Source organism: Clostridium isatidis (genome assembly GCF_002285495.1).
Classification (GTDB): domain Bacteria; phylum Bacillota; class Clostridia; order Clostridiales; family Clostridiaceae; genus Clostridium; species Clostridium isatidis.
Genome location: NZ_CP016786.1, coordinates 1,987,816 through 2,045,486 on the forward strand (window position 1 = coordinate 1,987,816; position 57,671 = coordinate 2,045,486).

Annotated in this window: 49 protein-coding genes and 1 other annotated feature (1 of these 50 running past the window's edge); of the genes, 10 read left to right on the top strand and 39 right to left on the bottom strand. The window is 27.9% G+C overall.

Annotation, left to right across the window (positions count from 1 at the left end):
• Positions 1–13: 13 nt before the first annotated feature.
• From spoVAE to BEN51_RS09525, 15 genes are all read right to left on the bottom strand, one after another.
• Positions 14–370 carry a stage V sporulation protein AE gene (gene spoVAE / locus BEN51_RS09455; RefSeq protein ID WP_119865821.1) on the bottom strand — a complete coding sequence of 119 codons (357 nt, stop codon included), beginning with the start codon at positions 368–370 and terminating at the stop codon, positions 14–16.
• Positions 370–1,407 carry a stage V sporulation protein AD gene (spoVAD, locus tag BEN51_RS09460; RefSeq protein WP_119865822.1) on the bottom strand — a complete coding sequence of 346 codons (1,038 nt, stop codon included), beginning with the start codon at positions 1,405–1,407 and terminating at the stop codon, positions 370–372. Before spoVAD ends, spoVAE begins: the two co-directional genes overlap by 1 nt.
• Before the next feature lie 15 nt (positions 1,408–1,422).
• Positions 1,423–1,893, bottom strand: coding sequence for a stage V sporulation protein AC (gene spoVAC / locus BEN51_RS09465; RefSeq protein WP_119865823.1), 471 nt, complete (start codon positions 1,891–1,893; stop codon positions 1,423–1,425).
• Positions 1,894–2,073: 180 nt separating this feature from the next.
• The gene (gene sigF / locus BEN51_RS09470) at positions 2,074–2,829 is read right to left on the bottom strand and encodes an RNA polymerase sporulation sigma factor SigF (RefSeq protein ID WP_119865824.1); all 756 of its coding nucleotides are present in this window, start codon (positions 2,827–2,829) and stop codon (positions 2,074–2,076) included.
• 9 nt (positions 2,830–2,838) lie between these two features.
• The gene (gene spoIIAB / locus BEN51_RS09475) at positions 2,839–3,270 is read right to left on the bottom strand and encodes an anti-sigma F factor (protein ID WP_119865825.1); all 432 of its coding nucleotides are present in this window, start codon (positions 3,268–3,270) and stop codon (positions 2,839–2,841) included.
• A 15-nt stretch (positions 3,271–3,285) separates the two neighbouring features.
• A complete protein-coding gene (gene spoIIAA / locus BEN51_RS09480) occupies positions 3,286–3,621 on the bottom strand; it encodes an anti-sigma F factor antagonist (RefSeq protein ID WP_119865826.1) in 336 nt (111 codons plus the stop codon).
• Between the two features lie 277 nt (positions 3,622–3,898).
• Complete coding sequence (locus tag BEN51_RS09485; RefSeq protein ID WP_119866608.1) at positions 3,899–6,208, bottom strand: AAA family ATPase; 2,310 nt, start codon at positions 6,206–6,208, stop codon at positions 3,899–3,901.
• A gap of 184 nt (positions 6,209–6,392) precedes the next feature.
• Positions 6,393–7,562, bottom strand: a complete 1,170-nt coding sequence (locus BEN51_RS09490; protein WP_119865827.1) for an FprA family A-type flavoprotein — start codon at positions 7,560–7,562, stop codon at positions 6,393–6,395.
• A 112-nt stretch (positions 7,563–7,674) separates the two neighbouring features.
• Positions 7,675–9,030, bottom strand: a complete 1,356-nt coding sequence (locus BEN51_RS09495; protein ID WP_119865828.1) for a PFL family protein — start codon at positions 9,028–9,030, stop codon at positions 7,675–7,677.
• Positions 9,031–9,050: 20 nt separating this feature from the next.
• On the bottom strand, positions 9,051–9,320 hold the full coding sequence (locus BEN51_RS09500; protein WP_119865829.1) for an ACT domain-containing protein: 270 nt from the start codon (positions 9,318–9,320) through the stop codon (positions 9,051–9,053).
• A gap of 204 nt (positions 9,321–9,524) precedes the next feature.
• On the bottom strand, positions 9,525–10,193 hold the full coding sequence (locus BEN51_RS09505) for a Crp/Fnr family transcriptional regulator (protein ID WP_119865830.1): 669 nt from the start codon (positions 10,191–10,193) through the stop codon (positions 9,525–9,527).
• A gap of 332 nt (positions 10,194–10,525) precedes the next feature.
• Positions 10,526–12,163, bottom strand: a complete 1,638-nt coding sequence (gene hcp, locus BEN51_RS09510) for a hydroxylamine reductase (RefSeq protein ID WP_119865831.1) — start codon at positions 12,161–12,163, stop codon at positions 10,526–10,528.
• A 351-nt stretch (positions 12,164–12,514) separates the two neighbouring features.
• Positions 12,515–15,643 carry an AAA family ATPase gene (locus tag BEN51_RS09515; RefSeq protein WP_119865832.1) on the bottom strand — a complete coding sequence of 1,043 codons (3,129 nt, stop codon included), beginning with the start codon at positions 15,641–15,643 and terminating at the stop codon, positions 12,515–12,517.
• Between the two features lies 1 nt (position 15,644).
• Positions 15,645–16,814, bottom strand: coding sequence for an exonuclease SbcCD subunit D (locus BEN51_RS09520; protein ID WP_119865833.1), 1,170 nt, complete (start codon positions 16,812–16,814; stop codon positions 15,645–15,647).
• Positions 16,815–17,060: 246 nt separating this feature from the next.
• Positions 17,061–17,579, bottom strand: a complete 519-nt coding sequence (locus BEN51_RS09525; protein WP_119865834.1) for an ECF transporter S component — start codon at positions 17,577–17,579, stop codon at positions 17,061–17,063.
• Between the two features lie 147 nt (positions 17,580–17,726).
• Between BEN51_RS09525 and zupT the strand changes: the two genes are divergently transcribed.
• Positions 17,727–18,506 carry a zinc transporter ZupT gene (zupT, locus tag BEN51_RS09530; protein ID WP_119865835.1) on the top strand — a complete coding sequence of 260 codons (780 nt, stop codon included), beginning with the start codon at positions 17,727–17,729 and terminating at the stop codon, positions 18,504–18,506.
• Positions 18,507–18,631: 125 nt separating this feature from the next.
• Here the strand turns inward: zupT and BEN51_RS09535 are convergent, their stop codons facing one another.
• Positions 18,632–19,153 (bottom strand): hypothetical protein, encoded by a 522-nt coding sequence (locus BEN51_RS09535; protein ID WP_119865836.1) that lies wholly within the window; start codon positions 19,151–19,153, stop codon positions 18,632–18,634.
• A gap of 146 nt (positions 19,154–19,299) precedes the next feature.
• Here BEN51_RS09535 and BEN51_RS09540 point away from each other — a divergent pair, with 146 nt between their 5' ends.
• Complete coding sequence (locus tag BEN51_RS09540; RefSeq protein WP_119865837.1) at positions 19,300–20,595, top strand: aminotransferase class V-fold PLP-dependent enzyme; 1,296 nt, start codon at positions 19,300–19,302, stop codon at positions 20,593–20,595.
• Between the two features lie 25 nt (positions 20,596–20,620).
• On the opposite strand, the gene trmB is transcribed toward BEN51_RS09540, so the two are convergent.
• From trmB to BEN51_RS09570, 6 genes are all read right to left on the bottom strand, one after another.
• Positions 20,621–21,292, bottom strand: coding sequence for a tRNA (guanosine(46)-N7)-methyltransferase TrmB (gene trmB / locus BEN51_RS09545; RefSeq protein WP_119865838.1), 672 nt, complete (start codon positions 21,290–21,292; stop codon positions 20,621–20,623).
• Positions 21,293–21,497: 205 nt separating this feature from the next.
• Positions 21,498–22,046 carry an NADH peroxidase gene (locus BEN51_RS09550; protein WP_119865839.1) on the bottom strand — a complete coding sequence of 183 codons (549 nt, stop codon included), beginning with the start codon at positions 22,044–22,046 and terminating at the stop codon, positions 21,498–21,500.
• A gap of 242 nt (positions 22,047–22,288) precedes the next feature.
• Positions 22,289–23,050, bottom strand: coding sequence for an ABC transporter ATP-binding protein (locus BEN51_RS09555; protein ID WP_119865840.1), 762 nt, complete (start codon positions 23,048–23,050; stop codon positions 22,289–22,291).
• 12 nt (positions 23,051–23,062) lie between these two features.
• Positions 23,063–24,091, bottom strand: coding sequence for a FecCD family ABC transporter permease (locus BEN51_RS09560; protein WP_119865841.1), 1,029 nt, complete (start codon positions 24,089–24,091; stop codon positions 23,063–23,065).
• Positions 24,078–24,995 (bottom strand): ABC transporter substrate-binding protein, encoded by a 918-nt coding sequence (locus BEN51_RS09565; protein WP_119865842.1) that lies wholly within the window; start codon positions 24,993–24,995, stop codon positions 24,078–24,080. The genes BEN51_RS09560 and BEN51_RS09565 overlap by 14 nt, the downstream gene beginning before the upstream one ends.
• 2 nt (positions 24,996–24,997) lie before the next feature.
• Positions 24,998–25,696: a pseudouridine synthase gene (locus tag BEN51_RS09570; protein WP_119865843.1), complete on the bottom strand. Its 699-nt coding sequence runs from the start codon at positions 25,694–25,696 to the stop codon at positions 24,998–25,000.
• A 153-nt stretch (positions 25,697–25,849) separates the two neighbouring features.
• On the opposite strand from BEN51_RS09570, the gene BEN51_RS09575 reads away from it, so the two are divergent.
• Together BEN51_RS09575 and BEN51_RS13840 are read left to right on the top strand one after the other, a co-directional pair.
• Positions 25,850–27,523: an alpha-amylase family glycosyl hydrolase gene (locus tag BEN51_RS09575; protein ID WP_119865844.1), complete on the top strand. Its 1,674-nt coding sequence runs from the start codon at positions 25,850–25,852 to the stop codon at positions 27,521–27,523.
• Between the two features lie 72 nt (positions 27,524–27,595).
• The gene (locus BEN51_RS13840) at positions 27,596–27,760 is read left to right on the top strand and encodes a hypothetical protein (protein ID WP_164704102.1); all 165 of its coding nucleotides are present in this window, start codon (positions 27,596–27,598) and stop codon (positions 27,758–27,760) included.
• Between the two features lie 91 nt (positions 27,761–27,851).
• On the opposite strand, the gene BEN51_RS09580 is transcribed toward BEN51_RS13840, so the two are convergent.
• Positions 27,852–28,685, bottom strand: a complete 834-nt coding sequence (locus BEN51_RS09580) for an HAD family hydrolase (RefSeq protein ID WP_119865845.1) — start codon at positions 28,683–28,685, stop codon at positions 27,852–27,854.
• 324 nt (positions 28,686–29,009) lie between these two features.
• Between BEN51_RS09580 and BEN51_RS09585 the strand changes: the two genes are divergently transcribed.
• Positions 29,010–30,677 (top strand): glutamine--tRNA ligase/YqeY domain fusion protein, encoded by a 1,668-nt coding sequence (locus BEN51_RS09585; RefSeq protein WP_119865846.1) that lies wholly within the window; start codon positions 29,010–29,012, stop codon positions 30,675–30,677.
• A gap of 212 nt (positions 30,678–30,889) precedes the next feature.
• Here BEN51_RS09585 and BEN51_RS09590 read toward each other — a convergent pair whose 3' ends face one another.
• Together BEN51_RS09590 and BEN51_RS09595 are read right to left on the bottom strand one after the other, a co-directional pair.
• On the bottom strand, positions 30,890–31,570 hold the full coding sequence (locus tag BEN51_RS09590) for a fructose-6-phosphate aldolase (protein WP_119865847.1): 681 nt from the start codon (positions 31,568–31,570) through the stop codon (positions 30,890–30,892).
• Positions 31,571–31,594: 24 nt separating this feature from the next.
• The gene (locus tag BEN51_RS09595) at positions 31,595–34,003 is read right to left on the bottom strand and encodes a glycyl radical protein (protein WP_119865848.1); all 2,409 of its coding nucleotides are present in this window, start codon (positions 34,001–34,003) and stop codon (positions 31,595–31,597) included.
• Between the two features lie 210 nt (positions 34,004–34,213).
• On the opposite strand from BEN51_RS09595, the gene BEN51_RS09600 reads away from it, so the two are divergent.
• Positions 34,214–35,107: a glycyl-radical enzyme activating protein gene (locus BEN51_RS09600; protein WP_236906200.1), complete on the top strand. Its 894-nt coding sequence runs from the start codon at positions 34,214–34,216 to the stop codon at positions 35,105–35,107.
• Between the two features lie 8 nt (positions 35,108–35,115).
• The gene (locus BEN51_RS09605) at positions 35,116–35,856 is read left to right on the top strand and encodes a DeoR/GlpR family DNA-binding transcription regulator (protein WP_119865850.1); all 741 of its coding nucleotides are present in this window, start codon (positions 35,116–35,118) and stop codon (positions 35,854–35,856) included.
• Positions 35,857–35,926: 70 nt separating this feature from the next.
• Here the strand turns inward: BEN51_RS09605 and BEN51_RS09610 are convergent, their stop codons facing one another.
• The 4 genes from BEN51_RS09610 to BEN51_RS09625 form a co-directional block, all read right to left on the bottom strand.
• Complete coding sequence (locus BEN51_RS09610) at positions 35,927–36,109, bottom strand: MarR family transcriptional regulator (RefSeq protein WP_119865851.1); 183 nt, start codon at positions 36,107–36,109, stop codon at positions 35,927–35,929.
• A 210-nt stretch (positions 36,110–36,319) separates the two neighbouring features.
• The gene (locus tag BEN51_RS09615; protein ID WP_119865852.1) at positions 36,320–37,534 is read right to left on the bottom strand and encodes an NAD(P)/FAD-dependent oxidoreductase; all 1,215 of its coding nucleotides are present in this window, start codon (positions 37,532–37,534) and stop codon (positions 36,320–36,322) included.
• Between the two features lie 142 nt (positions 37,535–37,676).
• On the bottom strand, positions 37,677–38,834 hold the full coding sequence (locus BEN51_RS09620; RefSeq protein WP_119865853.1) for a DUF2812 domain-containing protein: 1,158 nt from the start codon (positions 38,832–38,834) through the stop codon (positions 37,677–37,679).
• Complete coding sequence (locus BEN51_RS09625) at positions 38,821–39,147, bottom strand: PadR family transcriptional regulator (RefSeq protein ID WP_119865854.1); 327 nt, start codon at positions 39,145–39,147, stop codon at positions 38,821–38,823. Before BEN51_RS09625 ends, BEN51_RS09620 begins: the two co-directional genes overlap by 14 nt.
• Positions 39,148–39,325: 178 nt before the next feature.
• On the opposite strand from BEN51_RS09625, the gene BEN51_RS09630 reads away from it, so the two are divergent.
• Positions 39,326–39,583, top strand: coding sequence for a PepSY domain-containing protein (locus tag BEN51_RS09630; RefSeq protein WP_119865855.1), 258 nt, complete (start codon positions 39,326–39,328; stop codon positions 39,581–39,583).
• A gap of 103 nt (positions 39,584–39,686) precedes the next feature.
• Here the strand turns inward: BEN51_RS09630 and gltX are convergent, their stop codons facing one another.
• The gene (gltX, locus tag BEN51_RS09635; protein ID WP_119866609.1) at positions 39,687–41,348 is read right to left on the bottom strand and encodes a glutamate--tRNA ligase; all 1,662 of its coding nucleotides are present in this window, start codon (positions 41,346–41,348) and stop codon (positions 39,687–39,689) included.
• 48 nt (positions 41,349–41,396) lie between these two features.
• Positions 41,397–41,624 (bottom strand) — a binding site (T-box leader).
• 167 nt (positions 41,625–41,791) lie between these two features.
• On the opposite strand from gltX, the gene BEN51_RS09640 reads away from it, so the two are divergent.
• Entirely contained in the window at positions 41,792–42,958 is a 1,167-nt protein-coding gene (locus BEN51_RS09640; protein WP_119865856.1) for a glycoside hydrolase family 3 protein, read from the top strand.
• Positions 42,959–43,167: 209 nt separating this feature from the next.
• Here the strand turns inward: BEN51_RS09640 and BEN51_RS09645 are convergent, their stop codons facing one another.
• A complete protein-coding gene (locus BEN51_RS09645; RefSeq protein WP_119865857.1) occupies positions 43,168–44,352 on the bottom strand; it encodes a pentapeptide repeat-containing protein in 1,185 nt (394 codons plus the stop codon).
• 117 nt (positions 44,353–44,469) lie between these two features.
• Positions 44,470–45,864 (bottom strand): MocR-like pyridoxine biosynthesis transcription factor PdxR, encoded by a 1,395-nt coding sequence (gene pdxR, locus BEN51_RS09650; RefSeq protein ID WP_119865858.1) that lies wholly within the window; start codon positions 45,862–45,864, stop codon positions 44,470–44,472.
• A gap of 180 nt (positions 45,865–46,044) precedes the next feature.
• Here pdxR and alr point away from each other — a divergent pair, with 180 nt between their 5' ends.
• Positions 46,045–47,202, top strand: a complete 1,158-nt coding sequence (alr, locus tag BEN51_RS09655; RefSeq protein WP_119865859.1) for an alanine racemase — start codon at positions 46,045–46,047, stop codon at positions 47,200–47,202.
• An 81-nt stretch (positions 47,203–47,283) separates the two neighbouring features.
• Here the strand turns inward: alr and asnB are convergent, their stop codons facing one another.
• The 7 genes from asnB to gshAB form a co-directional block, all read right to left on the bottom strand.
• Complete coding sequence (gene asnB, locus BEN51_RS09660; RefSeq protein WP_119865860.1) at positions 47,284–49,122, bottom strand: asparagine synthase (glutamine-hydrolyzing); 1,839 nt, start codon at positions 49,120–49,122, stop codon at positions 47,284–47,286.
• Positions 49,123–49,252: 130 nt separating this feature from the next.
• Positions 49,253–50,056, bottom strand: coding sequence for a sugar-phosphatase (gene yidA, locus BEN51_RS09665; RefSeq protein ID WP_119865861.1), 804 nt, complete (start codon positions 50,054–50,056; stop codon positions 49,253–49,255).
• 80 nt (positions 50,057–50,136) lie between these two features.
• A complete protein-coding gene (locus BEN51_RS09670) occupies positions 50,137–52,185 on the bottom strand; it encodes a bifunctional diguanylate cyclase/phosphodiesterase (protein ID WP_119865862.1) in 2,049 nt (682 codons plus the stop codon).
• 192 nt (positions 52,186–52,377) lie between these two features.
• On the bottom strand, positions 52,378–53,820 hold the full coding sequence (locus tag BEN51_RS09675) for a DEAD/DEAH box helicase (RefSeq protein WP_119865863.1): 1,443 nt from the start codon (positions 53,818–53,820) through the stop codon (positions 52,378–52,380).
• Between the two features lie 155 nt (positions 53,821–53,975).
• A complete protein-coding gene (locus tag BEN51_RS09680) occupies positions 53,976–54,476 on the bottom strand; it encodes a DedA family protein (RefSeq protein WP_119865864.1) in 501 nt (166 codons plus the stop codon).
• A gap of 102 nt (positions 54,477–54,578) precedes the next feature.
• Positions 54,579–55,616, bottom strand: coding sequence for a M42 family metallopeptidase (locus BEN51_RS09685; protein WP_119865865.1), 1,038 nt, complete (start codon positions 55,614–55,616; stop codon positions 54,579–54,581).
• 267 nt (positions 55,617–55,883) lie between these two features.
• Positions 55,884–57,671, bottom strand: partial view of a bifunctional glutamate--cysteine ligase GshA/glutathione synthetase GshB gene (gene gshAB, locus BEN51_RS09690; RefSeq protein ID WP_119865866.1) — the 3' portion only. It continues 522 nt past the right edge of the window; 1,788 of the gene's 2,310 nt are visible here — the last part of the coding sequence; the start codon falls outside the window, past its right edge; its stop codon occupies positions 55,884–55,886.

Consider the following 57,671-nt stretch of genomic DNA (forward strand, 5'->3'; position numbering starts at 1 on the left):
TGTTTAATATTTATCAAGATTTTGTCTTTGGATTAAAAAATACTGCTGCTAAATAACCAAAAAAAACTGCTGCAGTTATTCCTGATGCAGTCCCTTCTATACCGCCTGTTAATATGCCTGCAATTCCTTTTTCATCTACTGCTTTCATAACGCCTTTAGCTAAAGAATTTCCAAAGCTAGGTAAAGGAACTGAGGCGCCAGCACCACCTATATCTATTAGTTTATCATATAATCCAAAAGCTCCTAATACAACTCCTATAAGTAAAAAAGTAACTAATATATTAGCTGGAGTTAGTTTTGTAGTATCTAAGATAATTTGCCCTATAACACATATTAATCCACCAACTATAAAGGCACTTAAATACTCCATTATTTTTCACCTCCATTATCATTAAACTCAATTGATACTGCATGGGCAATTCCAGGAATGCTTTCTCCCTGCTGAGTAGAAGTTGGGCTCATCAATGCCCCTGTAGAAATAAGGAGCAGCTTCTTAATTTCTTTATTTATTAATTTTCCATAAAAATATGAACAAGCTACACTAGCTGAACATCCACATCCACTACCACCTGAATTAGTACCTTGCTTTTCATCATCAAATATTAAATCTCCACAATCATAATATATATCTCTTATGTTATAACCTTGTTTTTCTAATAATTGTAAGGTTATTTCTTTACCTACTTTACCTAAATCTCCAGTTACGATGGCATCATAATATTTTTCCCCTCTTCCTGTATCCTCCAAATGTTTAACTATCGTATCAACTGCAGCTGGTGCCATAGCTGCTCCCATATTATTTGAATCCTTTATTCCATAATCTTTTACTAGGCCTGTTGTTATATGAGTTACCTCTGGGAAATTTCCTTCCTTTCCTAAGAGCATTGCTCCTGCTCCAGTTACAGTCCATTGAGATGTAGGCTTCCTTACAGATCCATATTCTAAAGGAAATCTAAATTGCCTTTCTGAAGAACTAAAATGAGATACAGTTGCTGCAATTGTGTAGTCTGCAAACCCTCCATCTATCATCATTGCTGCCAAACTTAAAGATTCTGTCATTGTTGAACATGCACCAAATAAACCAAAGAAAGGTATATTAAAGTCTCTTGCTGCAAAGCAAGTAGATGTTAATTGATTTAATAAATCTCCTGCAAAAATATAATTTATATCTTCTTCCTTTAAACTAGCACTTTCTATAGCCTTAATTACTGTTTGATAAAACAATTCACTTTCAGCTTTTTCATAACTTTCTTTGCCTAAAGTATCATCTTTTACTACTTCATGAAAATATTTACCTAAAGGTCCTTCTCCTTCCTTAGGTCCTACCATTGAATATGTTGTAATGATTTTAGGAGGATTTTTCATTTTTACAGTTTGATTTCCTATTCTTTTGGTATCACAATTCATTTTTAATCCCCTTTCTTAAAATCTTTGTAATAAATAATATATTATGCCCACTACTACTGAGCTTCCTATTCCATATACTAATACTGGACCTGCTATAATAAACATTTTTGCTGCAACTCCAAATATAAATCCTTCCTTTTTAAATTCCATAGCAGGTGAAACAACTGAATTCGAAAAACCAGTGATAGGAACTAAGGTTCCTGCACCTGCAAAAGTTGCAATTTTATCATAAACTCCAATTCCGGTTAATAGAGCCCCTAAGAACACCATAATTGCTGGAACTAGCATTTTAGTTGTTTCTTCATCAAAACCTCCATATTTAATAAGAAGCATATGTATTATTTGTCCAATTACGCATATTAACCCTCCTACCCAAAAAGCATTAATACAATTTTTGATTATTTTAGGCTTTGGTTCTGTTTCTTTAGTAATGGTTTGAAAATCTTGATAAATTTCATTTTCAGATATTTTTTTCTTTTTAGACATTTTTATACTTCCTTTCTAAATATGTTTAATTTTATTATTCCAAATCTTTCTCCTTATAATACTGATATTTTTTGGCAAATAAATAGTCAATTGAATTTCTTTAAATCCAATTGACTTTCAACTCAATATACTATTTATTTTTTTCATAACTTTCTCCCTATTTTCTTTCGTATCTTCAACTTATTCTTCTAGTTTTTGTTTCATAATTCCAAGAACCTTCTTTTCAATTCTTGAAACCTGTACCTGACTTATACCTAACATCTTAGCTACTTGAACCTGAGTTTTATCTTTGAAATATCTTAGCATTATTATTTGTCTTGACTTCTCATCTAGACTCCGTAATGCTTCTTTTAAAGCAATTCTATTAATCATTTCACTATCATCTTCACCCTTTTCACTTAGCTTATCAATTAGAAGGACTGGTGCTCCATCATCTTGATGAATAGTATCATATAAATACTGCAGGCTGTTAACAGAATCTAAGGCAAATAATATCTCATCTTTATCTACTCCTGAAAATTTTGATAATTCTTCAATTGTTGGTTCCCTATTTAATTTTTTAGTTAATTTTTCTTTGTCAAAATGAAGCTTTCTAGCTAAAGTCTTAACATTTCTGCTTACTTTAATTATTCCATCATCTCTAATAAATCTTTTTATTTCACCAACTATCATTGGTACGGCATAAGTTGAAAATTTTACGTTAAATCTTCCTTCGAAGTTATTTATAGCCTTTACTAATCCTATAGAACCTATTTGAAATATATCTTCATAATCATATCCTCTATTAAGAAACTTTTTACTTATAGATGCCACTAAAGGAAGATTCATTTCTATTACTTTATTCATTGCATCTTGATCGCCTGCTTTAGCTAAGGGTATCAACTTTGAATTATCATCATAATTGTACGCCTCTTTCCTTATAGTTCCATTTTCCATATACTTCACCTAACTTACTGAGTTGAATTTCTTCTTCATTACAACTTTAGTACCTTTACCTTCTTTACTTTCTACTTCTAAGCTATCCATAAATGTTTCCATAACAGTAAACCCCATACCAGACCTCTCTAATTCTGGCTTAGATGTATAAAGTGGTTCCATAGCCTTCTTTACGTCCTTTATTCCCACTCCAAAATCTTCTACTATTATAGTTACTTCATTCCCGCTTATAGTAGCTTCTATTCTAATTATGTCCTCTTTTCTATTTTCATAACCATGAATTATAGAATTTGTTACTGCTTCAGATACTGCTGTCTTCACATCCGATAATTCCTCAATTGTAGGGTCTAATTGGGATACAAATGCTGCAATTGCAACCCTTGCAAATCCTTCATTTTGGGATTTGCTCATTAATTCTATACAAACTCTATTATCTACCATATTTAAACCCCTCCATTATATACTCTTAATCGCTTCATCTAAACTTTTATGCATATTAATTATTTTATACATACCTGATAATTCAAAAACTTTTCCAACACTTTTATTTATTTCTGTAACACAGATCTTACCATTTCTATTCTGCATTTTCTTATATCTTCCTATTACTACACCTATTCCAGAGCTATCCATAAAAGTTACCCCTTTAAAATTTAGTATAACTTTTTTTATATTATCCCTATCAATTCTATCATCTATCTTTACACGTACCTCTTCAGCACTATGATGATCAAGCTCCCCCATTAACGTAACAATTAATTTGTCTTCATATTTATCAAACTTAAGATACATATAAACTGCCCTAAGTTTATGCTACCTAGAGCTTACACCTCCCTCAACTTATTCCCTTCTTTTTCCATAATTCTAACATATTATTTTATGCTTAGTCAAATAATTTATTCCATTTTTATGTAATTTATGTGATTAATTGTTTAAGTAACTTAAAATACAAACTAAAATTTAATTTGCTATAAAAAAATTGCAAGCTTGTTTAGAGCTTGCAAATAATCTAAATTGCCCATTGTCCTCTCTCAATTACTACTTATAAAGATTGCTCGCGATCTTTCTGTTATATATTTAGCTTGTCTTCTTTTACCCTCTTATATCTGTCAATTTCAAATTTTATCTTTTTATAAAACTCTTCTAAAGTTTCTCCATCATTAAGAATCAGTGTTTCTATAGCATCTTCTAAGGTATTCATTACATAAATATGGAACTCTCCCTTTTCGACTGCATTCTCAATTTCTGGATCTAATATCAAATCATCCTTATTCAAATCTGGTATTAGCACACCTTTGTCCTGTACTGTATCAATATATTTGCACATTCTAAAAAATCCTTCTATTTTTTCATTTACTCCACCAATAGGCTGAACTTCTCCTAACTGATTAACAGAACCTGTAACTGCTATATTCTGTTTTATAGGTCTTTTGCTTAAAGCTGATAATATGCAGATAACTTCTGCAATTGATGCACTATCTCCATCTATTAACCCGTAAGTTTGTTCAAAACTTAAATAAAAATCTACCGGTAATTCCTCATAAGGACTAATTAAATTATTTAATAGGCCCTTTAATATACTAACTGACTTTTCATGAATTTTACCGCTTAATTTATTTTCTTTTTGTATATCTATTATCCTACCATTACCGCTTTGAGCAACACAGGTTATTCTCATTGGTTTTCCAAAAGAGTAATAACCAGTATCTATAACAGCAAGTGCATTAATTACCCCAACTTTTTCTTCCTTTACTGAAATTAATATTTTATTTTCCTTAAACAATTTATCATATTCTTCCTCTATTAACTCCCTTTCATAAACAGTTTCTATTATATCTTTTCTTTCAATCATTGCTGCTTTTCTATTTTTAGCTCTATCATTAGCTAGTAAAATTAATTTCTCTATTTCCCTTTCTTCAATATTTATCTTTCTCCTATTATTGGCTCTTCTAGCTAAATACTTTATAACTTCACTTAATGCCTCTTTTGAAAGAATGTTTAAAGAATTTTCCTTAACTACCTTATTTGCTAAAGTTATTATATATTCCTGTGTTTCTTTATTTAATTCAATTATAGACTTAAATTCAGCTCTCAAAGGAAATAATCTTCTAAAATCTTCATCTAAATTATATAAAATATCATAAGTTTCTTGATCTCCTATCAAAATGACCTTTAGCTTTATAGGAATAGGTTCAGGTTTCAAACTATTAATTGAAATTAGTTCTACATAGGATTTTGAAACATCAAAATTGACTTTACTAGTTAATAATGCTTTTTTAAGCTGAAAGTATGCATTATAATTGTTAACTAAAGAATTCATCCTAATTATTAAACATCCACTATTTGCTCTTAAAATACTTCCTGAATTTATGAGTGAAATATCTGTTGAATATATCCCATTATTATTTTCATACTCAATAAAACCTATAAGATTATTAACACTTGGATCTTCTTCATATATTACAGGTGGATTTAATACTAAACTATTATCAACAAGCAAATGAATATAATTTTTATGAATTATCTTATATAACTCCTCCTCATCTTCATCCACATCAATATTGTAACAATCAATAATTTTCCTTTCTATAACTAAAAAAAGCCTTTCTAAAAACTCATAAGCATTATCATCATCAATAAATTCCAACAATGCTTCATCTTTATATACTTCCATCTGATTTGATATATAATCAGTATATAGTTCCTTTAATTTTTTCATGGATATAGCTTCAATTTCTTTTAATTTTAATAAGATGTGTTCGGCTTTTTTCTTTAATTTATTTGCTTTTACCACTATTTCTTCTTTTCTTGTATTACTTAAATCATCATATTGTTTCTCTGTAATTATTTTCCCATCCACTAAAGGAATAAAGGCGAAGCCCTTGTTAGTAAATTTAACCTCAAAATTTTCTATTCTGGCACTTTCTATTAATTCATTAATATAATCACTTCTTTTATTTTGAATTTCATCTATTAAATCTTCTTTTCTATTATCTGATGATGAATTATAAAAGTCTTCTACAATTTCTAAATAATGATTTTTTATTTCTTCTACTACCTTAATTAATTTTTTTCCATTGCCATTCTTAACAAATAATACTTCTGGCTTTTTGGAATCCTCATAAATTACATAACAAATATCCTTTGGAGGTTCAAGATATTTGTACTGATCCTCAATATATTTCTTTAATTCATTTATCTTCTCTTTTGAGAATGTATCTATCAAATAAAGATTATAGCCTTCCTTATCAATGTTGAGAGCTCTAGCTATCTTTTTATATTCAGTTTCAAATATATTAACACTTTTAGAGTTATCATTTTCAATATAGCCAAAATTAAAATTATATTTTACTTCATTTATTCTCAATTCTTTTTTCATAAATTTCCACTCTATAATTTGCCTAAGCAATTATTAAAAAGCAGTTCCCTCCTTTTTATTGTTTATTATATAAATATTCTAATGGTGGAGATTTAGGGAATATTTTTTCAATAAAAAGAATTATTATTTAATTTTCACAAAATAAAAAAGATTGCAGAGCAATCTTTTTTCACTCAGCAATCTTCTACAGCAATTCAATAAATTTATCTACAGCTTCTTCTGCCTTTTTTAATTCCTCTTCTGAAGGAACAAAACAGAATGATATACCTGGATCTATAGTTTTAAATTTTAATTCTTTAAGTCTAGATGAAAGCATCTTTACACCTTCTCCTGACCACCCATATGAACCAAAGGCTAAGGCAGCCTTTCCTCTATTAGTAATAGGATTGATTAAAGATAATAAGTCCCAAGATGGTTTTACAGCATCTTGATTTATTGTTGGTGAACCAATCATTATACCTTTTGCAGTTTCTATCTTTTTAACACTTTCACTTAAAGGTATTTCTGTTATTTCTGTTACATCTACCTTAAATCCTTTTTCTTCTAACTTACCCTTTAAGAATTTAGCCATAAATTCTGTATTACCATAAGCTGAAATATAGAATATTTCTACTTTTTTATTATCAACTTTTTCTTCAGTAGCCCATTCTTTATATAAATTAAGAATATGGTCAATATTATTCATATGTACAGGTCCATGGCTTGGAGCAATTATATCAAAATTTAATCCCTCTATTTTATTTAATCCCATTAATACAAATTTTTTGAATGGTCCCATTATACAATCAAAATAATATTTCATTTCTACAAAGTACTCATCATTTAAACTTCCTGTAATTGAACCTTCTGGGCAGTAATGAGAACCTGTAAAATCACAAGTAAATAAAAGGTTTCTTTCTTCTACATAAGTAAACATTGTATCTGGCCAATGTAAATTTGGTGCTTGAATAAATTTAAGAGTTGTTTTTCCTAATTTTATCTCACTTTTTGCTTCTTCTCCATTAAAATCCTTATTTAAGATATTCTTTAAGTAATTTAATGCCGCTCTTGTACCAACAACCTTTGCCTTAGGATACTTTTCAATTAATTTTATTAATGATCCACTATGATCTAATTCTGTATGTTGTACAATTATATAATCTACTTCCCTTTCTCCTATAACAGATGTAATGTTATTAACAAACTCTTCATGAAAACCAGTTTTTACACTATCAATTACTGCTATTTTTTCATCATCTATTAGATATGAATTATAAGTAGTTCCCTTTTTTGTTTCCATTATTATATCAAATACTCTTAATGCAGGATCCTTAACTCCAATCCAATAAATATTCTCTTTTATTAGTTCCACCATATCTCTTCCTCCAAATTACATATAATATCGCATACCTATTAATAATTTACCACAAAGCTTTTCCACAGACAATCATAATTTCAAAAGCCCTTGTATTAACTAACATCAATTATTAATTTTTAAATGAATGAACCGGAGCTGGTATTCTTCCACCTCTCTCAATAAATAAATTAGAAGAATTATTATTAATCTTCATTACTGGTGCTCGACCTAGTAATCCTCCGAATTCCACCATATCCCCAACCTTACATCCAGGCGCTGGTATTATTCTAACAGCAGTTGTTTTATTATTTATCATACCAATTGCAGCCTCATCTGCTATCATTGCTGCAATAGTTTCTGCTGATGTATCTCCAGGTACCGCGATCATATCTAATCCAACCGAACAAATAGCAGTCATTGCTTCTAGTTTTTCTAAATTTAAAGCTCCCTTTAATACTGCATCTATCATACCTGCATCTTCTGAAACTGGAATAAAAGCTCCACTCAATCCTCCAACATGGCTACATGCCATAATTCCACCTTTTTTAACTGCATCATTTAATAAAGCTAAAGCAGCAGTTGTTCCATGGGTTCCTACAGATTCTAATCCCATTTCTTCAAGTATATGAGCCACAGAATCACCAATAGCTGGTGTTGGTGCTAAGGATAAATCAACAATTCCAAAAGGTACATCAAGCCTTTTTGACGCTTCTTTAGCTACTAATTGACCCATTCTAGTGATCTTAAAAGCAGTTTTCTTAATAGTTTCAGCAACTACATCAAAAGGTTCTCCTTTTACCTTTTGTAATGCCCTTTGAACAACTCCAGGACCACTTACTCCAACATTTATTATCTTATCTGCTTCTCCTACCCCATGAAATGCACCTGCCATAAATGGATTGTCTTCTACTGCATTGCAAAATACAACTAACTTGGCACAGCCAAAACCTTTAGCCTCTTTTGATAACTCTGCAGTATTTTTTATTATTTGTCCCATTTCTTTTACTGCATCCATATTTATACCTGTTCTTGTAGAACCAATATTTACAGAAGCGCAAACCTTTCTAGTTTTTGAAAGAGCCTCTGGAATTGATTTAATTAATATCTTATCCCCTTTTGTATATCCTTTTTGAACTAAAGCAGAAAATCCACCTATAAAATCTATTCCTAAATGCTCTGCGGCTTTATCTAAAATTTCAGCAAATTTAACATAGCTTTCTTCGTTTGTAGCTCCTGCTATTATTGAAATTGGAGTTACAGAAACTCTCTTATTAACTATAGGTATACCAAATTCATTTTCTATTTCTTTACCTGCTCTTACTAAATCTTTTGCAGATGAAGTTATTTTATTATAAATCTTTTCTCTAGCCTTATCTCCATTTGAATCAATGCAGTCTAATAAAGAAATTCCCATAGTGATAGTTCTAATATCTAAATTCTCTTCATCTATCATTTTTATTGTTTCCAAAATATTATTAGTATTCATATTTATCCTCCAACCATCTATTATAAACTGTGCATTGAATTAAAGATTTCTTCTCTCTGTATTTTTACCTCTACTCCTAACTCTTTTCCCTTTGAAATTAAGCCTTCTTTTACTATATCAAAACTGCTATTAGCTTTTTCAAAATCAAGCATCATAATCATAGTAAAATATTCCTTCATTATAGTTTGGTTCACATCTAAAATATTGATATTAAATTTTACTAATTCACTGCTAATACCTGCAATAATTCCTACCTTATCTCTTCCTATTACAGTTAAAATTCCTTTCATTTTTATTCACCTCAAACTTTATTTTAACAATTTAATCTACTAAATTTTTACTTTTTATTTTATTATCTTCGTATATATTTGTCAATTAAAACTGTTCTCTTTCTTAATAAATATATAACCTTTAATAAAATTAACAAAAAAGACATCTTGCAATAAATTTTGCAAAATATCTTATTCTTTAATAATTGCTAACAATTTATTCTGTTAATCAAAAAATTCATCTTCTATTTTTTCTAAATCTAATATTCTTATTTCTTTTAGATTAAAATCAATAAGACCACTATTTTTCATACTGATTAATTCTCTAGAAAGAGAAGGTCTTGCTACTCCCATTTCTTCTGCTAATTCTTTTTTAGACTTTATCTTTAATACTAAAGAGTTCTTAGTATTATAATTATCTAATAGCAGTTTGCATATCTTTCTTCTAATAGAATCTAATTCTATCAGCTTTATTTTTTTATTTAAATTTACTAATTTTTGAGATAATAATCCTAAAAAATTCTCTGTGAATTTAGTATTTTTCTTCATTATATTTAAAATAGTTTTTTTAGGAAAAAAAATAATTTTACAATTTTCTATCGCCATTACAGTTGAAGGGTAGGTTCCTTCCTTAGCAAAAATTATTGCTTCAGCAAAGGCGTCACCTTCACTAAGATTTGCTAAAGTCAATACCTTTCCATTTTCATATACATTTTGTACAACAGCTTTTCCTTCTACTATTATTGATAAACTATTGCATGGCTCACCTTGATTAGCAATTATTTGCCCCTTATTGTAGGATCTTACCATATAAACTTCCTCATCTAAGATTTTCTTTATTTCTTCATCTTCTATATCCTTAAAAAATCTAGCCCTTTGTAATGTTTTTATCATAACTTTTCCTTTCAAAACTTATCTAAATATATATTTTTTTATTCTCTATTATTTTACCTTTTATTCTTTAACTATACTTAGTAAATCTTTCTATTTATAATTTGTAATCTAATCATAATAAATAGCCTAATGCAAGAAAAATATATGAATATCCTAATCTCTTCTTCAATTCATTCCCCGTAAAAGCTCAACATCTCATCTCTTATTATAAATTTTTATAAAAAATAAAGATATATAACTTAATTATATATCTTTATTTTACTATATTCTTTTAAACTAAAAAAGTCTGCTTAACTAAATAATTAGTAAAGCAGACTTCTTTAATATTTAAATTATCCTAAAAACATTTTTAAGTCGTCTTCTACGTTTGTTATTCCACCAATTCCAAAGTTTTCAACAAGTACTTTAGCAACATTTGGTGAAAGGAATGCTGGTAGAGTTGGTCCTAAATGGATATTCTTAACTCCTAAGTATAGTAATGATAATAATACTATAACAGCTTTTTGTTCATACCATGCAATGTTAAATGCTAATGGTAAATCATTAATATCTTGTAATTCAAATACTTCTTTAAGTTTTAATGCAATTAATGCTAATGAGTATGAATCGTTACATTGTCCTGCATCAAGAACTCTTGGAATTCCACCAATATCTCCTAAGTCTAATTTGTTATATTTGTATTTTGCACAACCTGCAGTTAAAATAACAGTATCTTTTGGTAGTGCTTTTGCAAATTCTGTGTAGTAGTTTCTTGATTTAGCTCTACCGTCACATCCAGCCATTACGAAGAATTTCTTAATAGCTCCTGACTTAACAGCATCTACAACTTTATCAGCAAGCGCAAATACTTGGTTGTGAGCAAATCCACCAATGATTTCTCCCTTTTCTATTTCTGTTGGAGCCTTGCAAGTCTTAGCAAGTTCAATTATTTCTGAGAAGTCTTTCTTTTCTCCATCTACTCCTGGTATATGCTTACATCCTGGGAAGCCTGCAGCTCCAGTTGTAAATACTCTATGCTTGTAGCTTTCCTTTGGTGGTACTATACAGTTTGTAGTCATTAATATTGGACCGTTGAAGCTTTCAAATTCTTCTTTTTGCTTCCACCATGCATTTCCATAGTTACCTACAAAGTGATCATATTTCTTAAATGCTGGATAATAGTGAGCTGGTAACATTTCTGAGTGAGTATAAACATCTACTCCTGTTCCCTTTGTTTGTTCTAATAATTGTTCTAAGTCTTTTAAGTCGTGACCAGAAACTAAAATACCTGGATTATTTCTAACACCTATATTAACTTTTGTTATTTCTGGGTTTCCATAAGTTCCAGTATTAGCTGCATCTAATAAAGCCATACCGTCTACTCCAACTTTACCTGTTTCTAAAGTTAAAGCTACTAATTGATCTACTGTTAAGCTGTCATCTAATAACTTAGCTAAAGTTTCTTGCATAAATGCACTAATTTCTTCGTTATCATAGCTTAATTCGTTAGCATGCTTCATATATGCTGCTAAACCTTTTAATCCATAAGTTATAAGTTCTCTTAAACTTCTTATATCTTCATCTTTAGTTGCTAATACACCAACTTCTGTTGATTTTGTATCATATTCTTCTCTTGTAGAAGCAGTCCATAATGCAGCTTCTGATAAACCTTCTTTATTTGATAATTGATTTAATAATTCTTCTTTTATTTCTAATACTCTTCTTACTCTATCGTAGAATATCTCATCATCAAAGTTAGCATTTGTTATAGTTGTAAATAAATTAATTGTTATATAGTGATTAACTTCACTTGAAACTTTTTTTCCTTCTTTTCTAAGTCTAGTTGTTACTTCTGATAATCCTTTTGTTACATATACTAATAAATCCTGCATTCTAGCAAGGTCTGGTGATTTTCCACATACTCCAAATTTTGTACAGCCTGTACAGCCTGCTGTTTCTTGACATTGGAAACAAAACATTTTATTTTCCATAAAAATAGCCTCCTTAAATATATTTAAAATAAATGATCTCTAAAATGTTCATTTGACATGCTCATTATAACCAATTTTTTCAGAATAATCGGTAACAGAAGTTACAGAAATAAATATTTTTTATTTTTTTAATAAAAATATTTATAAAAAATTCTATTTTCTTTTATATTTTCTCTGCACCAAAAAATATTTCTAATATTCTTATTTCTTTCTGGATAAAAAAAGTAAGCTGCTCACAAAAAATATGAAACAACTTACTTATTAGTTCTAATCTTTTCATTTTTCTAGCTTTAAGGCATGAACTGAATAACCTTTAATTTTTGTCTATTACCAATTATTAGTTATTTATCATTAATTAAATTTAGCATTGCTTCCTTTATTAGTAGATGTAATAACTATCTTTGAATCTATCCTATCCTTCAATTCTTGTACATGAGATATTATACCTACCACTCTTCCGTCATTTTGGAGTTCAACTAAACATTCTATAGCATTATCTAAAGATTCTGAATCCAAAGTTCCAAAACCTTCATCCACAAAAATAGTATCTAACTGTATTCCCCCTGAATAAGCTTGTACCACATCTGCTAAACCTAAAGCCATAGACAATGATGCTTTGAAAGCTTCCCCACCTGATAGAGTTTTTATATCTCTAGATTTTCCTGTATAATTATCAAATACTTCTAAGTCTAAGCCTTGTCCCTTTCTCTTATCTCCAACTTCTTCTTTTCTTAAAAGTTCATATCTATTACAGCTCATTCTAGAAAGTCTTAAATTTGCTGCAGTGATTATATCTTCAAAATATGAAGCTAATACATATCTTTCAAAGCTTATTTTTCTACTGTTATCACCATTAATAATCTTTGAAAGCCTTCCTATAACACTATACTTTTTTTCATCTTTTTCAATTAATTCATTATTCTTTTCAATATTCTTTAATAGTTTTATATTTTGATCTATTTTAGAATATAACTTTTTCTCAATCTTCTGTATCTTTAATTTATTATCTTTATAAGATTCTATTTTTATTTCCAATTCCTTAATATCTTTTTTTATTAGCCCTTCACATTCCTTAGTAATATCTTTCAATAATTTTTCTGTATTGGCTAAGTTGTTGATGTAATTATTGATATCCCTTTCTAAAGTTTCTATTTCTTCTTCTTTAAGCTGACTGTTTTTATAATCACGTCCATCTTTGAAGCCTAATGCTAAAGTCTTTTCCTTAAATATCTCAATAGCTTCTTCTAAATCTTTTTTTGATTCTTTTGACCTAATTTCTAAAGATTGCTTGTTTCCATTTTCTTTATCTAAATTAGATTTTAATAAATTATATTCTGCTTCAGCTTTTTCATAATTCTTTTTTAGCTCTTCTATTTTATAATTAATTTCTCTTCTTATATTTTCAAGTTCATTATAAGACTTAACATTTCCATTAAATTCTTCTTCAATATTTTTCAAATTAGTTTCTTCTATTTTTAAATTTTCTTTATTAGATAAAAGTTCTTTATTTTTCTCTTCTAAATAATTTCTTAACTTCTCAATTCTTGCCTCTTTATTCTTCTTTTCCTTAATCTTTTCTTCTTCCTTATTAACTAATAAAGATATTCCTTCTATTTCCTTATTAATATTTAATAACTCAAAATTATTTTTCTTTATTAATCCTAAAACTTTCTCAATTTCTAATGATATATCTTCAAGATTGTTACTAGCAAATATTTTCATTAATAGAGGAAATATTATTTCTCTTTTATTCGATTCTAAATTTGCATTTATTTTAGATAAATCTCTATAGTATTTTTCTCTAATTTCATATAATTTATCTGCTTTAACTTTTGCTTCTTTTACCAAATTCTCATCTATAACTTCACTATTTAAAACAGCTAGCTTTGGATGATGAAGTGAACCACATACTGGGCAAGGTTCCCCTTCTATTAAATTCTTGGCAAGTATTCCTGCTTGATTTCTCCTAAAAGCCTCTTCTAAATTTTCATAATAGTTTTTAGCCGCTACATAAGACTTATCTGCCTCTTCATAGACTAAAGTCAGATTTGAATGTTTATTACTTTCCCTCTTATAACTCTCTAAAGAATTTAATAATATATTTAAATCTTCTATTTTCTTATTTAAATTAATAACATTTATTTCCAATGTATTCTTTTTATTTTTTAAACTACTTATATTCTCCAACTCTATTGCTAATTTATTTATTAAATCACTATTACCTTTTATCTCTAAATTTATATTATTAATTTCTTTTTCCAGATCTTCTATAAAAATCTTTAATTTATTTACTTTTGCCTTATTTTTTTCATATCTAGAAGCTTTTTCCTTTAATTTATCTATTTCATTTAATTGACTTAATAAAATATTTTTTTCTTCTTCTTTGGCTTTTTCTTCTTGTAATCTCTTAAATGCTAGGTCATAATCTTTTTTATACTTTTCTATATTTTTTATAGCTTCATTTAATTTAAAATTTACTTCATCATATAAAGATTTTTTATACCTATAATCTTTTTCATAAAGGTCCAATTTCAATGCCTTTTTTGCCTTTTCCAGAATAACAGACTTTTCTTTATAATTTTCTTTTAGGCATGAAAGCCTTTCAAATTCTAATTTTATATTATTCTTTTTCTCTAACTTTTTATTATTTTCATTTATTAATGCTAATTCCTTAGATAAAGTTTCTATTTCCTCTTGAAACTTATCTAATTCATCCTTTAAATTTGAAATCATCTCTTGATCTACACTTATTTCTTCTTCAAAACCTTTTATTATTTGCTCAATATTCATATCCCTAGCAGTAATCATTTCTTTTAAAGTTATATTTTCTTCGTTTATCATAAAGGACTTAATATTATTTTCCCTATCCCTTTGGATAAGTTCAATATTTCTTTTTAATTCATTTGCTTCATTCTTTATATTCTGCTGAATATCTGAAAATATTTTTGTTCCAAATATCTTTCTAAATATTTCTTCCTTCTTATCACTATCAGAATTTAATAACTTTTTAAACTCCCCTTGAGGTATCATAACTAATTGCTTGAATTGCTCTGAATTAATACCTAAAATTTCTTCTACTGCTCGTGTTACTTCTTTATATCCTGTTATCGTTTTATCTTTATATTTTAGTTCTGCAACAGCCTTACTTTCTGTAAATCCTTCACCTCTTTGTTTCTTTCTATAATATTGAGGTGATCTTTTTACATAATAATCCTTATTTCTCATCGAAAACCATAGCTCAACTTCTGTCTTAGTTTCCAGAGAAGCAAAATCACTTCTTAAATTTTTACCTTCCCTTTCACTTCCACTTGCCTCTCCAAAAAGAGCAAAGTTAATGGCATCAAAAATTGTTGTTTTACCTGCTCCCGTATTTCCTGTTATTACAAATATATTTTTATCTTTTAAATTTTCTTCAAAATTTAATTCTTGTTTTTCTGCATAAGGTCCAAAAGCTGAAATTATTAATTTTTTAATTTTCATATTAATATTCTTCCTCCTTAGCCTTGTCCAATATATTTGCAATGATCTCTAATTCTTCACTGCTACAATCTTCACCAATTATATCCTTGTAAAAATCCTTAAACAAAGTTAGAGTAGATTTTTCCTTTATATCAGCTATTTTTCTTTCTGAACCTTGCTTATTTAATCTTTCTTCCCTTACCAATTCCATTACATTTGGATAAACAGTCCTTATCTTAGCCATTGGATCTAAAATTTCACCTTTATCTTTTAAAATTACCTTTATATAGTCTTCTTTATTTAAATTATCCTTTGTAGAATCTCTTATTATATTTTCAAGATAGCCTTCTATAATTCTAAAATCTCTTTTTCCTTTTAATCTATAAAATCTTACATCAATATTCCCCTCTGAATCTAAGTTAATTATATTTATTCCCTTTTTTTGATTAACTTCTGAAAAAGAGTATTTCATCAATGAGCCTGAATACCTTATTCTTTCATTGCCTACTTTTTGAGGACCATGCAAATGACCAAGAGCAGTATAATTAAAGTTTTCAAAGAGTTTCCCATCAATAAAATCCGTTCCCCCTATAGAAATAGGTTTTTCAGAATCTGATTCAACTAGTTCTTCAAAATTTCCCTCTCTTATTTTCGTTACATATCCATGGGCAATTGCAATATTTCTTTCTTCTTTATTTAAATCTTTATTTATTTCATCAATTATTTTTCTCATTGCATCATTTGGCGTCTTTATATTCTCATCTCCATATAAATCTCTTACAATTGGAACATCTGCAAAAGGTATTGGATAAAAATTTACCTTTCCAAATTCATCTTCTAAAACAATTTTTTCTGTATTTCTTTTTAAGTTTCCTATAATATATAAACCACTTCTTCTTAATAATGAACTAGCAAAATCTAATCTTTCATTACTGTCATGATTACCAGCAATAGCAATTATAGGTGTTTTTAAATCTATTACGATTTTCTCAAGAGTTTTATTTAACAATTCAACTGCTTGTACAGGTGGTATTGATCTATCATATAAGTCTCCCGCTATTACTAATACATCTGGCTTTTCTTCTTCTATTGCCTTAAATAACTCTTCTAACATATATTCCTGTTCTTCAGTCATATAGAAACCATTAACAAGCTTTCCAATATGCCAATCCCCCATATGAAAAATTTTCATTTCATCACCCCTCTAAACAATTCACAATTCAAAATGTACAATTTAGGAAGATTTTCAGAGCACTAAAAATCAACATTGTATTTGTTTTATATTATACATTATTTTTATATTTATTTATTGAATATTCTTAGAATTTTATTGGATATTATTTATATACAATAAATTTAAAAAATAAAAAAGACTGTTATATCTTTAAACAGTCCTTTTGTACTAATAATCCAATAAAGTTCTTAATTTTAATTAATATTATGCTGCTTTTTCATTTAAAATAGAAATAGTATCCTTTCCTTGAGCTTTATTTAATGATCTTGCTACTAAATATGCAAGAAAAGCATCAATACAATGATGAACCATTGTTCCCACTACTGTAACTAAAACTATTGTATAAGAATCAATTCCAAAAGGTATTATAGCTAGTCCTTCTAAAATACCATGAATTGGTGCAGTAGCAGCTATTGCTCCTTTATAATTTTCATTCTTTCTAAATATTTTTCCTCCAATATACCCAACAATAATATGAGTTGCTGCTCTAAGGGCTACCACAGGTGCCGATGTTATAAAAAATCCTATTGTTGAACCTAAACCAACTATTGCAGCCACTTTTGGTGAAATTAACATTGCAATAAATAAAGGAACATGGGATGCTAATGTAGCTGTAAATGGTCCAACTATTATTTTTAAAAATCCAAATGAAATAGGAATAATAAGTGATAATGCCACTAATAGTGCAGCTAGTACCAATTTTTTTATTTTTGTGCTATGCATTTTACCCCTCCTTAACTGTATATACACTAGTATAATATCATCTTTACACCTTGTAAATACTTTTCATAAAAAATATTTATTATTATTCATAGATATTTCCTAAATTAATATAATTTATAATGAGTTAATATTTAAGCGAGGTAATTTATGTTTGAAAATAATACAATAATTCCCTTATCACTTTCTTTAATAGCAGGGCTTTCAACAATTTTGGGTGCTTTTGTAGTTTTCTTTGCTAATTTTAATAAAAATAAAGTAATTACATTTTCATTAGCTTTCTCAGCTGGAGTAATGATGACAGTTTCCTTTATAGACCTTTTCATGTCTTCTATGGATAATCTCTGCAAAAATTATGGAAACTTTATTGGAATATTTTATTCTTTAACTTTTTTAATTTCTGGAGCTTTAATTACAGCATTAATAGATAAACTTCTTGATAAAAATAGTATAGTTAAAAACCAAAGAACTTCTTCAAAAAACTTATTTAGAGTTGGTTTAATCTCTATGATTGGACTTATGATCCACAATTTTCCTGAAGGAATTGCAACTTTTATTTCTGGGTATGAAAATATTTCTCTTGGAATATCTATAGCTTTAGCAATCTCCCTTCATAACATTCCTGAAGGTATATCTATATCCTTACCAATTTATTATTCAACTAACAGTAAGTATAAAGCTTTTAAATACTGTTTTTTATCTGGAATTTCTGAACCCCTTGGTGCTCTTACAGCCTTCTTATTTCTAAAACCATACATAAATGAAACTATTTTGTCATTAACCTTTTTATTAATAGCTGGAATAATGTTATACATTTCCTTTATGGAGCTAATTCCTACTGCAAAATCCTATGGATACAATAAACTTTATGCTATATCTTTATTTCTTGGAATTTGTGTTATACCAGTAAGTCATGTTTTTGTCGGCTAAGCCCCAAAAACATGCAAATATAAAAATGTATAATTCACAATCAAGATATTTTTTCAATATATTGAAAACAAAAAACGCCTCTTTACAGGCGTTTTTAATTAATTTTAAATTATTAGTATAACTTTTTAATCTTCTTTATATTTTAAAGTTAGACTTATTATCTTTTTAACTAGTAAAGCTGCTATTGGATAAGGTATGTTATATAATTTCAATATTTTTATTATCGCTTCATCTTTCTCTTGTATTTTATTAAATATTTTCTCTACATCAGATTTATTTTCTCTTATATCTTTATAATCATCAATTGATAAATCATATTCCCTTAGAATTCTCATATGCCTTGGTTCAGTTTCAGGAATTTGACAACTTGGATAAGCTTCATCTGAATAAATTTCTATTGGATATTCAGTCTCCCCTTCATCTATATAATCAATTTCAGCAAAAAAATTATTTTCTTCTTTAATATTAGTTATTGGTGTTGCAAAATCATTCAAAAAATTATTTTCGATTCCATTTAAAGCTGAATCCGCTAAATTTTGTACTGGCTGCCATGTAACATTACTACATAATAGATTTGAATTTGTAGGCATAGGTATAAATTTTAGCTCATCATTTTGATCTATATGTTTGACTTCTGAATTCTCCATTTATTTCCTCCAAAAAAATAATCTAATATATGTATATGTCTTTGATTATATATGTTTCCTCAAAGATTGGAACTTTCTAATAACAGGTTAATAGCACCAACCTATTATTAGGTGAATAGAATATAGAATATACGGGAGGTAATGCTATGTATGATTCTAATGATAATCCTTTAAGAGATTTATTTATTGGCCTTGATAAGAAAGTTCCAATTTTAAATAATAAAGAAATAATTCCTATTAATTTTGATAACGCAGCCACAACTCCAGTTTTTAAAAGTGTCCTTAAAGAAATAACTGAAGCTTGCGAACTATATGGTGCCATTGGAAGAGGTACAGGGCAAAAGTCAGAGTATTGCACAAAAAGGTATCATAAATGTAGAGATTATATTTTAGATTTTTTTAATGCTCCAAAGGATAAATATACAGTTATTTTTGTTGGAAACACTACTGAGGGTATCAATAGGCTTTCAAATATTTTAATTGAAAATAAAACTGATATTATTATAACAACAAGAATGGAGCATCATTCAAATGATCTGCCTTGGAGAGGGAAATGTATTGTTGAATATGTAGAAGTAGATAAAAATGGTCGATTAAAACTTGATGAACTAGAATACTTATTAGAAAAATATAAGGGCCAGGTAAAATATGTAACTCTTACTGCTGCTTCTAATGTAACTGGCTACATTAATGACTTATCTTTTATTTCCAAACTAGTTCACAGTTATAATGCTAAACTAATTGTAGATGGGGCTCAAATTGTAGCTCATAAAGAATTAAATATGTATCCTGGAAATCAACTTGAAGCAATAGATTTTCTAGTGTTTTCTGCCCATAAAATTTATGCTCCATTTGGTAGTGGTGCAATTATCGGACTTAAGGAAACCTTTGAAAGACTAAATAATGATTATAAAGGCGGAGGAACTGTAGAAGGAGTATTCGACGATTCTGAAATTTATCTACCTCCTCCTGAAAAAAATGAGGCCGGTAGTCCAAACTTTCTTGGAGCAATAGCTTTAGTTCAAGCGATGAAGGAAATAAAAAAAATAGGTTTTAATACCATAGAAGAAAATGAAAAAAAACTATTAAAAAGAGCAATAGCTGGATTAAATTCTATAAAAAAAGTTGTAACCTATGGTGATAATTATAATATATCTGATAGACTTGGAATTATAATATTCAATATAGAAGGACTTTATGATATAGATACTGCTAAATATCTATCTACCTTACGTGGAATAGCCGTAAGACAAGGTGCCTTTTGCGCTCATCCCTATGTAAATAGATTATTACGTTCCCATAATAAAGGAAATGATAATTTTTCTAGAAATAACTATTGTAATTTAACTGGAATGGTAAGGGCAAGCTTTGGATTATATAATTCTATAAATGAAGTTGAAATATTTCTAAATACAGTTGAATTAATAACGAAGATCATATAAAAAATTAGGGCAGTCCAAGACAGCCCTAATTTTTTTCATTTATTTTTTTAGCAATTAAGAATTTAGTAGGAATACCTTGTTCTGTAAACATTTTTTCATGTTCGGTTTCAACATTTCCTACAAAATCACTATTATGTAAATCATAAGTTATGTATTCTATTTTAAATTTTGCCTCTTTAAAATATTCTAAGGATTCTTCAAACAACTCATCATCATCAGTTTTAAAATAAATTTCTCCACCATCAATTAAAAACTCTCTATAATTATTTAATTGCCTTGTATGAGTTAATCTTCTTTTTTTATGTCTTTCTTTTGGCCATGGATTACAGAAATTAATATATATTCTATTTACTAAATCTTCACTGTTAAAAATATCTGATATTAAAGCAATTTCTTGTGCCATAAGCTTTAAGTTATCAACTGCTCTATTTTTTTCTTCATATGCTCTTTCAATATTTCTTTTAGCTAAAACTAAAACTTCATCTTTGATATCTATTGCTATGTAATTAATATTTGGGTTTTCTGCACCATGAACAGCTATAAAAGTACCTTTTCCACAGCCTAATTCTAAATAAATTGGATTTTCTTTATTTTTAAATTGTGCTGCCCATTTTCCCTTATAATCTTTTGGATTAGTTACAAAAAAATCACATTTTTCAAGCTCTGGTCTAGCCCATGGTTTCTTTCTTAATCTCATATTTTTCACTCCATCCATTAAAATTCATAACAATTATACCTTAACAGTAACTAGTTCTCAATGGATAGTTTATTATTCAAACTAAAAAAGAAGCTATGACACAGTTTGCTTGTGTTATGCTTCTTTCTTATTTTAAGATTTTCATCTTAATTAAAAATTATCCTTAATTGTGCATTTAGTATTTTGAGTTATACATAGCGATTGCTTACTTATCTCCAAAATATCTATTTAATAATCCTAAAAATGCCTTTCCATGTCTTGCTTCATCTTTGCACATTTCATGTACTGTGTCATGGATTGCATCTAAGTTTAATTGTTTAGCTAATGTTGCTAAATCTTTCTTTCCTTGAGTTGCACCGTATTCAGCTTCTACTCTTGCTTCTAAGTTAGCCTTAGTATCAGCTACAACAACTTCTCCTAGTAATTCAGCAAATTTTGCAGCATGTTCTGCTTCTTCAAATGCTATTCTCTTATATGCTTCAGCAACTTCTGGATATCCTTCTCTGTCAGCTTGTCTTGACATCGCTAGATACATACCAACTTCTGTACATTCTCCAGTAAAGTTTGCTCTTAAACCTTCTATAATTCTTTCATCTACACCTTGAGCTACTCCAATTCTGTGTTCGTCAGCCCATTTTAATTCTCCTGATTGTTCTACGAACTTATCTGCTCCAGCATGGCATACTGGACATTCAGCTGGTGCTGCTTCTCCTTCATAAACATATCCACAAATTGTACATACAAACTTTTTCATAACTTTACCTCCTATAATATAAGAATTTATTTATTTCACTAAATAAAAATCTATTCAATTTGTAATTTATCAACTCTTAATTACATTGATTATTATATAATAATTATTATTAGTTGTAAAGTCTTTTTATTGAAAATTTTAACTTTTTATCTTAATTAAATTTTTTAATTGCTTTTCTTCTTAATTTTCATATTAATTTTTCAAATAAAAAGTAGTTAGTAAGATAAAAGAACCATAACTAACTACTTCTGTTTCCAATTTTCTAAACTATTTAACATAAAATCTCTAACATTTATTTCATAAGCTTTTTCTAAAGCTTTGCTATTTAAAACTGTCTTTGGACTTCCTTCCTTTATTATCATTCCTTTATTCATTAAAATTACCTTATCAGCAAAATTATATACCAAATTTAAATCATGTAAAACTGCTATGATAACCTTATTTTTTTCATCTGCCCAAGCTTTAATGTAATTTATCATTTCCAATTGATATTTTAAATCTAAGTGATTAGTTGGCTCATCTAAAAGAATTATTTCAGGAGACTGAGCAAAAGTTCTTGCTAAAAATACTCTTTGAAGCTCTCCCCCTGATAATTCATTAATAAACTTATCTTTTAAATCTAATAAACCAACTATTTTTAGACTTTCTTCTATGATTAATTTATCATTTTTACTTAAAGTAGAAAAAACACTTGTTATATATGAATATCTTCCTAATGCAACAGTTTCATAAACAGTATAAGGAAAAGCAAAATTATAATTTTGAGTTAAAATTGCAATTTTCTTTGATAATTTCTTTCTATTAAAAGATTTTATATCTTTTCCTTCTACTAGTACTGTTCCATCAAAAGAAATTAAATTAGAGATTACTTTTAGCAAAGTACTTTTTCCACTACCATTAGGTCCAACTATACAAATTTTCTCATTATTATTTATTTTTAAATTGATGTTTTTTATAACATCTATGCCATTATATCCACCATGCACATTTTTTAATTCTAACATTTAATCACCCATTTATTTTCTAAAATATAAATATGCAAAGAATGGAGCTCCTATTATAGCTGTTACTGCTCCTACAGGAATTTCAATAGGAATTATAATAGTACGTGAAATTAAATCAGAAATTACCATTAACATTCCTCCTAAAACAATCGACATCGGAATTACATAAGAATGCTTTGAACCAAATAACTTTCTTGTAACATGAGGTGCAATCAAATCTACAAATCCAATTGATCCTCCTATGGCAACAGCAGCACCAGTTAATATCGCAACAAATATAAATAAATGCTTCTTTATCTTATCTGTTTCAACACCCATTGATTTTGCATCCTCTTCGCCAAAAGTTAAAATATCTAATTCGCTTAAATAAAATAATACTCCAATTAATCCAAATGCAAAGAAAGGGATACTTATTTTTAAATATCTCCAGCTTTTCATTGAAAAAGATCCCATCTGCCATAATATTACAGCTTCAATATCCTTAGTATATAATGCAGCTAAAATTGTAAAAATAGCATTTAAGAATAAAGATATAACCATTCCAAGCAATATAATTGTATTATTAGATAAAACTTTATCAACCTTGCTTGCAAAAGCTATTAGCAAAACTATAGTTAATAAGCTGCATAAAAACCCTACTGAAGCTAGAGAGAAATTTCCTAAAATAGGGATATATATCCCTGAAATCACTAATATTCCTACACCAAGAGATGCTCCAGAAGATATTCCAAGGGTATAGGGAGAAGCTAAAGGATTTTTCAAAATTGATTGAACTACTGCACCACTTGCTGATAATGCTCCTCCTACTGTAAAAGCTAACAATGCTCTAGGAAATCTTATATTCCATATAATTGAAATATCCTTATTTTCAATATTACTATCAATATTAGCATTTATAATCTTATTGAAAAAAATTAAAATTATTTTGTCTATTTTAATTTTAGTACTTCCAATAGAAAGGGAAGCTAAAATTAAAATAAAAGACATTATAATTGTAATTATTATTAAAATTTTTCGTTTATTAATTTTATTTATACTCATTTGGATAAATCGCCTCTGCAATCTCTTTTAAAGCCTTTATTACATTTTGAGATGGTCTTGATGAAGCATTTGTATCTACCATATATACATCATTATTTTTAATTGCTGTAATAACTTCCCAGCCTTCTCTACTTTTTATTTCATCAACTGCATTAATTTCATTAAAAGTTGGGAAGTTTGTTAAAATAACATCTGGATTTGCTTCAATAATAGCTTCAGGTGAAGGTGAAATCCAAGCTTTTTGATCTTTAAATATATTCTCTGCACCAACAAGCTCTATCATTTCATTTAGGAAGGTTTCACTTCCAAAACTATATAATTGTGTACCATAACCAATTTCAAAATAAACTTTTTTCTTTTCATATATTTTACTTCCAATTTCCCTTATTTCTTTTACCTCTGCTCTAATATTATTAATAATTTCTTTCCCCTTCACCTCTGTATTGGTAATTTCCGCTATAAAATTTATATCTTTATATATTCCTTCTAAACTGTTACTGCTCGGAATATTAACAACTACTATTCCAGCATCTTTTAAAAGCTGAAATTGCTCATTACTATTAGAAGCATAATTTCCAGATGTAATAATAATATCTGGTTCTAATGATATTATTGTTTCTATGTCTGCATTTAAAAAATCTATCTTAATTAAGTCTCCCTCAACTCCTTCAATATCACTTGAATAATTATCCACAGCCACTAATTTATCTTTAAGACCTAACTCGATTAATATTTCAGTATTGGAAGGTGATGTTGATATAATTCTTTCAATATTTCTTGCTAAAACAAGATTATTTCCTTCCCTATCAATAATTTCTTTACCTTTTTTATCACAAGAAACAAAACTGAATAAAGACAATATAATTCCTAAAATAATCAAAAATTTTTTTATTCCATTTTTCATAATTAATCTCCTTTATTTAATATTAGCCTTTTTAAGTTCTGTATTTCTTCTGCGGATATTTTTCTATACTTGCCCACTTCTATTTCCTCTAGTCTAATATTTAATATTCTAATTCTTTTAAGCTCTAAAACATTATATCCAAGAGCTTTACACATCCTTCTAATCTGCCTGTTAAGACCTTGGGTTAAAATTATTCTAAAAATAGATTGATCTATTTTTTCTATAATACAGGGCCTTGTTATTATATCAAGTATTTTTACTCCTCGTGACATGTTTAATAAAAACTCTTCATTAATTTCTTTGTCTACCCTTACTATGTATTCTTTCTCATGATAATTTTCTGAAAATAATATATTATTAGCAAGCTCTCCATCATTAGTCATAATAATAAGTCCTTCAGAATCTTTATCTAATCTCCCAACTGGGAATATATACTCTGGGTAGTTCAATAAAGCTATAATATTATTTTCCTTATCATTAGAAGTAGTACAAATTATCCCTTTTGGCTTATTAAAAGCTAGATATATTTTATCTTTAGGTGAAACTTTCTTTCCATCTAATAAAATTTCATCAGTTTCTTCTACCCATTGCCCTTTTTCACAAGAAATACCATTAACTATTATTCTTCCTTCTTCAATTAATCTATTAGTTTCTTTTCTAGAACAATAACCATAATTGCTCAATAATTTATTAATCCTCAAATTTTATTATCCTTTCTCTTTTCTCAAACTTCATTCTTTATTCTAATTTATTTTCTTAATTTTGTACAATTATACAAAATTATAGCTGTCAATTGTTGAGTTAAGTAATATATGCTAAATTCAAATTATACCTATATTTTAAGGAGGAAATTTATGAATAAAAAAAAGCTTCTTTATTCATCTTTAGCTATTATAGCATTAATTACTTTAATATTTGCATTATCATTTAATAATGAAGATTTCGAAAATAAGCCCTTTTCTTGGGATAATGTAAGTCTTTATTTTGTAATGACTGACAGGTTTTATGATGGAAACAAATCAAATAATAATTCCTACGGAAGAGTAAATATAGATAATAAAGGTTCAACAGTTGGTACCTTTCATGGAGGAGATATTAAAGGGTTAATCAAAAAATTAAAGGAAGGCTATTTTAATGATTTAGGTATTAATGCAATTTGGATAACTTCACCTGTAGAACAAATTCATGGTTTTATTTCTGGAGATGCACAAAATTCCTTTGATCACTATGGTTATCACGGCTACTATGCCCTTGATTGGACTAGCATAGATAAAAACATGGGAACAATTAAAGAAATGCGAGAATTTGTTAATTTAGCCCATTCAAAGGGAATTAGAGTTGTTTTAGATGTTGTGCTTAATCATACCGGTTATGCCAATGAAGCAGATATGGCTGAATATAATTATGGAGAAGGTAAATGGGAAAACTGGTGGGGGAAGGATTGGATAAGAGTTGATTTGCCTGGATATGATAAGGGTGGTACAGATGATATAAGTATGAACTTATCAGGCCTTCCTGATATTAAAACCGAAGCAACAAAAGGAGTAGATATACCACCTATCTTAAAAACAAAATGGGAAAAAGATTCAGAAGAAAATAATGATCCTTGGGTAATACCTGCATCAAAAAAATATAGAGAAAATTTAAATATAGCTCCTGTAGAATATATTATTAACTGGTTATCTGCTTGGGTTGAGGAATTTGGAATAGACGGCTTTAGATGTGATACCGCTAAGCATATAGAAGTAGAACATTGGAAAAAATTAAAGGATAAATGTAATGAAGCCCTAAAAACTTGGCGAAAGAATAATCCTAATAGTCCTGGTTCTCAATGGACTGATGATTTTTGGATGACCGGGGAAGTTTTCGGCCAAGGCTTAGAAAAAAATTACTATTATGACAATGGCTTTGATTCTATAATTAACTTCAAATTTCCAAAGGGTGACAGTTTAGATTCCCTTGAAAAGATTTATTCAGAATACTACAGCAAAATAAACTCTGATCCAAATTTTAATGTCCTTAGCTATATATCTTCTCATGACACTGGAATGACAAGGGGTAATATGATTAACTTAGGAACTAAACTTTTATTAGCTCCTGGTGGAATTGAAATTTACTATGGTGATGAAACAAACCGTAAACCTTCAACAAATACTATTACTACTGCCAAAGACCAGCCTTCAAGATCAGATATGAACTGGGATAATATAGATAAGGAAGTATTGGAACATTGGCAAAAGCTTGGTCAGTTCAGAAGAAATCATCTTGCTATTGGTGCAGGCGATCATAAAAAACTTCAAGATTATCCTTATGCTTTCAGTAGAATTTATAAAAATGATAACTTTGAAGATAAAGTTGTAATTATCCCTTATGTTGATGAAGAGGTTACTATTGATGTTTCATCTATTTTTGAAGAAGGTGCCGAGGTTAGGGATTTCTACTCAGGCAATAAAACAAAAGTTAAAAATGGTCTTGTTAATTTTAAAGCTTCAAAAAATAATATAGTTTTAATTGAATTGATGGAATAAAATAAGAAGAATTTTTTATTTTATTATGCAAATACTATATCTGAATTCTATTGTAAGAAAGGATGATAAGTAATGCCAAAAGATAGCCAACCAGATAATAAATATGCTCGTATGGCAAAATGCAATTTTCAAACACCAATAACTGATGAAGAAGGCAAAAACCATAATAGAACAAGAAAAAAACAATCTGTTAAAAGAGAAGGCTTCCAAAGTGCCCATATTAACAAGGAAGGATAAAATAGCATAAAAATATAATTATTTAAATAATAAGGAATGTTATAGCCTCCTCCATAACATTCCTTTTAAATTTTCTATATAAATAATATTATCAGACTGAATATTCTTCAAGCTCTTCAATTGATAGTCTTCTTACATTATTATTTAATGCTACTTCTTTAATCGTATCTACTACTCCGTTTTCATTATTACTTTTTGTTATGAACCTAGATACTTTCTTTAAATCCTCATGAGCATTTTCCATTGCAAAGCTATAAAAAGCACTTTTCATCATTTCTAAATCATTTAAATAATCACCAAATACCATAGTTTCTTCATATCTAATTTTAAATAGCTCCTGAAGCTTTTTTACAGCAAATCCCTTATTTGCATTTTTATTTGTTATATCAAGCCAAATCCTGCCTGAAACAGCTACTTTAACTTTATCTGTATAATCGTTATAGTATTTTAAACTATTAATTTCTGAACCTGAAAAATCACAAATTGCTACTTTTAAGATTTCATCTTCAACCATAGTTAAATCATCTACTACAGTATGTCTAGTGTAATATTTTTTTGTTTCCACAAGTAATCTTGGATCTGTCTTTTCTATATAAGCTCCTTCCTTGCCACATAATATAGGAAAAGCGTTTTCAATATTTCTTGCAATCTTAACTATTTCCATGGCAATATCTCTTTCTAAAGAATTAATTATAAGCTCTTTTCCTTTATAAACAACATAAGTACCATTTTCAGCTACAAAAAGCATATTTTCTTTTACTTTGTCAAATCTATCTAAAAGATTATAATATTGTCTTCCACTTGCTGCTCCAAAAATTATATTTTTATCTAATAACTTATTAAAGATAGGATAAAATTCCTTGTTTATCTCATTATTATCATTTAATAAAGTACCATCCATATCCGTTAAAATCAATTTAATCATTTAATTTCCCTCTCCAGTATCTTTAATATTTACTTTTCTTAAGTTACAATTAATCTAAATTTTCATTTTTTATGTAAACAATATCAATTATTATTTTCTATTGATATTAATTATTATCTAATATCATTATACCTAAATATAATATCTTTTTCAATGTACTGTTTTTCCAAACTTTTTATTCTTATACACCTTTATTTTTTTTCTTCCTTAGTTTACAATTAAAAGTAAAACTAGCATATTATTATGTTATTATGTACATAATTTTAGTAATCATAATATTAACCTAATGTCAAAGAATATTATTTTTATAGGAGAGGTACTTATATGTCAAATGAAATTAATTCATCTAATTTTATTAGAAACATAATTATTGAAGATTTAGAAAGTAAGAAACATGATGAAATAATAACTCGTTTTCCACCTGAACCTAATGGTTATTTACACATAGGTCATGCAAAATCAATAGTTTTAAATTCTGGCCTTGCAAGGGAATTTAATGGAAAGTTCCATCTAAGATTTGATGATACTAATCCAACAAAGGAAGAAACTGAATATGTAGAATCAATTAAAGAAGATGTTAAATGGCTTGGCGGTGACTGGGATGCCCTTTATTTTGCATCAGACTACTTTGATATTATGTATGAAAAAGCTCAACTTTTAATAAAAAAAGGTCTTGCTTATGTTGATGATTTATCTGCAGAAGAAATAAAAGCATATAGAGGAACCTTAACAGAAGCAGGTAAAGAAAGTCCTTATAGAAATAGATCTGTTGAAGAAAATCTTGACTTACTAGAAAGAATGAAAAATGGAGAGTTTGCTGATGGTGAAAAAGTTCTTAGAGCAAAAATAGATATGGCATCTCCTAATATGAACATGAGAGATCCTGTTATTTATAGAATAGCTCATGCTAGCCACCACAATACTGGAGATAAATGGTGCATATATCCAATGTATGATTTTGCTCACCCATTAGAAGATGCTATTGAAGGAATTACTCATTCTATCTGTACTTTAGAATTTGAAGATCATAGACCATTATATGATTGGGTTGTTAGAGAATGTGAAATGGAACATACTCCAAGACAAATTGAATTTGCAAGACTTAATATGACTAACACTGTTATGAGTAAGAGAAAACTAAAACTATTAGTTGACGAAAAGATAGTTGATGGATGGGATGACCCAAGAATGCCTACTATTTCAGGATTAAGAAGAAGAGGATATACTCCTGAAGCAATCAGAAACTTCTGTACTGCTATAGGAGTTGCAAAAGCTAATTCAGTAGTTGATTCTCAAATGCTTGAATACTTTATTAGAGAAGATCTTCAATTAAAGGCTAATACTGCAATGGCTGTAATGAGACCTTTAAAAGTTGTTATTACAAACTACCCTGAAGATAAAACAGAAATGCTTACAGTTTCAAATAACGCTAAAAATGAAGCTGCTGGAACTAGAGAAGTGCCATTTTCAAGAGAAATATATGTAGAACAAGAAGATTTTATGGAAGTACCTGTTAAGAAATACTTTAGATTATTCCCAGGTAATGAAGTTAGATTAATAGGAGCTTACTTTATAAAGTGTAATGAAGTTATAAAGGACGAAAATGGAAATGTTGTAGAATTACACTGCACATACGATCCAGAAACTAAGAGTGGTTCAGGATTTACTGGAAGAAAGGTTAAAGGCACAATCCACTGGGTTGATGCAAAAACTGCTGTTCCAGCTGAATTTAGACTTTATGAACCATTAATATTAGATGATGCACCTGAAAATCAAGGCAAAGATTTCTTAGAACAAATAAATCCAAATTCTATGGAAATATTAAGTGGATTTATAGAAGCTACAACCGCTGAAATAGCAAAACCAAATGATAAATATCAATTGGTAAGAAACGGCTTCTTTAATGTAGATCCTAAATATACAACAGAAGATAAGTTAGTATTTAATAGAATAGTTTCATTAAAGAGCTCATTTAAATTACAAGATAAGTAATTTAGTGTGGAATTTTGAGTGTTGAGTTGAGGTCAGTTTAAAATTTAGAGTTGAACTTAAGAAAGAACCTATAACAGTCATTTTAATAAGCACTGTTTATAGGTTCTTCTTATACAATTATTATTTTAATATTATTTTAGAAACTCCCAGAGAGTTTCATCTGAAACTGTGAACTATGCACAATACACTTTGAACTGATATTTAAGCTTGTCTTAAATATCTAATATTCCTTTACCTTCTCCATACATACTATACCAATCAGCATTAAAATCATCTACAGCTTTTTCTATAGAAGGATTTTTAAATACCTGCTTCAATATATCTGGTGCTGCGGTTATTGATTCTGCACCATTTGCAAAGGCCTCTCTAACTTGTTGAATATTCTTAAAACTTGCAGCTAATATCTTGCAGTTATAATTATCTTTTTCTATTCTTTCCTGCAATTCCCTTATAAGCTTCATTGGATCTCCATCTAAATTTCCTATACGATTAACATATGGAGCAATATAATCTGCACCTGCCTCCAAAGCAAGATATGCCTGCATTATTGTATATACTGCAGTTGCAGTTACCTTTATTCCTTCTGCCTTTAAAGCCTTTATCGCCTTTAAACCTTCCATAGACACCGGTACTTTTATATAAACATCCCTATCTATTTCTTCAAGAATTCTATGAGCTTCTTTAACCATTGTTTCTGCATCTTTAGAAATTAATTGAACATGTAAAGAACGTTCCCTTCCAATTATATTTCTTATTTCCTTTATATGATTAAAGAAATCTTTGGGAGATGTTGCTTTAACAATTGATGGATTTGATGTTACCCCAACAATAGGTAAATATTCAACCATCTCCTTAATGTCTTTTAGATCAACTGTATCAATAATAAACTCCATTTCTATCCTCCTAGAATTAGATTACTAAAGTGTTTGTTCTGTTCTCTCAATTATATCATCTTGAGTTTGCTTAGATAATACATTAAAGAATGCACTATATCCTGCTACTCGTACTATTAAATCTCTGTGTCTTTCTGGATGCTTTTGAGCATCTAATAAAGTTTCCTTATCAACAACATTATATTGTACATGGAATCCCTTTAAACGGTTAAAGAAGGTACGAATAAGCATTATTAATTTTTGTTTGTTTTCTTCCTTTGAAAGAAGAGCTGGCGTAACCTTTTGATTTAATAGTACTCCTCCTGTTATATCTTCTGTTGGAAGTTTAGCCACTGACTTGAATACTGCAGTTGGTCCATTTGTATCCATTGAATGAGATGGCGAACATCCTTCTGCAAGTGGTGTTCCAGCATTTCTTCCATCTGGAGTTGCTAAGGTTCCTAAACCTTGTCCAACATTCGCTGAAATTGAAGAAGTGCCTGCATATCTAAGACCTCCTATTGGGCCTCTTCCATATCTTGTATTGGGATATTTAACAACCTCATCAATATATATTTCATAAGCTTCCTTAACCAATAAATCAACATAATCATCATCATTACCATATTTAGGAGCATCATAAATCAACATATTTTGAATTTTCTTTCCTTCTTCTCCAGCAAAATCCTCTTCTAAGGCACTCCATAATTCAGCAGGAGAAATTTTCTTTTCTTCAAATACTAGTTTTTTGATTGCAGCTAAAGAATCTGCCAAGTTTGCTATTCCAACTTGAAGTCCACTTACAAAGTCATAAATAGCCCCGCCTTCCTTAATTGCCTTACCTCTACCGATACAGTCCTCAACTAATGCAGAACATAATATATCAGGTACCTCTTCTTCTAATACTATATCACAACAATTTTCTATTATTACGCTATGCCTTGTAAAATCTCTAATTATAACATCCCAGGCTTTTTTTAAATCTTCATAGTTTGTCATATCCTTAAAATGTCCAACACCATCAACAAGCTTTATTCCTGATTTAGGATCTACACCGTCATTCATTGCTATAAGTAATGATTTTGGGAAGTTTAAGAAACTCATACCTGTACATCTATATCCCCATTTTCCTGGAACAGCAACTTCAACACAACCAATTGCACTATAATTGTAAGCATCTTCTTCTTTAATTCCTCTCTTAATAAAAGAAGGAATTATTATTTCATCTGAATTAAATGCAGGCATACCAAATCCAAGTTTAACAACTTCAATACACTCATTCATAAACTTATCATCTAATCCCTTATGATATCTTACCGTTAAGTTAGGTTGAGGCAATCTTGTTTGAGCTACAGACTTTAAGATAATATAGGATAAAGGATTTACAGCATCTTTTTTATCGGGAGTTTGGCCTCCTATTGTAACATTTTGATATAAAGGAGAGCCTGCACTAAATTGAGTGTGAGACCAGCTTCTTATCTTATTTATAGTAAATGTTTTCAACCAAAGGTTAGTTAATAATTCACAAGCTGAATCCTCTGTAATTACACCTGCTTCTAAATCTTTCTTATAGTATGGATATAGATATTGATCCATTCTGCCATAAGATAAAGAATGTCCATTTGATTCAATTTGTAATATTAAATGGATAAACCACATTGATTGAATAGCTTCATAATAAGAATCTGCTGCTTCATAAGGTACTTTATTCATTATACGGCTAATTTCTAAAAGCTCTGCTTTTCTCTTTTCATTGATTTCTTTTTCTGCCATTTCTAAAGCTAAATCTGCATATCTTTTAGCAAAATCCCTAACAGCCTTAATTACAATTAATATAGCTTGGTAAAAGTGATACTTCTTTATATTATTGAAATCAGTTAAATCTAATGCAGCCATTGCTTCTTTTGTTCTTCTTTCATAATCTTTTAATCCAAATTTCATAACTTTTCCATAATCTGCTGCAATATGAGCATCTCCAGAAGTAATATTCCCTTCTGCCTTAATAATACCTAAATCGTAAAATACTTTGGAGGCTGGCGGCATAGATGCTAAACCTTTATCTTTAACTGTATTATGATACCAATAATCTGCTATACCTCTTAATTTTTCCTTTGTCTCCTCAGTAATATAAAAAACATCTCCATCTCTTTTATCAAATTCATCTAACTCATTTATAACCCAATCCATGGCATATTCAGGGAAAATTGGAGCACTCCTGTTAGATGAAGCTTGATTACCAACAATCAAAGTATCATCTTCAATAAAAATTGACATATTATTAAGTATTTTTTCTAACATATAAGCTCTTTTCAAATGAACTGGTTTATCAGCATGCTCCTTATAAGCTTCAGTTGTTAAAATCGCCCTCTCCGCACAAACAAATGGTTTTGCTTCTAATAACTCTTCCCTAAAATGATTCATTCTCTCAGTTAAATTTCCAAAATATTTACTCATTTATATCCCTCCTCATTATACTTTTATTATAGCAGAGCCTTTTCGTATGTCAATAATTTTAATTTCAAACGAAACTTTTATATATTTCATTTATAAGTTTTTTTTGTTCCTTTTAGTGCTTTCATATGATATAATATATTCAAGGAAATCTATAATAGTTTGTAATGGCTTAAATCTTATTTATTTGACAATAATATGGAGGATGATAAAATGTTACCTTGCATCTTTAATATACAAAAATTTAGTTTACACGATGGTCCAGGAATTAGAACTGTTGTTTTCTTTAAAGGCTGTCCTCTCGCATGTAAATGGTGCTCAAATCCTGAATCTCAAAATCCATCAATAGAAATAACCTGGGATAAATCAAAATGTGTTCACTGTCTAAGGTGTGTTCAAATTTGCCCACAAAAAGCTATTACTCACTCAAATAATAAAATAATAATAGATAGAAGAAAATGTGATGGATGTTTAAAATGCGTAGATGAATGTAGTCAAAATGCATTAAATAATGAAGGGGAATATAAGGAAATTAGTGATATAATTAATGAAATATTAAAAGATCTTCCCTTCTATGAAGAATCTAATGGTGGTGTAACTTTATCAGGAGGTGAAGTATTATCTCAATATAAGCAAGCCATTGAACTTATAAAAGAATGTAAAAAACATAATATACATGTAGCAATAGAAACCACTGGTTATGCATCACAGAATGAATTTAAAGCTTTAATAGAGGATGTTGATTTATTATTATTTGATATGAAACATTATGATAGTGATAAACATTATGAAGGAACTGGCGTTTATAATGAAATTATAATCGAAAATATGACTTATGCAGTAAATAGTGGTAAAATGATTATTGGCAGAATACCAGTAATACCTGGCTTTAACGCTTCCCTTAAAGATGCTTTAGAATTTTCAAAATTACTTAAGAAAATTGGTGTTAAGGAAGTTAATTTATTACCATTTCATCAATTAGGGCAAAGGAAATATGAATTACTAAATCGAGACTATTCTTTAAAATTAGTTAAACAACTTCATCCAGAAGACTTAAAAGATTATCAAAAAGTTTTTCTAGATGAAGGACTAAACTGTTATTTTTAGGAGTTATTATGAATAAAAGACACTTACAAATATTAACCTTAATAAGTCAATATAAAAAAATTGAAGTAAAAAACTTATCTGAATTATGTAATGTATCACAAGTAACTATAAGGAAAGACCTAGATGAATTAGAAAGAAAAGGACTTCTTAAAAGAGAGCATGGTTTTGCCATGGTCAATAATGAAGATGATTTAAATTATCGATTAACATTTAATTACGAAGAAAAATATCTAGCAGCTAAAAAAGCTTTAGATATTATAAATGATCATGAAACAATAATGATTGAGTCTGGATCTTCATGTGCTATACTAGCACTAGAAATTGCAAAAGCTCATAGAGATATTACAATAATTACAAACTCCTGCTTTATTCCTAGGTACCTTAAAGATTATAAAGATACTAAAGTAATAGTACTAGGTGGAGAATATCAAGGAAAATCTGAAGTTAATGTTGGTCCATTAATAAAACACAATTTAAAAGAATTCTTCGTTGATAAACTATTTATTGGTACCGATGGCATAGACGAAGATATGGGTCTTACAGGCAATGATTATGAACGTTGTGAAGTTGTGAGAATGATGAAAGAAAGAGCTAAACATCTATATGTACTTACAGACCTTTCAAAATATAATAAAAGATCAAACTTCAAGCAATTTGCCTTAGAAGATGTAGACTATTTAATATGTGAAGATAATGTTCCTTATTCCTTGCAAGAATTAGCAGAAAAATATAATTTTAAAATTTTATAGTGTAAATAAAAAATAACATTTGCAAAACTATGCAAATGTTATTTTATCTTATTATATAATTAATTGTTAATTAATCCCTCTTTATTTGCCAATAACATCTCTTAGGAGAATAGATTTTTTCTTCTTTCTTTAATTTATCCATAATTTTTGATACTTCTTTTTTGTCAATGCCTGTTCCCTCTGAAACTGCAGTAGCATTTAATGGTTTATCATTTTTAACAAAGTAATCTAAAACTACATCATAATTTTCCATACTTTTCATCTCCTTCATAAATATTCTTACTATTATTTTACATAATAAAATATATAAATTTCAAGTATAAATCAGAAATTTTTATTACTTTCTTATAATAATTAATAAATAATCGATATTTATCAATTATTATTTTTCCTTGATAAGTTAATTTTAAAGCTCTTGAAAATCCTATAAGAGCTATAGTTTTCCAAAGAATATATAATCAAATTATTTACTTTTCAATTTTAATATTATATCTTCGTAATTTATTTTATTTAAATCAAGATCAGATAATAGAACTTTCTTTTCAACAGCCTTTTTCAAAAGCATAGCTTCCTTTGTATCTCCCACTAAAATTGCTCCTACAATAATTTTATCCTTTATAAATAATCTCTTATATAATTCTTCTTCCTTATTATCTTCAATAATTGTTTCTTCACAATTTTCTTCGTCAATATTTCCTACTGAAAATATTGAAATATTAAAAGCGTTCATCATAGTAACAGGCGGAATAATACAATACTCCTTATCTTTTTCTGCCATATTATAGCCAGCAATCTTACCTTCTTCAGAAGCTACTGTCCAAAGTCCTCCAATTTGCCCTTCTAGTTCTGCTACATCACCAGCTGCATAAATATTTTCGATATTGGTTTGCATTTTGTTATTCACCAATACGCCACGTTTAATCTTTACATCTGTATTTTCTAATAATTTAATATTGGATCTTATTCCTACAGAATAAAGAATCATATCACAATTAATCTTATTTCCATCCTTTAAAATAACACCATCAACAGAGCTTTCTCCACTAATTCTTTCTACTTGTGCATTTAAGAGAATTCTTATATTACACTTTTCTATTTTATTTTTTAAAATATCAGATGCTCTTTTGTCTAACTGACGAGGCATTAATCTTTCTAAAGCTTCAACTACAGTAACATCTTTTCCTTCCTTACTAAAAGCCCATGCAGCTTCTAAACCTTGAACTCCACCACCAATATTTAATACTGTTTGTTTATCTTTAGCATTTGCTTTAATATCTTCAATATCTTCAAACTTTCTTATAGTAAATACATTCTTTTTATTTATCCCCTTAATTGGAGGAATAAAATTACTTGCTCCAGTAGCTATTAGTAATTTATCATATTTTAAACTGCTTCCATCATTTATTTTTACTTCATTATTTACTATATCAATAGCAATAACTTCTTTATCTAAATATAAATTAACCTTATTTAATTCATACCATTCCTTTTTTTGGAGTAGAAATTTACTTTCTTCAATATTATCAAAAAGACCTTTTGTTAATTTTATTCTATAGTAAGGATAATATTTTTCATCTTGAAATACATATATGTTTATTTCCTTATCAATTTCTCTAATAGCTTTTATTGCACTTAGAGCTGCAATACCTCCACCAATAATTACTATATTTTTATTCAATACACTCACCACCATTATTATATAGTTAAGATTATCTATGAATAGTCATATTGTAGTATGACCTAATAAATTAACTTTAAACTTATTATAGCTGTCCCCTATTAATCTTTATGTGATTCAAATCAAAGATTGATAATTGTTATCATTTATTCCAATAAAAAAGTCCTACTTTAAAAAGTAAGACTTCGTAAATAAAATTATATTTTACTGGCCATTCATATTTACTTTCAAAGAGGTTATAGCTTAAACGAAGCTTTTCTCCTTCATTACTGTAATACATATTTGAGGCTATAGGAGATTTTCTACTATCTACAAATAAATTTCCTCCTAAATTTTTATCCCCAAAATCTTCAAGGGTTAATATTTGTTCATTTTCTATTCCACTATATTCGTGGTTATCATTCTCTTCTAAAAGCTTGCTGAAAATTATATTGTTTAAAATTACAGCTGAAAAAATAAAGCATACCAAAGGCAATAATACATAAGAAATTGTAACTGTAATCTTATTATTTTTATAATTTTTATTTTTTACTAAAGAAATTGTATAGTTAAATATAGCTGTTAATATCAATAAGATAATAAAAAAACCTAACATAATAAAATCGTGTTCAAAAGCAATTACCACTAATACTAAAAGGGTGGTCACCAACATTATTTTATATATGACTTTTCTTATTAACACACTTGCTGTAAAATAATAAGATACTTTTTCACCTTTATATAAATTTCTTCTTCCTTTAATGCTAAATAATAAAAAGTTAGTTATTCCTGTAAACTCATGTGTAGCAAAAATAGTAAGCTGTAGAAGAACACCTAAACTTAAAGAATTGGCTAAGAAACGTCCATCTGTACCTTTAAAGATTAAGAGATATTCAGGAAATAAAAGAAGGATTATATTTATAAAGTTTAATAAAACGTGTTTTAAAGATGCTTTCATAATAATATTAAACCTTTCAAATTCATCAGTATGAATTTCTACTTTCTCTTTGCTGCCTTCACTAAAATAAATTTGTATTTTCTCTCTTTCACAAACAAAATCCCAACCAGCCTTCTTGCAGTATTCCCTATATTCTAAAGCCCTTTCATTATCTTTTCCAGCAAATAAAGAAATACTATCAAATATATCAACTGAATATTTTAAGCTTCTAGGTTCACTCCTTTTAAATTTTAAGAAATCCCCCTTTATATCAGATAATATCCATCCCTTTAATGCCATTTCTTCTAAATAATCTTCTATATGCCTATACTCATAAGACAAAAAATTATATATAACATATTTAGTGTTTTTAAACCTCATCATATTTTCCCACTAAAAATAATCTACCATCTTCTATTAAATTAATTAATCTTTCGTACTCTTCTTTTAAGATTGCTAACCCTTTATCTGTTATTATATAGCTTCTTTTTCTTCCAACAACTTCTGTTTCCTTAATCATTCTTTCCTTTTCAAACCGTCCAAGTAAAGCATATAAAGTTCCTGGTCCTATTTTTACTCGTCCTTTAGATATTTCCTCTACCCTTTCCATAATATCAACTCCACATCTCTCCTCTAACAAAGAAAGTAAAATATAATACATTGGCTCTGTTAAATTTTGAAACTGTTCTCTTGCCATTTTTCACCTCCTATATCGATACTCGATATTTAAAATATAAATGTTCTTATCGTATACCATTCAATATAATTGTAGTATCGAATATCGATATTGTCAATAATTAGAATTCTCAATTAACTTTATTTCAAAATTGTGCATATAATGACATAGTAAAACAATAATAGGGGATTAATTATTTATGTTAGACTATGGCTTTAGAACCAACTGCTATCCAGTTCTTTGGGATAATTACTGGAGAAACTATAGAATAGATGCTGAAACGGCAGTACAAATTGCTTTACAACATGTTCCTGGCAGAATTGCAAAGATAGAATTAGAATATGATGGTGGCTTATTAGTCTATGATATTGATGTCCTTACTGAAAGTGGTCTTTATGAAATCAAAATAAATGCTAATACAGGACAGGTATTAAAAATTGAAAGAGAATATGATTAAATTTGCTTTCTATCTATTTTATGAAAGTAAATTTATAAAAGGAACTTAACAACAAAAGTTATTAAGTTCCTTTTATTTAATAGCTAATTTATTGAATAATTATTTATAAATTTAAAAATGCTTGAAATCTAGCTTTTGTTTTCTCTTCTCCTAATATTTGCATAATTGTATAAAGATCTGGAGTATTGCTTCTATGAGATAAAGCTGCTCTTACAGCTCCTGCTACATCAGAAATCATTCCCTTATATTGATCTGGATTAGCTTTATATTCTTTTCTATTAGCACAATATCCAAGCTTTGCTCCTATTTCTTTTAATTCTTCAAACCAAGCTTCTTGGCTTCCAGAATTAAAGTTAAATTCATCCTTATAAACTTTAATGATTTCTTTTGCTGCTTCTAAAGATAATGTCTTTGGAAGTTCTACATTTTCAGCTGTTTCCTTGTTAAATAATTCATCAAAGAAGTAATCTATCTTTCCTCTAACATCTTCCCATTTTGCAAAGTCCTTTCTTGGTTTTGGACCTTCCTTATCAATATTGAAAATCGCCTTAGCCATTGCTTCATTATTAGTTACTAATTCATACATCTCTTTATCATATTCTTTAGCCCAAGCAGTATATAAACCATATACCTTATCTGCTTTAAACTTACAAATAACATCTTTACTTACATCATTTAATTTAACTATGTCAAATAATGCTCCTGATTTATTCATTTTATCTAACGAAACTGGGAACTCATGATAATCAGCATCTGGATTTTCTGTTCTCCATTCTTCAAAACTTGAATTTATAATGTTTAGTAAATATTCAATTACTGATTGAGCAGGATATCCAACTTCAGTATAGTATGAAACTGCAGCTTCTGCATCTTTTCTCTTCGATAATTTTCTCTTAGATCCATTATCATTTTTCATTATCGTTGGGATATGCGCATACTCTGGTCTTTCTAAGCCTAATACATCAAATAATTGTACATGTATTGGTAATGACGATAACCATTCTTCTCCTCTTATTACATGAGTTGTTCTCATTAATGCATCATCAACTACGTGAGCAAAATGATATGTTGGAAGACCATCTCCCTTAATGATTACTATATCTTGATTATTTTCTGGGAAACTTATATCTCCCTTTATTAAGTCATGAAAATCAACCCTATTTTCTATATTGCCTGGTGATTTAAATCTTATGATATAGTTTTCTCCATTTTTTATTTTTTCCATTGCTTCTTCTGGAGATAAATTTCTATCTGTTGCAAATTCACCATAATATCCTGGAGTTATTTTTGCTTCAATTTGTCTTTCTCTTAAAGCTGCTAATTCTTCAGGTGTAGCAAAGGATGGATAAGCTAATCCTTTTCTTATAAGGTCCTTTGCAAAAGCTTCATAAATTTCTTGTCTCTGACTTTGACGATATGGACCATACTCTCCTACTGAACTATCTTCTCCAGTCATTCCTTCATTAAAGTCCATTCCAAAATTATGCATTGTTTCTATTGTATCTTTAATTGCACCTTTTACTTCCCTTTTTTGATCTGTATCTTCTATTCTTAAAAAGAAAACACCTTCACTTTGACTTGCTAATCTTTCATTTATCAAAGCTGCAAAAACTCCTCCAATATGTTGGAAGCCTGTTGGGGATGGCGCATATCTTGATACTATTGCACCTTCTTTTAAATTTCTTTTTGGATATTTTTTAATATAATATTCTGGTGTTTTATCAATGTTTGGGAAAATTAAATCTGCTAATTTTTCTAAACTCATTTGTTCATTCATTCCTTTCTATAAATAAAAAAATCTCTCCTCCCAATATAATAGGACGAAAGATATTATTCCGCGTTACCACCTAAATTGATTAGTATTATTACTAATCCACTCAAAGTCTCTATAAGGGGAGAACCCATAAACCTACTTGCATATAATGCTGTTTCAGTTTATAACTCCAGAGCTTCTTTCCATAGCTTTAAATTCCAGGCTTCCACCCTTCCCAGATCTCTATAATTTAAACTACTATGTACTCTTCTCCTTCAAAGTCTTTATATTACTTTTATTCAGTAATATTATACATATACAATTAGTATTTGTAAATATGCTATATTTATTCATTTACTCCTTTGTAATATTTTTGCATATTCTATGTAAGGAATAAATTTCTAAAAATTTGTATAGTATTAATAGATGATTATATTAATTTTAGGAGATACAAAATGAAAAAATTATTAATTCTTATAAGTTTAATTATTTTAGCGTCGATTTCAGGATTTTTATCCTACAAAATAATAAATATTATAAATTCAAAAGAACCAAATACTAACTTACCTCCTAATAATAGTTCAATACCTGAAAATAGTATTCCTAAAGAAGAAACTAATAAGGAAAAAGCTGAAAAACTACTAAAAACAATGACTTTAGAAGAAAAGGTAGGTCAAATATTTTTAGTTAGATGTAATCCAGAAACAGCAATAGAAGATATTCAAAAATATAATATAGGCGGTTTTATATTATTCGATGCTAATATTGTTAATCAAACTAAAGAGTCCTTAGCTTCAACAATAGAAAGTTATCAGGAAACTTCTGATATACCTCTATTAATTGCAATAGATGAAGAAGGTGGTACAGTTAATAGATTAAGCTGGTATCCGGAGTTTAGAGGCGTACCTTTTTATTCTCCACAAGACTTATATAATGAAGGCGGCTATCCTTTAATAGAAAGTGATACTGAAGAAAAAGCTAAATTATTAAAAAACTTAGGTATTAATTTAAATTTAGCGCCTGTTGCTGATATATCTACTAATCCATATGATTTTATTTATGATAGAAGCTTTGGAAAGAATGCATCTGAAACTTCAAAATATGTAGAAACTGTAATTAAAGTAATGAAGAAACAAAATATTGGTTCTACTTTAAAACACTTTCCTGGCTATGGTAATAATTTAGACACTCATACTGGTATATCTATCGATGAAAGAAGCTATCAGAACTTTATAGAAAATGACTTTCTTCCATTTAAAGCAGGAATTCAAGCTGGAGCTGGAAGTATTTTAGTTTCACATAACATAGTAAAATCTATGGATGAAACCTTGCCCGCATCCCTTTCAGCAAAAGTCAATAAAATAATAAGAAAAGAACTAAACTTTGATGGGGTTGTTATGACTGATGATCTTAAAATGGACGCGATAAAAGAATATATTGGTGACTCCTCTTCTGCAGTATTAGCAGTAAAAGCTGGAAATGATTTGATAATAGCCTCTAACTTTGAAGTCCAAATTCCATCAGTACTAGAAGCTGTAAAAGCTGGAGAGATATCAGAAGAGAGAATTGATGAAGCAGTTATAAGAATTCTTATCTGGAAGCTTGAACTAGGTATCTTATAATATTAAAAATTTCGGCTATGTTTTATTAGATTAAGTTAATTTTAGAAGCTAAATAATGATATTTGAAATAAATCTATAATGACTATTAAAATTTCTTTCACAGACTATCAATTTATTCATGATATCATTATTTAGCTTTTTATGCTTAGTGGCAAAAAAATCAAACTATAAGCGGAATTAAAAATAATATTATACATTGTAAATTATTTTCATCTTACTATTTTCTTAACTAAAGATCCTATACCAATACCATTTAGTATTAATCCTAGTATCATCTCTATATTATTTATAAAGTATGACATGGGAGCTGGTGTAGCTTCATTTACTCCAACGGAAGCAAAGGCCCCAACGCTTAAATTTAGACTCTCATTGAAATCTTTTAAAAATTGCCTAAATTCAATCCCTTGAAGGCTTGTGTATCTTATTAATTTTTCATCAACAATTATTCCAAATATTAAATATAAAATTGAAAATATTAATATCATCACAAATGAAAAAATTAATGTATAAGATGGTCGTTCCCCATAACCGCAGGTTAAATAACCAAAAAGAGAAATTAACCTTGGTATTGGTTTTAATGCCTTTCTCTGTGTTTTTCTACATAGAAAATAATATTCTCCAAAGTTATTTCCTAAATTATTTTCTTTAAACTTATCAGCTATATTTTCATATACTTGATATATTCCTTCATATTCATCTCTTGTTTTATATCTTAACTTTATTTTATCTATAAAGGCCTTTTCATCTAATTTACTTTTATCCTTATCATCAAATTCAAAATCCTCTATATATGTATTTACTATTTTTATTCCTGACAAATCAGTATCCTTAATTTTTATCATTTTTAAGTCTGTATTGATAATTATCATACTTCTCATATAAGATAACTCAAAATTTGTATTATTTATATTACAAGAATCGAAAATAACATAACTTAAATTACAACTATAGAATTTTGAATATATTTCACATAAAGTAAAGTTGCAAGATAAATTATCTTCCTTATTAAGATTTGGTGGAGTACTACTTTCTTCTTTAACAAAAGAACATCCCTCAAAAGTAACTCCAGCTCCAAAGAAACTACATTCTATAAAGTAACATCCTATAAACCTACAATTTTTAAACTTTATATTTGAAAATTTACAATTGATAAATTTAGTGCAAACTATATCTAAATCTATAATTTCTATAAATTCTTCTTCTAATCTAGAATGTCCTCCTCCAAATATCTTACTGTTAAATTCTTTATAACTATACACTTCATCCGGATTATACTTACTACTAAGATTTTTTCTTTCTTTTATATAATTAAATAATTTTGTATTATTTTGCATTCTTTTATCTAATTGAATTTCTGCTTTATAAATTTCTTCTTTAAAGTTTATATAAGCCATTAAAAAGTACTCCTTATTAATAATTTATTATTTATTATTATCTCTAATAATGACTTTATTAAACTTCTAAGATTTATTTTTATTATCAACATTAAATTATTTCTTTGAGTTTATTAGCTATAAATTCCAAGATTTTTTTAGTAAATTTATTGTTTCCTCAATTTCCTTTAAAGTTAAAGCACCATATCCCATAAATACAATGCTCTCTTTATTATCATAATTTATATAAGAATTAGATAAACCTAAAACTCTTATTTTATTTTCTGCTGCCTTTTTTATTAGTTCTTCCTCACTCATTCCATTGTTTACTTTTAATAATAAATGAAGACCAGCATTAGTTCCTATTATTTCTGTATTATTTAAATTCTTCTTAATTTGCGAAACTAAAACTTCTCTTTTTTTCTTATAAATGTTCCTCATTTTATTTAAATGCCTTTCAAAATGCCCTTCTGAAATAAACTTATATAAGGCTTGTTGAATAACCCTTGAAACTGTGCAGGCATAAAAACTAAAATTTTCTTTATATATTTTTAATAAAGATTTGGGAAGGACCATATACGCTACTCTTATTGATGGTGCAAAGGCTTTAGAAAATGTTCCTAAATATATTACTTTTTCATCATTATCTAAGCTTTGCAGTGAAGGAATTGGTCTTCCCTCGAATCTAAATTCACTATCATAATCATCTTCTATAATATATCTATTTTTACTTTCTCTTGCCCAACTTAATAATTCCATTCTTCTTTTTATTGGCATTATTACTCCTGTTGGAAACTGATGAGATGGAGTGATATGAATAACATCACAATTACTTTTATAAAGTTCTTCTATACTTATTCCCTGCTTATCTACTCTTATTCCCTTCACATCTATATTATTATTTTTTAATATTCTCCTAATTTTATAGTATCCTGGTTCTTCCATTCCATAAGATTTATCTTTACCAATTAAATTTAATAACACTTGAATTAAATACTCTGTTCCAGCTCCTATAACTATTCTATCTGCTTCTGCCTTTACCCCTCTTGAATATCTAATATAATCACTAATTACTTCTCTTAAATTATAATCTCCCTGGGAATGACCAATTTGAAAAATATTCATGTTAGCTTCATTTAATATCTCTTTATTTATCTTCTTCCAAAGATTATAAGGAAAGCTTTCCAAATCTATTCTACTGGATAATAATTCATACTTATATTTATTTTTATTATTAATTTTCCCTTTAGTTTCTGCCTTTTTTTCAGGAATACTTATAATGCCACTAAGCTCAGAAACATAATATCCCCTCTTCTCTATTGCAGTTATATAACCTTCTGCAATAAGCTGAGCATAAGCTGCTTCTACAGTATTTTGACTTATACCTAAAGCTACTGATAATTTTCTTTTAGAAGTAAGCTTTGTATTAGCTTTCAAATTTCCCTTCTGTATTTCAGCTTTAAAAAATTCATAAATCTGTATATATAAAGGAATACTGCTATTAGTATCTAAATTTATATTTACTATCTCCACTTTATCAGCCTCCTAAAATATTAGGGATCAATCTTTTAAATTTTGCCTACATTAATCATTCTAGATTTAACTTTTACAATCTGATACTATTACTTTTGAACAAACTGATACTTATCAAAGAACCAGTTTTTATATATAATATTATCAATAATATTTGTAATAAGCAATAGGGAGGCTCTTATGGATTTACTAAACCCAATGTGGGCAGAAATTAATATAGATAATTTAATATTTAATATAAATCAAATTAAAATGAAAGCTAAAAATAGTGAGATAATTGGCGTTGTTAAAGCAAATGCTTATGGGCATGGAGCTATAGAAATATCCAAAATTTTAATTAATAACGGAATTAAAAAATTAGCTGTTGCTAATGTAGTGGAAGGGATAGAACTTAGAGAAAATGGAATTAATACCAATATTATGTTACTTGGCTTAAGTACAAATATTTCAATCCCTTCCATATTAAAATATAATCTTGAACCAACAGTTTCATCTTATGAATTTGCTTATGCGCTTAATGATGAAGCAAAGAAGTTAAATAAAACTATTAATATTCATATTGCTATAGATTCAGGTATGGGAAGAATTGGCTTTAGGAATAAAGATGAATCTATTGAAGAGATAGAAAAAATCTTTCTTCTTAGCAATATAAAAGTCGAAAGTATATTTAGTCACTTTTCTACAGCTGATGCAAAAGATAAAAGCTACTCTTATGAACAAATGAATATTTATAATAAAATTTTAAATGATTTAGAAGCAAGAAACATTAAGCTTCCAAAGAAAAATTTATCTAATAGTGCTGCAATAATTGATTTAGAAGAGACTCACTTTAACTATATTAGACCTGGAATAATTTTATATGGATATTATCCTTCTAATGAAGTTAGAAAAGATAATTTTGAAATAAGACCAGTTTTAACTTGGAAAACTAAAGTTATATATATTAAAGAAGTTGAAGAAAATCAATATATAGGATATAACAAAAGCTATAAAACTTCTAAAAAAACTAAGATTGCTACAATTCCTGTAGGCTATGCTGATGGTTATTCTAGAGGACTTTCAAATAAAGGAAAGGTAATAATTAATGGTAAATTTGCTCCAATAATAGGAAATATCTGCATGGATCAATTTATGGTAGATGTAACTGATATAGATGATATAAAACTAGAAGATGAAGTAATACTATTAGGAGCAGCTGGAGATATAAAGTTTGATGCCGATGACATGGCAAAACTTCTTAATACAATTAGCTATGAAATTCTTTGCTTAATTGGAAGGAGAGCTCCAAGAATTTACTTAAAAAATTCAAATACCGTGGACATAAAATATCAAATGTAGATTATATAAATTTATAAAATTAAAGGTCTATGTGAGTTTTAATTTACATAGACCTTTATTTCATATTAACTATTTTAAAAGCTAAACTATTTTAACATTATAAATTTCTAACCAATAATTAATTTGTATTAAATATGCTATCATTTGCGGACCAGTCATAAGCTGACCAAACCATGGTTTCTTATATGCTTTTCCTCTTGTATCTACTATTTCTTGTACTTTTTTCTTATTAATTATATTTAATATTGGTGAATTTTTATCAGCTAAAATTTCATTCATTGTTTTGCATACAATTTCAGTATATACTGGATTATAAGTCTTTGGATATGGACTCTTTTTTCTATATATTATTTCATTAGGCAATATTCCTTCCAATGCTTTTCTTAATAATCCTTTTTCTCTTCCGTTTAATAGTTTAATATTATTAGGAATATTAAATGCATACTCTACTATCTTATAATCAGCAAAAGGTACCCTAACTTCCAAACTATTTGCCATACTCATTCTATCTTTTCTATTTAAAAGATTAACCATAAACCATCTTAAATTCAAGTAAAAAAGTTCCCTCATTCTTGCATCTTCCTTACTTTCGCCCAAAAGCTTAGGAACTTCCTTAATAGTGTCATCATAAGCTGCCTTTGCTAATTCTTCTATTTTTAAATTCTTTAAGCTATCATTTAATATTTCCTTTCTTTCTTTTATATTCCTAGACCATGGAAAAATATCAGCATTTATCATATCCTTATTAGTAAACCAAGGATATCCGCCAAATATTTCATCTGCACATTCTCCAGATAAGGCTACAACAAAATCCTTCTTAACTTCTTCGCAGAAAAGATACAAAGAAGAATCTATATCTGCCATTCCAGGAAGATCCCTTCCTATTACTGCTTCCTTTAAAGAATTAACTAACTCTCCATGATTTAGTATAACTTCCCTATGGTCACTTCCTATATATTTAGCCATTAACCTTGCATAATCTCTATCAGAAGTCGGTTGAAATAAGGATGATTTAAAATATTTTTCATTATCTTCATATTCTATTGAATAAGTTGTTAATATCTTCCCCTTTTCTTTATAATCTTTAGCAACAATTGCTGCTATAGCTGAGGAATCTAATCCTCCTGATAAAAAACTACATAAAGGTACATCAGACACGGTTTGTCTTTTAACCGCATCAAAAACAAGATGTCTAATCTTTTCTACTGCCTCTATTTCTGTATCTTTAAATTCTTCTGCTACAAGTTCCCAATACATATCTTTACTTATACCATCTTCAGATACAATAACGTATTCCCCCGGTTTAACTTCTTCTATATTTTTATATACAGATCTTCCAGGTAATACTGCTGGTCCCAATGCGAATAATTCTGCTAATCCATCCTTATCAACAATTGGCTCAATATAAGGATGCTTAAATAAAGCTTTGATTTCAGAGGCAAATATAAAGGTTTTATTTACATTTGAATAAAATAAAGGCTTAACCCCCATGGCATCTCTTGCTAAAACTACTCTTTTTTCTTTTTCATCGTATATTGCAAAAGCAAATATTCCATTAAACTTTCTTATAGCATCTATTCCCCATCTTATATAAGACATTAGTAGTACTTCTGTATCTGAATATCCTTCAAAAGAAAATCCATAGTCTAACAATTCTTTTCTTAAGTCTTCTGTATTATATAACTCACCATTATAAACAAGGACATATTTTTTACCATTAAGAATTTTTATCATAGGCTGTTTACCGCCATCAGGATCTACAACAATCAGTCTTCTATGGCCAAACATAATATTATTTGAAATATACATTCCCTCTTCATTTGGGCCTCTAGATTTCAATGTATCCATCATTCCATTAAGAATATTATCTTCATTGCTAATATTTTTCTTAAAATTTATAAATCCTGTTATTCCACACATACTTTTATCCTTCTTTCTTTTTGCTTATTATATACAGTTATATGTTAGGCAATTTACAATAGTTCTCTTTTAAAATAAAAAAGAGTTATTTTACAAATTATTTGTAAAATAACTCAAATTATTAATTATACTACAGAACAAACTTTTCTATTGCTTTAGCCACTCCATCTTCATCATTAGTATCAGTAATATAATCTGCTATTTCTTTTATTGATTCAAAGGCATTTCCCATTGCTATTCCTAAACCAGCATATTCTATCATATGTCTGTCATTTTCAGCATCTCCTAAAGTTATAATTTCTTCTCTTTTTATTCCTAAATGTTTAGCAAGAAGCTGTACTCCTAAGCCCTTATTTACATTCTTATTTAAGAACTCTAAGAAAAATGGTGTACTCATAACTACAGTATATTTTTCAAATACTTCTTTAGGTAATTTTTCATAAGCTGGTCCTAATATTTCAGGCTCATCTATAAACATTACCTTAACAACATTATCTTGATCATTAATTCTACTAAAATCATCTATTTTAATATCTATATTATTTATATCTGCTTCAACTTGAGTATATTTACTATTCCTAGGTGTTACTAGTCCTTGATTTTCTACAAAAGCATGAATATTAACTTCTAATTCTTTGCTTAATCCATGCAAATAATGCAAGTCTTTCCCTTTTATGGTTACCTTTGAAATTGCTTCTTTACTTTTTGTTTTCTGTACTAAAGCTCCATTATAACTCAATACATAATCTTTATCAGTTAACATTTCAAGTTCTTCTAAAGTTTTTCTTACTCCTTCAATTGGTCTTCCAGTAGCTAAAACTACTGTTACTCCTTTTTCTCTTGCTTTTTTTATTGCACTTTTTGTTCTATCAGATATTGTTTTATCACTTCTTAATAATGTCCCATCCATATCTATTGCTACTAATTTATACATTGTTATTCCTCCATTTATAAACTAACAAAATTCATTATATCACAAGGTATTTTACATATAAATTTATTTTCACTTATAGCTTAATTATTTAATATATCACTTTCATGACTTTTATTAAAATTTAATAAAAATTCAATAAAATCATTTTTATTAATAACTTTGCTTATATAGTATCCTTGTATTTTATCACAACCTATAGATTTTAATAATTCCATTTCATTTTTCTTCTCAACACCTTCACAAATTACATCTAAACCTAAGCTATGAGAAAGATTAATCAAAGTATCTATTATTGAAAAAGTTCTTTTATCCTCTTCTATACTAAAAATTAAACTTCTGTCTATTTTTAAGGTATCTAAAGGTAGTGTTTTAATGTGATTGAATGAAGAATATCCAACCCCAAAGTCATCTAATGAAATTCCAAATCCTAATTTCTTTAATTCCTTTAAAACATTTGCTGTAAATTCACTATCATCTATTGTTTCGTCTTCTGTAATCTCAAATCTAAGAAAATCTGGAGCTATTCCTTCTTCTTCAACTATTTTAATTATTTTAGATAGAAAATAAGATTGCTTTAATAAAGCATGAGAAATATTTACAGATACAATAAAACTACTTTCTCCCTTTTCTCTAATCTTTTTGCAGAATCTTGCTGCATCTCTTATTACAATTTCATCAATAAGTAGTATGTCTCCATTCTTCTTAGCAATTGGAATAAATTTATTAGGTGGAATTATTTCTTCATCACTTATCCATCTTATTAATGCCTCTGCCGATACTATTTTATCATTATTTACATCATATATAGGTTGATAATAAACTTCTAGTTCATTATTTTTTATAGCATTACTTAATCTTGCAGCTATATAAACATTTTCTAACATATCAGGAGAAAAAACTCTAATTTTATTACCTCCAGCTCTTTTTCCCTCATACATAGAAATATCAGCATATTTTAAAAGAGTTTCTGCATCCGTTGCATGTTGAGGATAATAACTTATTCCTATACTTGCCTCAGTATTAAAGGAATATCTATTTATTTTTATAGTTTCATTAAGCATTCTAGATATACTTAATGAAAATTTTTCTATTTCTTCATCAATGTTTTTTCCTTTTCTTACTACTATGAACTCATCTCCGCCTAATCTCCCTACATTTATTTCCTCTGAATATATATTTTTTAACTTGTTAGAAATTATCTTTAAAACTTCGTCTCCAGTACTATGACCTAAAGTATCATTTATGCTTTTAAAATTATCTAAATCTAAAAAATATACACTAAACTCTTCTTTTTCACTTACAAGCTTATTTAAATATTCTATTAAATTATGCCTATTTAATAAACCAGTTAAATTATCAAAAGTAGCAATATAACTCATTTTTTCTGCATATTTTTTTATCTCAGTTACATTATTTACTATTATTGAAAAATAACCTTCTCTAAGGGAATATACAGATATTACTCCCCATTTTTCTTTTATAATCCTGATTTCCTTAGCTATACACTCTGATTTAAATTCTTTAACTCTCTTTAACATTTCAAAGATTTGATCTTTGTATATAGAAAAATCCTTATATACCTCTGATAGCTTTCTATTTATAAGTTCTTCCTTAGTGGTATCTAGAAGTTCTGCTCCTGCATAATTTACATCTTTAATAATTCCATCAATATACTCTCCATTTTTATCCTCAATTGCTTTTAAGTAAAAAAATGAATTTGTCATTGCATTTAAAATGTTAATATAGTCGCTTTCTCTTTGGAAAATATTATTTTCTAGATCTTCTAACTTTTCTTCAATTTCTTTTATATCATAAAATATTTCTTCTAATTCATCTGTTTTAATAATTTTATCTTCATATACTTCTGTACTATCATTATACTTTTTTAAATAGCCTTTTAAATTAATTATTGCTTTTGAAATTAGGTCTACTCTATTAATAATTTTATCTTTAATATATAAATAAGTTAAAGAAACTAAAAAAATTATAGATAAAATTATAATTGCTATTATTAAAATTAAATTATTGGCATATAAATAATTATTTAATAAAAGGGCTATTGTAATTAAAAAGCATACTGTAAGAGTTAAATATAATAAAAATGTAATAAATTTTTTTAAAGCTGTCATATTTTGTTTTCACCATCCCATTAATAAAAGACCTTGTCTAATTATACGCTTTTTTGTCTATAAACTTCAAGAAGTTCAGCCTTATAAAAATTAATAAAAAAGAATGTTATAACTTTTTCATCACTTGTCATAACATTCATTATATTTACCGTTAATTTAATATATTAGAATTTATAAAATATTGTTACTAAATTATCTATTTTTAGCTAGGCTTATCTTTACAGTTTTGCCTTTTAATTTTATTTCCTTATATTTCTCGAGTAAAATTTTTCCTTTTCCATTTAAAATATCAACATAAGAATGCCCATCTTGTATATCAATAATCCCAATATCCTTACCATTAAGAATATCTAAATTGCTCAAGGCTCCTAAAATATCTATATTTCTAATTTTCTTCTTTTTGCCTGCTGATAAATATATTTTTGTAACTTCTTTATGTACATCTTTTTTGCTTATAATTTTATTTTCATATAATGATTTTTGATTTTCATAGAATTTTTTTCTTCCTTCTATCATTTCTTCATAAGATGGCAAACTAATTTTATCTATTTTATAACCAATATACTCTTCTATATCTTCAAAAAATCTTTTTTCTCTATTACCAACTAAAGAAATTGCTAATCCTTCCTTTTCCCCTCTTCCACTTCTTCCTATTCTATGAACATAGCTTTCCTTTTCCATTGGAATATCATAATTATATACATTGGTAATGTGATTTATATGTATTCCCCTTGCTGCTATATCTGTAGCTACTAATACCTTAAATTCTCTATTTTTAAAGCTTTCCATAGTTTTTAATCTATCTTTTTGATCCATATCCCCATGAAGCTCATGCACTTTTATCTTCTCTCTTTTTAAATTATTAAAAAGATTTTTTACTGTTTCCTTAGTATTACAAAATATTATTGCTGATTCATCTGTATATCTATAAAGAAGCTTTAAGAGAATTTTAAATTTATCATCTTTATCTACATTTATATATTTTTCTTTTATTTTATCTCTATTAAAAACCTTAGATTTTACGGAAATTATTTCTGGAGTTTTCATATAATTAGTATATAACTTTTCTATTTCTTCCGGAATTGTAGCTGAAAATAAATAAGTATTTTTGATATTAGGCAGCATTTTTAATATTTCAGAAATTTGATCTATAAACCCCATACTTAACATTTTATCCGCTTCATCAATAACGACATATTCTATAAAATCAGGATTTAAATTTCCTCTTTCTATGTGATCTGCTACTCTTCCAGGAGTTCCAGAAATAATGTGAACACGCTGCTTTAACTCTAAAACTTGTTCTTTAAAGGATTGTTTTCCAAAAATAGCAGCTACTCTTATCTTTTTTAATCGCCCAATATTTGATATATCCTCCTTTACTTGCAGAGCTAATTCTCTTGTAGGAACTAACACAAGACCTTTTACTTTATTTTCATTACTGTCAATAAGTTCACATAACGGAATTCCAAAACTTGCAGTTTTACCACTTCCAGTCTGAGATTTTACAACTAAATCCTTTCCTGCTAAAAACTTTGGTATTATTTCTTTTTGAACTTCAGAAGCTTCCTCAAAACCTAAATTTTTTAAAGCTTTTAAGATTTCAGGAGCTAAAGTCATATTTTCAAATTTATTCATAAATATTTCCTGCCTTCTTTACAAAATCATAATATTATTCTTCCCCATTATATGTTCATAATTCACTTCATATTATAATGTAAAATGTACAATATAGAATATACAATCATTCTACATTGTACATTAAAGTATTTCTTTATATAGAAAATTGACAATTATATAAAGTAATTGCCAAAAGCATAACCAGCATAAATTAATATCGTATTCCAAATTGTAACACCTATTACTGAATAAATAGAACATTTTAATAAATTCATTCTAAATATTCCTGCTACAAAAGGTATCAAAGTTCTTGCAACAGGTATAATTCTTGCAATTAAAATTCCTTTATAGCCATAGTTTTCAATATAATGGAAGGCTTTATCTATAGGTTTACGGCTTTTAGGAAATTTATTATAAATCTTAGTTAAAATTGGTCTTCCAAACCAATATGATATCCCAAATAAAATGTAACTCGCTAATTCTCCTGCAATTATTGAAATTACTATTGCCAAAACAATATTTATATTAAACTTTGAAACAGCTATACCAACAGCTGGCATCACAATGGCTGCTCCTAATCCAGGAAAATTTAAATATTCTAAAAATATGATTATAAATAAAAATACTAATCCATAATTTGAAATGTAATCTATTATTATTTGTATATTATTCATTGTAGTACACCTCAATATTGCAACTTATGAGGATTATTATAATTTTTATTTCTTAAAATAAATTATTTATTTTCTTTTAGAAATCTTAATCTTTTCTTAATTTTATTTAGTTAAATAAGCAACTAGAAGTTTTATTGTATTTTCTAATCCCTCATAATGAGTTCTTTCCATTCCATGAGAAGCATGAACTCCTGGACCTATAAGAGCTCCTCTTATATCATTTCCTCCTCTTAAAGCTGCTCCAACATCTGAACCATACATTGGATAAATATCTATAGCATATTTTATATTATTTTCTTTTGCTAAATTCACCAAATCTGTTACCATATTGTAATCATATGGTCCGCCAGAATCCTTGGCACAAATTGATACATCATACTCTGTGCAAGTTAAATCCTCTCCAATACAGCCCATATCTACAGCTATCATTTCAGTTATGTCTTGAGGGATATAGGAAGCGCCATGACCTACTTCTTCATAAGTTGAAATAAATATCTTTGTTTTATATCTAGGAGTTATTTTTTCTCTGCTAAATAACTCTAATAAGCCCATTAAAGCAGCAACACTGCCCTTATCATCTATAAATCTTGACTTTATGAATCCACTTTCAGTAATAGTGGTTTTTGGATCTATAAAAATAAAATCCCCTGGACATATTCCTAAAGCTTCTACATCTTTTTTAGATAATACCTTTTCATCTATTCTTACTTCCATATTTTCAGGATTACGTTTCTTATCCTTTGCATCTTCATAAACATGAGCAGCAGGACTTGTACTTAAAAATGTTCCTGTATAAATCTTACCATCTCTTGTTCTTATTTTACAGTATTCGCTATCTAAAGTTGCTGGTATTGGACCTCCTAATAATGTGAATTTTAAAGTACCATTACTTGTTATTGATCTAACCATAGCTCCTAAAGTGTCTACATGAGCAGCCAGACCAATAACCTTGCCTTCCTCTTGACCTTCTACAGTTATTATTCCACAGCCCTTGTTAGTTCTTTCAAACTTATAACCAAAACCTACTGCTATTTCTTCAATAAATTTCATAATATCAAAGCAAAAGCCTGTTGGACTATCAAATTCTAATATTCTTTTTGCCGTATCTAACACATAATCTTTATTAATTTCAAACTTCATATTCTTCTCCTTTTCTTTAATTTTCTAAGTCAATTCTACCACTATATACTTATTATTTCTATAATATCAACATTGTATTTATGACATTTATAAAAATAAACTACAATAAATTATCCAAATAATTTCCTTTAAAAGGGGCAGGATAATAAATATTAAAAAATGACTATATCAAAATTAAGAATGAATTTGATATAGTCATTTTTTAATAAATAGTATTAGCATATATCAGCAATATTATTATAAGTGACTTCTATTAACAACTAATAACTAAATAAATCCTAATAAAGCTAAAACTTCTTCTGCAATTTTTCTTTCTTTCCCTTCATATGGATAACAGTGAATATGAATAGCAGGATTGAAGTTTAATTCAATAATTGCATATCTTGAATTTTTATCCCTATAATCTTCTATTATCATATCTACTCCACAAATTGCAGCTCCAACAGCTTTTGCACTTTCTATAGCTATCTTCTTAAATTTTTCAGGCATTAAATCTGTATAGTCAATACTGTCTCCACCTGTACTTATATTAGAATTTTCTCTAAGATAAACTATTTCATTATTATTAGGAACATAATTAATAGTCATTCCCTTTTCTCTTAAAAACATTTTAACATCTTCATCTAATTCTATCTTTTCTAGTGGCTTTTTGTAGCCTTTTCCTCTTAAAGGGTTTAAATTTTTAATTTCAACTAATTCTTGAATAGTATTCTTTGCATTTCCTACTACATTAGCTGGTACCCTATGAAGTATTCCGTGAACCTTATCTCCTATTACTAAAAATCTATATTCTTTTCCATTTATAAATTCTTCTACTAAAACTGTAGTATCATGTTTAAAGGCTCTTTCTAATGCATTAATTATTGTTTCTTCACTTACTTTATCCTTAAATACTGATACTCCAATACCAAAATTAGTTGACTTTGGTTTTATAACTACTGCTTCATTTTTGAATTCATTTAGATTTTCAATTGCTTCTTCTAATGAATAAAATTCAAAGCCCTTTGGAACTTTTATATTATTCTTCTCTAAAACTTTTTTAGTTACAGTTTTATTTTCCATCATAAGGACTGTTACATAATTATCCTTTGAAGTTTTAGTGGCCTGCTTTATATATTCAGTATGATTATCCTTTGTTAAGGCTATAAAATTCTCAGTTCTATCTATTAGTTCAACTTTTATGCCTCTTTTTATAGCTTCTTTCATTAATATTTGAGTTGAAAGCTCCAAATCTTCATATCCCTCTAATTTATATCTATTAACAAAAGCATCATCCCTATATTTTTTAGATAAATTCATATGACCTTCTATAAAGCCTTCTTTTTTAACTATCTCTGATATTCTAGCTGCATAAATTAAGGATGGATTCTTTACCTTTAATATCATATTATCTATGATTTCATCTTTTTCTATAGAAAGAACTTTAAGAATTTCTTTCATTTCCTCTAATATTTCAATTGCCCATTTATCTTTAGAAATTTCTTCTCCATCTTTTAATAAAACTATATCCTTTTGTCCATATAAAGCAATAATATTTTGATTATTTTGAGCTTCTTCCTGCCAATTTTCAAAATCACTTTCCTCTTTAATTAATAAATATAATAAAAATAATACAATAAAGTTTAAATCTTCTCTAGATATTCCTGTTTTATCAAAAGGATTTATATCTATGCTTCTCATTTCTAGATAATTAATTCCTTTTTCCAAAAGAGAATCCAAGAAATTATCATTATCATAAGCTTTTAATCTAATTTGTGTATATAATTCTTTATGACTGTCAATAACTTTATCATTTATAAACTTTTTAACACTATTTACATATTCCTTTACAGAATTATAATTTGGATATAAATCTATTGGATTTTTATAACCACATTCACTATTTCTATAAGAAACAGCTCCTTCATTGCTAAAACTTCCTTCATTTACTTTATCTAATTTAATTACACACTTATTTCCAAAGGATTCATGCATTACTGCAGTGCCTCCTAATAAGTAGATAATCAGCCATCTATATCTTAAATAGTTTCTCACTACTTTTAAGTATATATCATT

Bases quoted from the DNA above. Each gene is read 5' to 3' on its own strand.
- BEN51_RS09535 (WP_119865836.1), bottom strand. From the start codon at position 19,153: ATGGAGAATTCAGAAGTCAAACATATAGATCAAAATGATGAGCTAAAA.
- BEN51_RS09600 (WP_236906200.1), top strand. From the start codon at position 34,214: ATGTTACCTTGCATCTTTAATATACAAAAATTTAGTTTACACGATGGT.
- BEN51_RS09645 (WP_119865857.1), bottom strand. From the start codon at position 44,352: ATGGCTTATATAAACTTTAAAGAAGAAATTTATAAAGCAGAAATTCAA.
- spoVAE (WP_119865821.1), bottom strand. From the start codon at position 370: ATGGAGTATTTAAGTGCCTTTATAGTTGGTGGATTAATATGTGTTATA.
- BEN51_RS09670 (WP_119865862.1), bottom strand. From the start codon at position 52,185: ATGACAGCTTTAAAAAAATTTATTACATTTTTATTATATTTAACTCTT.
- hcp (WP_119865831.1), bottom strand. From the start codon at position 12,163: ATGGAAAATAAAATGTTTTGTTTCCAATGTCAAGAAACAGCAGGCTGT.
- BEN51_RS09680 (WP_119865864.1), bottom strand. From the start codon at position 54,476: ATGAATAATATACAAATAATAATAGATTACATTTCAAATTATGGATTA.
- BEN51_RS09685 (WP_119865865.1), bottom strand. From the start codon at position 55,616: ATGAAGTTTGAAATTAATAAAGATTATGTGTTAGATACGGCAAAAAGA.
- BEN51_RS09495 (WP_119865828.1), bottom strand. From the start codon at position 9,030: ATGAATACTAATAATATTTTGGAAACAATAAAAATGATAGATGAAGAG.
- BEN51_RS09505 (WP_119865830.1), bottom strand. From the start codon at position 10,193: ATGATAAAAACATTACAAAGGGCTAGATTTTTTAAGGATATAGAAGAT.
- BEN51_RS09485 (WP_119866608.1), bottom strand. From the start codon at position 6,208: ATGAAAAAAGAATTGAGAATAAATGAAGTAAAATATAATTTTAATTTT.
- BEN51_RS09640 (WP_119865856.1), top strand. From the start codon at position 41,792: ATGAAAAAATTATTAATTCTTATAAGTTTAATTATTTTAGCGTCGATT.
- BEN51_RS09610 (WP_119865851.1), bottom strand. From the start codon at position 36,109: ATGGAAAATTATGATGTAGTTTTAGATTACTTTGTTAAAAATGATAAA.
- BEN51_RS09605 (WP_119865850.1), top strand. From the start codon at position 35,116: ATGAATAAAAGACACTTACAAATATTAACCTTAATAAGTCAATATAAA.
- yidA (WP_119865861.1), bottom strand. From the start codon at position 50,056: ATGTATAAATTAGTAGCAATAGATATGGATGGGACATTATTAAGAAGT.
- BEN51_RS09520 (WP_119865833.1), bottom strand. From the start codon at position 16,814: ATGAAAATTTTTCATATGGGGGATTGGCATATTGGAAAGCTTGTTAAT.
- BEN51_RS09560 (WP_119865841.1), bottom strand. From the start codon at position 24,091: ATGAGTATAAATAAAATTAATAAACGAAAAATTTTAATAATAATTACA.
- BEN51_RS09630 (WP_119865855.1), top strand. From the start codon at position 39,326: ATGTTAGACTATGGCTTTAGAACCAACTGCTATCCAGTTCTTTGGGAT.
- trmB (WP_119865838.1), bottom strand. From the start codon at position 21,292: ATGAGATTAAGAAAGAAACCATGGGCTAGACCAGAGCTTGAAAAATGT.
- BEN51_RS09525 (WP_119865834.1), bottom strand. From the start codon at position 17,579: ATGCATAGCACAAAAATAAAAAAATTGGTACTAGCTGCACTATTAGTG.
- sigF (WP_119865824.1), bottom strand. From the start codon at position 2,829: ATGGAAAATGGAACTATAAGGAAAGAGGCGTACAATTATGATGATAAT.
- BEN51_RS09565 (WP_119865842.1), bottom strand. From the start codon at position 24,995: ATGAAAAATGGAATAAAAAAATTTTTGATTATTTTAGGAATTATATTG.
- BEN51_RS09490 (WP_119865827.1), bottom strand. From the start codon at position 7,562: ATGGTGGAACTAATAAAAGAGAATATTTATTGGATTGGAGTTAAGGAT.
- BEN51_RS09590 (WP_119865847.1), bottom strand. From the start codon at position 31,570: ATGGAGTTTATTATTGATACAGTTGATCTAAAAGACATTAAGGAGATG.
- BEN51_RS09580 (WP_119865845.1), bottom strand. From the start codon at position 28,685: ATGATTAAATTGATTTTAACGGATATGGATGGTACTTTATTAAATGAT.
- spoVAD (WP_119865822.1), bottom strand. From the start codon at position 1,407: ATGAATTGTGATACCAAAAGAATAGGAAATCAAACTGTAAAAATGAAA.
- BEN51_RS09575 (WP_119865844.1), top strand. From the start codon at position 25,850: ATGAATAAAAAAAAGCTTCTTTATTCATCTTTAGCTATTATAGCATTA.
- spoVAC (WP_119865823.1), bottom strand. From the start codon at position 1,893: ATGTCTAAAAAGAAAAAAATATCTGAAAATGAAATTTATCAAGATTTT.
- BEN51_RS09620 (WP_119865853.1), bottom strand. From the start codon at position 38,834: ATGATGAGGTTTAAAAACACTAAATATGTTATATATAATTTTTTGTCT.
- BEN51_RS09555 (WP_119865840.1), bottom strand. From the start codon at position 23,050: ATGTTAGAATTAAAAAATGTGCATGGTGGATATAATGGCATAGATGTT.
- BEN51_RS09500 (WP_119865829.1), bottom strand. From the start codon at position 9,320: ATGAAAGGAATTTTAACTGTAATAGGAAGAGATAAGGTAGGAATTATT.
- BEN51_RS09625 (WP_119865854.1), bottom strand. From the start codon at position 39,147: ATGGCAAGAGAACAGTTTCAAAATTTAACAGAGCCAATGTATTATATT.
- zupT (WP_119865835.1), top strand. From the start codon at position 17,727: ATGTTTGAAAATAATACAATAATTCCCTTATCACTTTCTTTAATAGCA.
- BEN51_RS09540 (WP_119865837.1), top strand. From the start codon at position 19,300: ATGTATGATTCTAATGATAATCCTTTAAGAGATTTATTTATTGGCCTT.
- BEN51_RS09515 (WP_119865832.1), bottom strand. From the start codon at position 15,643: ATGAAAATTAAAAAATTAATAATTTCAGCTTTTGGACCTTATGCAGAA.
- BEN51_RS09675 (WP_119865863.1), bottom strand. From the start codon at position 53,820: ATGAATAAATTTGAAAATATGACTTTAGCTCCTGAAATCTTAAAAGCT.
- spoIIAB (WP_119865825.1), bottom strand. From the start codon at position 3,270: ATGGTAGATAATAGAGTTTGTATAGAATTAATGAGCAAATCCCAAAAT.
- BEN51_RS09550 (WP_119865839.1), bottom strand. From the start codon at position 22,046: ATGAAAAAGTTTGTATGTACAATTTGTGGATATGTTTATGAAGGAGAA.
- BEN51_RS13840 (WP_164704102.1), top strand. From the start codon at position 27,596: ATGCCAAAAGATAGCCAACCAGATAATAAATATGCTCGTATGGCAAAA.
- alr (WP_119865859.1), top strand. From the start codon at position 46,045: ATGGATTTACTAAACCCAATGTGGGCAGAAATTAATATAGATAATTTA.
- spoIIAA (WP_119865826.1), bottom strand. From the start codon at position 3,621: ATGTATCTTAAGTTTGATAAATATGAAGACAAATTAATTGTTACGTTA.
- asnB (WP_119865860.1), bottom strand. From the start codon at position 49,122: ATGTGTGGAATAACAGGATTTATAAATTTTAAGAAAAATATTAGCAAT.
- gltX (WP_119866609.1), bottom strand. From the start codon at position 41,348: ATGAGTTTAGAAAAATTAGCAGATTTAATTTTCCCAAACATTGATAAA.
- BEN51_RS09585 (WP_119865846.1), top strand. From the start codon at position 29,010: ATGTCAAATGAAATTAATTCATCTAATTTTATTAGAAACATAATTATT.
- BEN51_RS09595 (WP_119865848.1), bottom strand. From the start codon at position 34,003: ATGAGTAAATATTTTGGAAATTTAACTGAGAGAATGAATCATTTTAGG.